At 37.1% G+C, this 57,671-nt stretch carries 55 protein-coding genes, 2 pseudogenes and 1 riboswitch; of the genes and pseudogenes, 7 read left to right on the top strand and 50 right to left on the bottom strand.

Annotated features, from left to right (window positions below):
• Positions 1–308 precede the first annotated feature (308 nt).
• Both FCJ93_RS25995 and FCJ93_RS21510 read right to left on the bottom strand, forming a co-directional pair.
• A pseudogene (locus FCJ93_RS25995) lies at positions 309–497 on the bottom strand (transposase); the annotation flags it as partial.
• A gap of 265 nt (positions 498–762) precedes the next feature.
• Complete coding sequence (locus tag FCJ93_RS21510; RefSeq protein ID WP_095312871.1) at positions 763–1,245, bottom strand: GyrI-like domain-containing protein; 483 nt, start codon at positions 1,243–1,245, stop codon at positions 763–765.
• Between the two features lie 99 nt (positions 1,246–1,344).
• On the opposite strand from FCJ93_RS21510, the gene FCJ93_RS21515 reads away from it, so the two are divergent.
• Positions 1,345–2,277, top strand: a complete 933-nt coding sequence (locus FCJ93_RS21515) for a helix-turn-helix transcriptional regulator (protein WP_137744691.1) — start codon at positions 1,345–1,347, stop codon at positions 2,275–2,277.
• 131 nt (positions 2,278–2,408) lie between these two features.
• Here the strand turns inward: FCJ93_RS21515 and FCJ93_RS21520 are convergent, their stop codons facing one another.
• The 4 genes from FCJ93_RS21520 to FCJ93_RS21535 form a co-directional block, all read right to left on the bottom strand.
• Positions 2,409–3,290: a sensor histidine kinase gene (locus FCJ93_RS21520; protein WP_235879563.1), complete on the bottom strand. Its 882-nt coding sequence runs from the start codon at positions 3,288–3,290 to the stop codon at positions 2,409–2,411.
• A 188-nt stretch (positions 3,291–3,478) separates the two neighbouring features.
• On the bottom strand, positions 3,479–4,159 hold the full coding sequence (locus FCJ93_RS21525; RefSeq protein WP_137744692.1) for a response regulator transcription factor: 681 nt from the start codon (positions 4,157–4,159) through the stop codon (positions 3,479–3,481).
• A gap of 95 nt (positions 4,160–4,254) precedes the next feature.
• On the bottom strand, positions 4,255–5,058 hold the full coding sequence (locus FCJ93_RS21530; RefSeq protein WP_137744693.1) for an ABC transporter permease: 804 nt from the start codon (positions 5,056–5,058) through the stop codon (positions 4,255–4,257).
• Positions 5,055–6,059 (bottom strand): ATP-binding cassette domain-containing protein, encoded by a 1,005-nt coding sequence (locus FCJ93_RS21535; RefSeq protein ID WP_408014809.1) that lies wholly within the window; start codon positions 6,057–6,059, stop codon positions 5,055–5,057. The genes FCJ93_RS21530 and FCJ93_RS21535 overlap by 4 nt, the downstream gene beginning before the upstream one ends.
• Positions 6,060–6,972: 913 nt before the next feature.
• On the opposite strand from FCJ93_RS21535, the gene FCJ93_RS25790 reads away from it, so the two are divergent.
• A complete protein-coding gene (locus FCJ93_RS25790) occupies positions 6,973–7,665 on the top strand; it encodes an excalibur calcium-binding domain-containing protein (RefSeq protein ID WP_137744694.1) in 693 nt (230 codons plus the stop codon).
• A gap of 342 nt (positions 7,666–8,007) precedes the next feature.
• Here FCJ93_RS25790 and FCJ93_RS21545 read toward each other — a convergent pair whose 3' ends face one another.
• The 28 genes from FCJ93_RS21545 to FCJ93_RS21685 all read right to left on the bottom strand — a co-directional run bounded on the left by FCJ93_RS21545 (position 8,008) and on the right by FCJ93_RS21685 (position 37,616).
• Positions 8,008–8,889 carry a hypothetical protein gene (locus FCJ93_RS21545; protein WP_137744695.1) on the bottom strand — a complete coding sequence of 294 codons (882 nt, stop codon included), beginning with the start codon at positions 8,887–8,889 and terminating at the stop codon, positions 8,008–8,010.
• 333 nt (positions 8,890–9,222) lie between these two features.
• Positions 9,223–9,690 (bottom strand): cupin domain-containing protein, encoded by a 468-nt coding sequence (locus FCJ93_RS21550; RefSeq protein ID WP_095312885.1) that lies wholly within the window; start codon positions 9,688–9,690, stop codon positions 9,223–9,225.
• 15 nt (positions 9,691–9,705) lie between these two features.
• Positions 9,706–10,800: an ethanolamine utilization protein EutH gene (gene eutH / locus FCJ93_RS21555; protein WP_137744696.1), complete on the bottom strand. Its 1,095-nt coding sequence runs from the start codon at positions 10,798–10,800 to the stop codon at positions 9,706–9,708.
• 139 nt (positions 10,801–10,939) lie between these two features.
• Positions 10,940–11,206, bottom strand: a complete 267-nt coding sequence (locus FCJ93_RS21560) for a EutN/CcmL family microcompartment protein (protein ID WP_137744697.1) — start codon at positions 11,204–11,206, stop codon at positions 10,940–10,942.
• A 1-nt stretch (position 11,207) separates the two neighbouring features.
• On the bottom strand, positions 11,208–11,849 hold the full coding sequence (locus FCJ93_RS21565) for a hypothetical protein (protein ID WP_137744698.1): 642 nt from the start codon (positions 11,847–11,849) through the stop codon (positions 11,208–11,210).
• Between the two features lie 5 nt (positions 11,850–11,854).
• On the bottom strand, positions 11,855–12,484 hold the full coding sequence (gene eutD, locus FCJ93_RS21570) for an ethanolamine utilization phosphate acetyltransferase EutD (protein WP_095312985.1): 630 nt from the start codon (positions 12,482–12,484) through the stop codon (positions 11,855–11,857).
• Between the two features lie 23 nt (positions 12,485–12,507).
• Entirely contained in the window at positions 12,508–13,269 is a 762-nt protein-coding gene (locus FCJ93_RS21575) for a cobalamin adenosyltransferase (protein WP_137744699.1), read from the bottom strand.
• A gap of 107 nt (positions 13,270–13,376) precedes the next feature.
• Positions 13,377–13,661 (bottom strand): propanediol utilization microcompartment protein PduA, encoded by a 285-nt coding sequence (pduA, locus tag FCJ93_RS21580; protein WP_095312896.1) that lies wholly within the window; start codon positions 13,659–13,661, stop codon positions 13,377–13,379.
• An 86-nt stretch (positions 13,662–13,747) separates the two neighbouring features.
• The gene (locus tag FCJ93_RS21585) at positions 13,748–15,205 is read right to left on the bottom strand and encodes an acetaldehyde dehydrogenase (acetylating) (RefSeq protein ID WP_137744700.1); all 1,458 of its coding nucleotides are present in this window, start codon (positions 15,203–15,205) and stop codon (positions 13,748–13,750) included.
• Positions 15,202–15,783: a BMC domain-containing protein gene (locus tag FCJ93_RS25795; protein WP_137744701.1), complete on the bottom strand. Its 582-nt coding sequence runs from the start codon at positions 15,781–15,783 to the stop codon at positions 15,202–15,204. Before FCJ93_RS25795 ends, FCJ93_RS21585 begins: the two co-directional genes overlap by 4 nt.
• A gap of 13 nt (positions 15,784–15,796) precedes the next feature.
• On the bottom strand, positions 15,797–16,450 hold the full coding sequence (gene eutL, locus FCJ93_RS21595; RefSeq protein WP_095312902.1) for an ethanolamine utilization microcompartment protein EutL: 654 nt from the start codon (positions 16,448–16,450) through the stop codon (positions 15,797–15,799).
• A gap of 21 nt (positions 16,451–16,471) precedes the next feature.
• Entirely contained in the window at positions 16,472–17,368 is an 897-nt protein-coding gene (gene eutC, locus FCJ93_RS21600) for an ethanolamine ammonia-lyase subunit EutC (protein ID WP_137744702.1), read from the bottom strand.
• Between the two features lie 16 nt (positions 17,369–17,384).
• The gene (locus FCJ93_RS21605; protein ID WP_095312905.1) at positions 17,385–18,752 is read right to left on the bottom strand and encodes an ethanolamine ammonia-lyase subunit EutB; all 1,368 of its coding nucleotides are present in this window, start codon (positions 18,750–18,752) and stop codon (positions 17,385–17,387) included.
• 24 nt (positions 18,753–18,776) lie between these two features.
• Positions 18,777–20,207 carry an ethanolamine ammonia-lyase reactivating factor EutA gene (gene eutA / locus FCJ93_RS21610; RefSeq protein ID WP_137744703.1) on the bottom strand — a complete coding sequence of 477 codons (1,431 nt, stop codon included), beginning with the start codon at positions 20,205–20,207 and terminating at the stop codon, positions 18,777–18,779.
• A gap of 314 nt (positions 20,208–20,521) precedes the next feature.
• Complete coding sequence (locus FCJ93_RS21615) at positions 20,522–21,907, bottom strand: sensor histidine kinase (RefSeq protein ID WP_137744704.1); 1,386 nt, start codon at positions 21,905–21,907, stop codon at positions 20,522–20,524.
• On the bottom strand, positions 21,900–22,472 hold the full coding sequence (locus tag FCJ93_RS21620) for an ANTAR domain-containing response regulator (protein WP_137744705.1): 573 nt from the start codon (positions 22,470–22,472) through the stop codon (positions 21,900–21,902). Before FCJ93_RS21620 ends, FCJ93_RS21615 begins: the two co-directional genes overlap by 8 nt.
• Positions 22,473–22,498: 26 nt before the next feature.
• Entirely contained in the window at positions 22,499–22,936 is a 438-nt protein-coding gene (locus tag FCJ93_RS21625; RefSeq protein ID WP_095312988.1) for a EutP/PduV family microcompartment system protein, read from the bottom strand.
• A gap of 9 nt (positions 22,937–22,945) precedes the next feature.
• Positions 22,946–23,290, bottom strand: coding sequence for a BMC domain-containing protein (locus FCJ93_RS21630; protein ID WP_137744721.1), 345 nt, complete (start codon positions 23,288–23,290; stop codon positions 22,946–22,948).
• A 216-nt stretch (positions 23,291–23,506) separates the two neighbouring features.
• Positions 23,507–24,646: a 1-propanol dehydrogenase PduQ gene (locus FCJ93_RS21635; protein WP_095312914.1), complete on the bottom strand. Its 1,140-nt coding sequence runs from the start codon at positions 24,644–24,646 to the stop codon at positions 23,507–23,509.
• A gap of 529 nt (positions 24,647–25,175) precedes the next feature.
• Positions 25,176–27,224: a methyl-accepting chemotaxis protein gene (locus FCJ93_RS21645; protein ID WP_137744707.1), complete on the bottom strand. Its 2,049-nt coding sequence runs from the start codon at positions 27,222–27,224 to the stop codon at positions 25,176–25,178.
• Positions 27,225–27,704: 480 nt separating this feature from the next.
• A riboswitch (adenosylcobalamin (AdoCbl) riboswitch) is annotated at positions 27,705–27,855 on the bottom strand.
• A 197-nt stretch (positions 27,856–28,052) separates the two neighbouring features.
• The gene (locus FCJ93_RS21650) at positions 28,053–29,177 is read right to left on the bottom strand and encodes a 3D domain-containing protein (protein WP_095312918.1); all 1,125 of its coding nucleotides are present in this window, start codon (positions 29,175–29,177) and stop codon (positions 28,053–28,055) included.
• Between the two features lie 234 nt (positions 29,178–29,411).
• Positions 29,412–30,845, bottom strand: coding sequence for a glycoside hydrolase family 1 protein (locus FCJ93_RS21655; protein ID WP_095312920.1), 1,434 nt, complete (start codon positions 30,843–30,845; stop codon positions 29,412–29,414).
• Positions 30,846–30,885: 40 nt separating this feature from the next.
• On the bottom strand, positions 30,886–31,797 hold the full coding sequence (locus FCJ93_RS21660) for an ROK family protein (RefSeq protein ID WP_095312922.1): 912 nt from the start codon (positions 31,795–31,797) through the stop codon (positions 30,886–30,888).
• Positions 31,798–31,870: 73 nt separating this feature from the next.
• Complete coding sequence (locus FCJ93_RS21665) at positions 31,871–32,887, bottom strand: LacI family DNA-binding transcriptional regulator (RefSeq protein WP_095312924.1); 1,017 nt, start codon at positions 32,885–32,887, stop codon at positions 31,871–31,873.
• Positions 32,888–32,980: 93 nt separating this feature from the next.
• The gene (locus FCJ93_RS21670; RefSeq protein ID WP_095312926.1) at positions 32,981–33,829 is read right to left on the bottom strand and encodes a carbohydrate ABC transporter permease; all 849 of its coding nucleotides are present in this window, start codon (positions 33,827–33,829) and stop codon (positions 32,981–32,983) included.
• Entirely contained in the window at positions 33,822–34,778 is a 957-nt protein-coding gene (locus FCJ93_RS21675) for a carbohydrate ABC transporter permease (protein ID WP_095312991.1), read from the bottom strand. Before FCJ93_RS21675 ends, FCJ93_RS21670 begins: the two co-directional genes overlap by 8 nt.
• A 285-nt stretch (positions 34,779–35,063) precedes the next feature.
• Complete coding sequence (locus FCJ93_RS21680) at positions 35,064–36,350, bottom strand: ABC transporter substrate-binding protein (protein ID WP_095312993.1); 1,287 nt, start codon at positions 36,348–36,350, stop codon at positions 35,064–35,066.
• A gap of 606 nt (positions 36,351–36,956) precedes the next feature.
• The gene (locus tag FCJ93_RS21685; RefSeq protein WP_095312928.1) at positions 36,957–37,616 is read right to left on the bottom strand and encodes an OmpA family protein; all 660 of its coding nucleotides are present in this window, start codon (positions 37,614–37,616) and stop codon (positions 36,957–36,959) included.
• Positions 37,617–38,013: 397 nt separating this feature from the next.
• Between FCJ93_RS21685 and FCJ93_RS21690 the strand changes: the two genes are divergently transcribed.
• Both FCJ93_RS21690 and FCJ93_RS21695 read left to right on the top strand, forming a co-directional pair.
• A complete protein-coding gene (locus FCJ93_RS21690; protein ID WP_137744708.1) occupies positions 38,014–38,532 on the top strand; it encodes an RNA polymerase sigma factor in 519 nt (172 codons plus the stop codon).
• Entirely contained in the window at positions 38,529–39,344 is an 816-nt protein-coding gene (locus FCJ93_RS21695; protein ID WP_137744709.1) for a hypothetical protein, read from the top strand. Before FCJ93_RS21690 ends, FCJ93_RS21695 begins: the two co-directional genes overlap by 4 nt.
• A gap of 133 nt (positions 39,345–39,477) precedes the next feature.
• Here the strand turns inward: FCJ93_RS21695 and FCJ93_RS21700 are convergent, their stop codons facing one another.
• The 5 genes from FCJ93_RS21700 to FCJ93_RS21720 all read right to left on the bottom strand — a co-directional run bounded on the left by FCJ93_RS21700 (position 39,478) and on the right by FCJ93_RS21720 (position 45,010).
• The gene (locus FCJ93_RS21700; RefSeq protein WP_170211381.1) at positions 39,478–41,223 is read right to left on the bottom strand and encodes a methyl-accepting chemotaxis protein; all 1,746 of its coding nucleotides are present in this window, start codon (positions 41,221–41,223) and stop codon (positions 39,478–39,480) included.
• A gap of 384 nt (positions 41,224–41,607) precedes the next feature.
• Positions 41,608–42,300, bottom strand: a complete 693-nt coding sequence (locus FCJ93_RS21705; RefSeq protein ID WP_170211382.1) for an ABC transporter permease — start codon at positions 42,298–42,300, stop codon at positions 41,608–41,610.
• The gene (locus FCJ93_RS21710; RefSeq protein ID WP_137744712.1) at positions 42,293–43,216 is read right to left on the bottom strand and encodes an ABC transporter ATP-binding protein; all 924 of its coding nucleotides are present in this window, start codon (positions 43,214–43,216) and stop codon (positions 42,293–42,295) included. The genes FCJ93_RS21705 and FCJ93_RS21710 overlap by 8 nt, the downstream gene beginning before the upstream one ends.
• A gap of 158 nt (positions 43,217–43,374) precedes the next feature.
• Complete coding sequence (locus tag FCJ93_RS21715) at positions 43,375–44,310, bottom strand: sensor histidine kinase (RefSeq protein ID WP_137744713.1); 936 nt, start codon at positions 44,308–44,310, stop codon at positions 43,375–43,377.
• Between the two features lies 1 nt (position 44,311).
• On the bottom strand, positions 44,312–45,010 hold the full coding sequence (locus FCJ93_RS21720) for a response regulator transcription factor (RefSeq protein ID WP_095312942.1): 699 nt from the start codon (positions 45,008–45,010) through the stop codon (positions 44,312–44,314).
• Positions 45,011–45,851: 841 nt separating this feature from the next.
• Between FCJ93_RS21720 and FCJ93_RS21725 the strand changes: the two genes are divergently transcribed.
• Together FCJ93_RS21725 and FCJ93_RS21730 are read left to right on the top strand one after the other, a co-directional pair.
• Positions 45,852–46,418, top strand: coding sequence for a TetR/AcrR family transcriptional regulator (locus FCJ93_RS21725; RefSeq protein WP_137744714.1), 567 nt, complete (start codon positions 45,852–45,854; stop codon positions 46,416–46,418).
• Positions 46,419–46,560: 142 nt separating this feature from the next.
• Complete coding sequence (locus FCJ93_RS21730) at positions 46,561–46,986, top strand: YvaD family protein (RefSeq protein ID WP_137744715.1); 426 nt, start codon at positions 46,561–46,563, stop codon at positions 46,984–46,986.
• Between the two features lie 438 nt (positions 46,987–47,424).
• On the opposite strand, the gene FCJ93_RS21740 is transcribed toward FCJ93_RS21730, so the two are convergent.
• Positions 47,425–48,159, bottom strand: coding sequence for a DUF6060 domain-containing protein (locus tag FCJ93_RS21740; protein WP_137744716.1), 735 nt, complete (start codon positions 48,157–48,159; stop codon positions 47,425–47,427).
• 162 nt (positions 48,160–48,321) lie between these two features.
• Positions 48,322–48,774: a hypothetical protein gene (locus FCJ93_RS21745; RefSeq protein WP_137744717.1), complete on the bottom strand. Its 453-nt coding sequence runs from the start codon at positions 48,772–48,774 to the stop codon at positions 48,322–48,324.
• A 298-nt stretch (positions 48,775–49,072) separates the two neighbouring features.
• Between FCJ93_RS21745 and FCJ93_RS21750 the strand changes: the two are divergent.
• Positions 49,073–49,204: pseudogene (locus tag FCJ93_RS21750) on the top strand (DUF4372 domain-containing protein); the annotation flags it as partial.
• Positions 49,205–49,600: 396 nt separating this feature from the next.
• Here the strand turns inward: FCJ93_RS21750 and cydS are convergent.
• The 9 genes from cydS to FCJ93_RS21785 form a co-directional block, all read right to left on the bottom strand.
• Positions 49,601–49,708, bottom strand: coding sequence for a cytochrome bd oxidase small subunit CydS (cydS, locus tag FCJ93_RS26000; RefSeq protein ID WP_377982158.1), 108 nt, complete (start codon positions 49,706–49,708; stop codon positions 49,601–49,603).
• A gap of 12 nt (positions 49,709–49,720) precedes the next feature.
• Positions 49,721–50,746, bottom strand: a complete 1,026-nt coding sequence (locus FCJ93_RS21755) for a cytochrome d ubiquinol oxidase subunit II (protein ID WP_137744722.1) — start codon at positions 50,744–50,746, stop codon at positions 49,721–49,723.
• Positions 50,747–50,748: 2 nt separating this feature from the next.
• Complete coding sequence (locus tag FCJ93_RS21760) at positions 50,749–52,089, bottom strand: cytochrome ubiquinol oxidase subunit I (protein ID WP_137744718.1); 1,341 nt, start codon at positions 52,087–52,089, stop codon at positions 50,749–50,751.
• A gap of 13 nt (positions 52,090–52,102) precedes the next feature.
• Positions 52,103–52,243: a hypothetical protein gene (locus FCJ93_RS25135; protein WP_170211380.1), complete on the bottom strand. Its 141-nt coding sequence runs from the start codon at positions 52,241–52,243 to the stop codon at positions 52,103–52,105.
• Between the two features lie 287 nt (positions 52,244–52,530).
• Entirely contained in the window at positions 52,531–53,235 is a 705-nt protein-coding gene (locus FCJ93_RS21765; protein WP_137744719.1) for a ferredoxin--NADP reductase, read from the bottom strand.
• Between the two features lie 207 nt (positions 53,236–53,442).
• The gene (locus tag FCJ93_RS21770) at positions 53,443–54,195 is read right to left on the bottom strand and encodes an iron ABC transporter ATP-binding protein (RefSeq protein ID WP_095312952.1); all 753 of its coding nucleotides are present in this window, start codon (positions 54,193–54,195) and stop codon (positions 53,443–53,445) included.
• Positions 54,192–55,253, bottom strand: a complete 1,062-nt coding sequence (locus FCJ93_RS21775; protein ID WP_095312954.1) for an iron chelate uptake ABC transporter family permease subunit — start codon at positions 55,251–55,253, stop codon at positions 54,192–54,194. The genes FCJ93_RS21770 and FCJ93_RS21775 overlap by 4 nt, the downstream gene beginning before the upstream one ends.
• The gene (locus FCJ93_RS21780) at positions 55,250–56,266 is read right to left on the bottom strand and encodes an ABC transporter permease (RefSeq protein ID WP_095312956.1); all 1,017 of its coding nucleotides are present in this window, start codon (positions 56,264–56,266) and stop codon (positions 55,250–55,252) included. The genes FCJ93_RS21775 and FCJ93_RS21780 overlap by 4 nt, the downstream gene beginning before the upstream one ends.
• 19 nt (positions 56,267–56,285) lie before the next feature.
• Positions 56,286–57,314, bottom strand: a complete 1,029-nt coding sequence (locus FCJ93_RS21785) for a siderophore ABC transporter substrate-binding protein (RefSeq protein ID WP_095312958.1) — start codon at positions 57,312–57,314, stop codon at positions 56,286–56,288.
• Positions 57,315–57,671 lie beyond the last annotated feature (357 nt).

Here is a 57,671-nt window from a genome sequence, read left to right on the forward strand (position 1 = left end):
AGGAGAGAAAAATCGGAAGAAATAAAGAAATTCTTTAGAATTAGTGAGTGAATGTGGTGCAGAAGGGAAACCCTTTCAGTTGGCCTTTAAGGCCAAGGCCGGTAAGAGAGGCTTTCAGCCGAAGAGCAAACCACCAGTTCACACTGGTGGTTTTGATTTTTCCCTGCAAATTTGCACGTCCACCCCTGATAAAATACATCGCTTATTCGGACTGTTCCTGTACTCGGTTTGGTTTTTTCGGTCGATTACATTTCGTATTCGGACTAAATCTCTACTCAGTTCGGGTTTTGCCGTCGAATTCGTTCCTTATATCCTGTACACCAAAATCTCCGCTTTTCCTTATCTATATTTTAAAATTGCATGACGAGCAAATAGCATTCAGCTACTTTTTCCTTTTACATATCCCACAAACTGAGATACACTTATTTTTCGGGTATACTCACTAGTATATGTGCGTGATCCTTACATGCTATTGCTTTTATAATTTCAACACCCTTTTCTCGTATACTTCTCCATAAATGACTTGTCTTTACCAAATACCTTCATAAACTAATCTATATCACTTAACATTAATCAAAATAAAAATTTATTCACTTCCGAAAATATAAAAAGTCTAATAGCTCTGTATTTTTAACAAGGTACTAGACAAATAGGCTACAATAATCGCGCCATCTTCTTATTTTGTTATTAAAAAGAGACACCATCCTACTTGGATTAGCGTCTCTTTTGCTAAACAAATCAAGCTTTTAAATTTTAACCCCGTTATTTAGCTTTAACCGGAACCCATAATTCTACTTCGGAATCAAGTGGATTTCCATTTAGTAAAATTTCAACAATGGCTTCTCCATGAAGTTCATATGGAAATTCTTTGTTAAGAATTTCGTTAAATGCTTGATCTTCAAGTCTATCAAAAGCCAATCGAGATAGACCTCCTTTTCCTGAAAGAACAAGATAGTCTCCTTCTTTAAACAAAACCTCCTCTGTATCAGCTTTTACTGGTTGTGATGTTAATACACCAGCATAGTAAAAAGTGTTTTTTCCATCCGATTTTACTACAGCATAGCCATTTTTACTCTCAGAAATAGGCTGAAGAGATGCCATCTTTCCACTTTGAACCACACTCTTGAAGAATTCCGTTTTTTGATCAGAAAATTCGTCCGAGTGAATGAATGATGCTCCCTCTAGTTTTGTCTTAAATCCTACGAAACGAAATGAAGCTTTTTTTTCGACTTTGAAATTGTTCACGAACAATTCCTCCCTCTAATGTATTTAATGACCGTTTTAATATAGCATTCCATTTATGACACCTGTTTGTCATAATTAATAATGAGGTGATTTTTTTTTATGAAAATAGAACGTCTTATCGCGATTATTATGATTCTTTTAGAAAGAGATAATGTCCCTACAAGTGAGCTTGCTGAAAAACTGGAGGTAAGTAGGAGAACCATATTTAGAGACATTGATACTTTAAATTTGGCAGGATTGCCAATTGTGGTAACTAGGGGTTCGAACGGTGGTGTGAGCTTGATGAATTCCTATAAAGTTGATAGAAAGCTATTTACTCCTAAAGATGTCCATAAAATAATAACTAGCTTACAAAGTTATCAACAGTTACTGCAGAATAAAGAAATTTCTACTATTTTGACTAAACTGCACAGCATGAGTGAGAACAATGAAAACCTATCACACAATGTTCATTACGAACGCGTTTCAGTTGATTTAACGCTAAATGAAGGGAATCATTCATTACGAGATATACTCAGTAAAATTGAAGCAGCAATGTCTAATTTTCAATATCTAATATTTAATTACGTGGACAAAAATGGTCAAAATTCTCTTCGAAAAGTAGAGCCCTACCATATAGTATTCAAAGAAAGCAGCTGGTATTTACAAGCTTTTAGTATGGAAAGAGATGATTATAGAATATTCAAAGTGGCTAGGATGGGAAAAGTAACGATTTCGGATGAAACATTTAGCCCAAGAAAATTTGCACCAATACGCATGGATGGCTCAGACTGGATGGAAGAAAAAGTACCTGTGATGATAAAAATTGATAAATCTATTAGGGATAGAGTCATCGAGCGTTTCGGAGAAGAGTATATAGTTGAGAAAAAAGAAAGTGAATATATAGCGAAATATCCAATTGTAGATAATGAAGAAGGATACAATGTATTACTTAGGTTTGGAAACAAATGCGAAATCATTGAACCCGTTACGATTAGAGAAAAGTTCAAAAGATATTTGCGAGAAATAGCGCAACGATACGAAAATAATTAGGAAAAAACATTGTTTTTGATTAAATAAACAGTACTTTTATCCTTCTAGGGCTTGTCAAGAATGTGTAAATAAATATCTAGAATAACTTACACACTTTTCTTGACAAACCCAATTGGTAATTTTTTACTGTATTAAGTTATCATTAAAACCATCATTTCTGTTCCTTTTCCCTTTTCACTTTTAGCCGAAATTTTACTATTGTGTAATTCAAGAATTTTTTTGACGATAGAGAGGCCGAGACCATTGCCCCCTGCTTCCCTATTCCGAGATTTGTCCGCTTTATAAAAGCGTTCAAAAATATGTGTTAGTGCTTCCTTATCTATGCCAATTCCTGTATCTCTTATTACCACCGTAGCATGTCCTTGCTCTGAAAGAAATGCCTTTACGTCAATGGTGCCATTATGAGGGGTGAATTTTATACTATTATGAATTAGGTTGGTCCAAACCTGTTCCATCATATCCTCATCGGCAGTAACGGTTATATTATCAAGCGAGATGTCCATATTAATCATTTTTTCCGACCATTGTGGTTCATTTGCTAGAATAATTCGTCGAAGTTGATGATCTAATCGGTATTTTCGTTTTTCTAATTGGACATGTTTTGCTTCTAATGAAGTCAGCTTTAATAAATTCTCACTCAGCTTAGACAGTCTTACACTTTCCTTCTCAATAATTTTCAGATAATGATCTCTTTCTTCCTTTGTCAAATGATCATTTCTTAGTGTATGTGCAAAACCTCTAATCGAAGTTAAAGGTGACTGAATTTCATGCGATACATTGGAAATAAACTCCTGGCGTATTTCTTCCATTTCTCCTAATTTGTCTGCCATATGACTTATATTATGAATAATTTTATAGTAAGGATGATCTTCATTATTAAAGTCACCAAATTGTTTTTCATAAAACGAAAGATCAATATTGAAATTACCTTGAGCCATCATTTTCATCGCATGAATCAGTGGTAATACGAATTGCTCTTGCCTTGCTTTTATCAAAGGAATTCTACTCACCATAAAGATCAACCCTAAAAAAATGAAAAATCCTAAAGAAGATATGATCAGCTGTCTGGTTAGGTCATGAAGAGTAACCTGTAACAAAGTGCATACCCACTCTGTTATCCAATACGCGCACAGCCAACACAAAGGGAGCAGAAGGATGACCCCCATTATACTTATTACCCTTAGCAATTTTTTAGACCAGCTCACTTATTTTCCTCCAGTCGGTAACCTAATCCTCTAATAGTCGTAATCTTAAAAGGGCACGCCTCATGGGAGAACCGTTGCCTTAGGCGTTTAATATGAACATCAACGGTTCTTTCATCACCTTCATAGTCAAAACCCCATATATCTTCAATCAATTGTTCTCTTGAAAGTATTTTCCTTTGATGTGTTGCAAGCTTAAACAATAGCTCAAATTCTTTTAAAGGTAAGGTCACTTCTTCGTTTCCTACTGAGACTTTATGCGAATCACGATCAATGACAATATTTCCAATCTCTATTTTATTTAAAATACTAATTTGGTACCGTTTGAGAAGCGCCTTAACCCTAACCACAAGTTCAGCCGGAGCAAAAGGTTTGACTAAATAATCATCTGCTCCTATATTAAAACCTTTTACTTTTTGCGTTGTTTCTCCTTTGGCAGTTAGCATCAAAATGGGAAGCGTATCAGAATAATAAGATCTTACCTCTTTACAAAACTCCCATCCGTCCATATTTGGCATCATAATATCAAGGATAACCAAATCAATATTATTTTTCTCGAGAATAGAAAGTGCTTTTTCTCCATCTTCTGCTTCTACGATGGTTATACCTTCTTTCACAAGAATAGCACGTAATAATTCTCGGATATGTGGATCATCATCAACTACAACTATTTTTGCCATCTTACTCATTCCTTTTCATTTTCTCTAACTATCTAACCTCAGAAGTTACGGACTGATGAATAATGGTATCTTATCACTTATAATTAATGATTACATTATGCGCGTTTCATGTAGGCTCGTACTGTAAGTGGTGCAAAAATTGCTACGATAACTGCTGCTCCTATAAGAGAGATAGCAAAATCCCATCCTACTATACCAGAATTAGTTAACTCTCTTATTGCTGTAACTAGATGTGAAACGGGATTGATGTTTGAGAACCATTCCAATAGCTTCGGTAACGTTTCTGCAGGCACAAATGCATTAGACAAAAATGTTAAAGGAAATAGTACAATCATTGACATCCCTTGTACACTTGAAGCTGTGCGGGCAATAACACCTAAGAACGCAAAAATCCAACTAACTGCCCAAGCACAAACAATAACAAGTAATCCTGCAAGCAGAAGAAATGAGAATCCACCTTCAGGCCGATATCCCATTATATATCCCATCGTAAAAGTAAGTGTTGTAGCAATGGTAAAACGTACTGTATCAGCCAACAAAGAACCAGCTAATGGAGCAATCCGTGCGATTGGCAATGACTTAAATCGATCAAAAACCCCTTTATCCATATCCTCACGTAGCTGTACACCCGTCACTACAGATGTCGTAATAACAGTTTGGACTAGGATGCCCGGAATAATAATAGGTAAATAGTTACTGACATTCCCAGCAATAGCCCCACCAAAAATATACGTAAACATCAGTGTGAACAAAATAGGCTGTAATGTTACATCAATTAATTGTTCTGGTGTTCGTTTAATTTTAATTAAACCTCTATATGCCATTGTAAATGAATTTCTTACAGACTGACGAAAACTACTTCTTTGTCGATTGAGTGCATTAGTACTTGTGTTGCTCATGCTGATACCTCCTGACTGTCTTTATTGTCGGAACCAACATTTGTTTGACCAGTAATGGATAAGAAGACCTCATCTAGTGTTGGTTTTTGCACACTGAATTCCTCTAACGGAATATCTGCTTCCCTAAAAGCTAAGAGTAAATCTGTCATTCTATTAGCATCTTTCATTGGTGCTATAATCTTACCACCTTCCATTGATACGGTGGACTGGACATTGAGTACTTTTTCTACTAGTGAAAGTGCACGCTGCTTATCATTATCATTTTTCATACTCAAATGTAAGGAAGAAGACCCTACGGATTGTTTTACCTCATTTACGGTACCTTCTGCGACCACTTGACCACGATCAATAACAGCGATCCTGTCTGCTAATTCATCTGCCTCTTGTAGATACTGTGTTGTCAGTAACACGGTAGATCCCCCATTCACTAAGCGACGAATCGTCTCCCACATTTGATTACGGGTTCTTGGATCTAATCCAGTAGTAGGTTCATCCAAGAAGATCAGCGGAGGCTGAGAAATAAGGCTAGCTGCTAAGTCTAGCCTGCGACGCATTCCACCGGAGAAATGTTTTAATGGACGTTTCGCTGCCTCTGTTAGACCAAATTCCTCTAATAATTCTACTGCCTTGTTTTTTGCCTCTTTACGCCCCAAACCTAATAACCGTGAAAAGATAATTAAATTTTCAGTAGCACTAAGAGACTCATCCACAGAGGCATATTGCCCTGTCACGCCAATTAACTGGCGAACAAGGTGCGGATCCTTTTCCACATCATATCCAAAGATTTTTGCCGTACCTCCATCTAGTTTTAATAAGGTCGCTAGCATTCTGATACTAGTCGTTTTCCCCGCCCCATTTGGCCCCAACACGCCATAGATCATCCCTTTAGGGACACGCAAATCGACTCCATCAACTGCTTTATGGTCTCCAAATTGTTTAATTAAACCCTTTGCCTGCACAGCATACTCGCTATTTTCAATTATTTTAATTTTGCTCATCATATCATTCATATACATTCACCCTTTCAATATTATCTAGGTGTATATTAAATCTACATTATGAACGGAGTGTGAACTTTTATTTAGGAGGTTACAGAAATTACGTTCATAAAAAAAGAAGCATCTCTGTGCTTCGTTTTTTATACGTTATATATGGTAAGCTCACAATATTTACAACCTATATGTAAATACTGAAGCTGCAAATCTTATTTCGAATCCTCAGCCTGCTGATTATCATTCCCATGCTATTTTATCTAAACGGAAACCGATAACGTCAAAGGAAATTAGATCTTAAGAACTGTAAATAAATATTAAATAGCATTTGAGGCTTTTGAAGGATTTAGTCTGTTTAACCCATATATATAGAAAATATTATCTAAAAAATAAATATTGATAATGACATTTTTATTTGAGTTCGTCCAATCTCCTTTTCGTATTCTAAAAACTATATATGAATCCATCCAATAAAATGATCTAAGCAGTAAAAATGTTTATTTAATTTCATTAATTAGTCTGATATCTATGGCAATATCTAAACCGCATATACTTGTGGCAAGGTTCCCCACTATTAATGCTAAACTGCATCCTTAACAATCTTTCCCGATTATAGTATAAGAAACAATCTTATTCGGACTGAACCTCTACTCGATTCGAGTTTTCCCATCGAGTGCGTCCCTTGGTTGACATTTTTTGAAAGAAAGCAGCTCTAGACTTGATCGTTCTCAGCGTGCATCATCCTCAACCGGCTTTTAAATAAGAGATTTGTGAACCAAGAATCGTTTGGGCAACATTATTAATTAACAAAGCTAAAGCTTGTATTTAATTGCGATTGACACGTTTATACTATAATGTATAATTTTACTATAAACATAGTGAATTTATACTAAATAATAATCTCGATTGGAGGAGGTACAATATGGCAGTAATCGCAACGATCGGTTCTCTACTATTTTTCTTTTCATTGCTTTATTTATTCATTCATTTTCTCCGTAAACTCAAAAATCGTAATAAACAGCTTTCCAAAAAGACATTCTATCCAGCGTTTATCGGCGGCTTGCTTCTCTTTATTATCGGTACATCCAGCGTAGACAACGAGACCCAAGAACAGCTTGCAGAAGCACAGGAAGCAAACAAGGCACTTCTTGCGGAGAATCAGGAACTTAAAGATACGATAAAAGAATATAAGGCAAATATTAAAGATTTAGCTGGAACAAACGAAAAATTAAATAACGATTTTCAGGAGCTCGCCTCCAAGGCTGAGGCTGCCGAGAAAGCAGAACTAGAAAAAGAGAATCTAACTCAAAAAATTGCCGAGCTTGAGGAAAAAAATAAATCTTTAGAAGACAAAATCACCTCTTTAAACGGACAATTAGCAAGTAAAACAACTACTACCGCTTCTACAGCTTCTTCACAATCAAAAAAAGCACCTAAGAACTCGTCTTCTAGCGGGAGTTCAAATCAAAAGACAACAACCACTGCAAATACAACAGAATATTTCGCGAACTGTACAGAATTAAGAAAAGTCTACCCTAACGGCGTTGCATCCGATCACCCCGCCTATCAGCCAAAAATGGATCGGGACAAAGACAATTGGGCCTGTGAAAGATAAAAAAGCCATTAATGAAAATTCCTTTTTGAGAAGCAGATTTTCATTTCCACTGTCTTCGCTTTCAAGAGCAGAGTGTCCTTGGTAAAGCAATCGATGTCGACAATCATAACAGTGTTAAACTTTAGAAGGTTTGCGTTAAAAGTAGGTGCCCTCATGAAATAAGTTCAACACTAAACGACTAAAAAGCTTTAGCTCTCAAACGAAGAGCTAAAGCTTTGTTATTCCCCGATATATCCTTCTAAAGTCCTGCGAACAGCATCTGGGCCTTCAACCTGTGCGGTTTAAAATAAGTAGTTGAAAACAGTGGAAAAATAATTTACACAATACGTTAACTAGATCCTATCATAAACCGTTATGTATTTTTTCTATACTATTATAGAAATTTACTAAATTGTTAAATAAAAAATCATTGTTCGTAAACTGACTCTTCTCCATTATTTCCTTCATTTCTGTGACAAGCTCATGAATATTGGCTGTGCTTGTCCCTTTAAACCGGTTCGTAATCGTTGTATTTTCCAACGCTGTCATACGACTGTTTTGCTCAGACAGGAATTGTTCTCTCCATTCAGGGTGAGCCTTTGCTTTTTGTGTAAATTGAATGAGAATACTGGCAAAATTAGTGCCCCCACCCTCCAATTCAGTTTGTAATTTCCCATACAATTCCGGATCAAACCTTTTCATTAAATCCTTAGTTGAAATATAATCACTTGGAGCACCAACGGGTCTTTGAGGTAGTTCAGCATATCTTGCAGTACCTGTTTTCGGATCAACCTCTCTTGTTTTTGATAGAGCAGCCAATAAATTCATTGTTTTCATAAACTCCGATGATTCCCCTTTAGACATATAATGCTCTGCCAAGTAATCAGCTTGTGACAAGCCCATTTCTAATAAAGCTGCCCTTTCCTCATCACTATAATCCATATTCGTTGGAAAAATATTAAACTCTATTATTTGATATACCGTCCGCTTTATTTCTTCACTTTTATTTTCTAATACTTTATCAAGAGAAGCATTAATTTCACTATTAAAGAAAAAGCGCGGGGTCGCGTGGTGAACCGCATCTTCCGGAAGTTCTCTCGTTGGCGTCACTGAACTAAGCTCCAACGAATCATAACGTACAAAATTGGTATCTTTGACTGTATACATTTGCGGCTTTTGATGGTGACCATTTCGAAGCTGTATATTTGGATAATGACTTGACCCAGATCTAGATTGGATTTCCATATTCCATCCTCCCCAATAAACATATTTTTCCTTTATATCGGAATATTTTAGTAGTTATTAAGGATATACAGCTTAACATGAGTAAAAAAAGGGTTACCATTATCTGAACCATTTATCATTATAAATAAAAAGAACCTTCCCACAAAAGTAAATTTGTAGAAAGATTCTTTTCCGTCATTTATTCATAAACGACCGTTTTGATTTTAAGCTGGAACACTCAAGCTGCGAGCTAACCATTTAAAATAGCAATATTAACTGGATATCACGTCAAAATTTGCGATTTTGTCTTTATTTCGAAGCCAGTTCTAAAGCTGTACGATCTCTAGACATATTTTATGCTTGATTAGCCCAATCAGCAGGAAAAGTCACATATAGAAATCTGGCAAAGCCTGAAACAGAAAATTGTATTTTACTCCTCTTAGGTATGAAGATTACTTCTCCTTGCGAAGCACTCATTTTTCTGCCATCGATTATAATATCCAACTGGCCTTCAATAACGTAGTCAATTTCATCATAATTTAATGTCCAATCAAACGTCGTATCTTTCATCTCCATTATTCCACAGCCTAATTTTGGGCTTTCATCCAAGGAAAACAGGTCTTTTGTATAAACGAAATCCTGATTATTACCTGTATTTAAACGATCTTTTTCAGATACTTTAACAGTTGGCACACGAACAGAAATAATCCCGCTTGGATCAGAGGTTTTATCTATTATAGAGTTCGTTTCATCACCGCCCAACTGCTCGGCGATCAGCTTTCTTACTAACTTTTCTAACGATGCTTTATCCAACGCTTGCAAACCGTTCACCTCCGTTTAATTTTTTTCAGGTTTTCCATACATACTGTTGGCAATAAAAGTGGCAAAGATGATGGCGGTGACGCCTCCCACTAATTTACCGACAATCATTGAAAAGATCATATCCTGAGCAACACCTGCCGCAAACCCTAAATGATCGCCGATTACGAAGGCAGCACACACCGAAAAGGCCACATTGATGATTTTCCCTCGATTGTCCATATCCTTCATCATCGCAAACATCGGAATATTATTTGCCAATGTCGCAACCATACCTGCTGCAGAAACTTCATTCATACCAAGGAATTTTCCCAACTTCATAAGAGGCTTATTAAAGAGCTTTACAATAACTTCTACCATGACATAAGCACCAGCTAATACAATGGCAATACTACCAACAATGGCAATCCCCTCTTCAATTGGAGCAGTACCCGGGATAAGTGTAAGCGGTGTTAGAGCATGAATAATTCCAATGGCCAATCCGAGTATTGCAACAATAACAACTCCATGTCCGAAGATCGTAAATCCTTTTATCATTTTTTCTGGAATCTTCCATAAACCGAGAGCCAATAAAACAGCTACTAAAATGATCGGAACTAGATTACTCAAAATCATTCCGATTGAAAACCCTGCTACCATTCCTCCGATAAAACAGCCAACTGGAATTGCAATCATTCCTGCCATTATCCCTGTAGCTAAAAACTTATGATCCTCTTTTCTGATGATCCCTAATGACACCGGGATGGAAAAAACAATCGTCGCCCCCATCATCGAGCCTAAAATAACGCCCGAAAAAAGGCCAGCCTCTTCCGTTCCTGCCATTTCAAGAGCTAATTGGTATCCTCCCATATCAATCGCTAGCAAACTAGTTGCAAACATGGCAGGATCTGCACCTAAAAACCCATAGATCGGGACAATGATCGGACTCAATACTTTAGCTAGCACCGGAGCGATAACAATAATTCCGACCATTCCTAATGTTAAGGAGCCCATTGCATTGATGCCCTCTTCAAATTTTTCTCCTAATCGCAGCTTGCCATTTAAACATTTATCAATAGCACCTATAACCATAAAAATAACCATTAAATAAACGATAATTTCATTTATTCCCATAATTGGATTCCCCCGATTTTTTGTTCGAGATTTTCCAGATGATGAACGAGATGGTACATATTCGCATCTGAAGTGATCGCCGGTTCAACTTCTTGGAGAAAGACCTCAAAATTTTTCTTCGATCGCAGCTCGTTTCTTATCATTCCTCATTTTCAATTTCGATAGAATCAACTACTCCTACAATGACTGCATCAACTGGAGTTTGGGAATTTTCGAGGGATGCTCTCGCTCCTCCACCTGTCGTCACTAACACTAAATCATTTACTCCAGCACCCGCATTATCAGCAGCAATAAACAGCTCATTATCATGACCATAAATAGGTTTGACGACAAGAAACTTCAGACCATTTAATTTCTCATCTTTCCTTGTTGCCCATAAACTACCAACTACTTTTCCAACCTTCATTTCATTTCCCACTTTCAATAATTTTTAAATGGTGGGTTCGAATAAAATCCTTTGCCAATGGCGTAATAATGCTATTTTTATCAATCATAATTTCTGTCGTACTTTGTAAATATAGCTTCTGCAAAGCCGCCTCTGTAACGAGCCTTTTCTTAAAAAAGTAAATTTCTTTTGCGGACGACTGCCCTTCATCCCTTTCAATCTCCATTTGTACATTCAAGCCCTCTTCTTCAAAAGAGATGCCAAATTTTTCGAGTTTCTCTTCATATTCGTTGTACATTTTGTATAATGGTGCCGGTGATGACTGCTTGTACGCATAATACTCAACACCTTTACGCAGAACAGCAACTTTCTTCCCTTTTAAAAGTGAAGTAAGAATAAATTCTTCTTCGCGAGTGCTGCTCACTCCATTAGCTAGATTTGCTAACATTTTGATGGATAAGCGAGGGATGATAATCCTCTCAAACTCGCTATCTTCCATGTCTTCGGCAAAGTACACGAGATTGTACTGTTCTTTAAGAGCTTCTTCTAGCTCCAATTCCTCTGTAGAAGAAACAACGCAAACCGTCGTCTTTATTTCTTCTTTGTTTTTTAGCTTTTTAACGATTTCTTCATACAATCGATCAACTAAATCATTCATTTCCATCATCATCACCCTTTAGGTTCTTTCTTAATGATGCGACCTAAAGTACCTTTATAAAATCCGCATGCATTCGCTTCATCATAATCAATATGAAGGACTGTACGATAACGATCGCTTACACGAACTAGCACATCATCAAAAATAAGCGGACGTTTCCCATAAACATGCACCTGTACCGTTTCCTGATCCTTAACATCAAATCGAACAGCATCTTCTGGACTCATATGAATATGCCTTTTCGCAACGATAAGCCCCTGCGGCACTTTTACTTCATTCCGTTCTGCCCTTATTGTAATGGCAGGGGTATTTTCGATCTTTCCACTTTCTCGAACTGGCACATTGATCCCGATCGATACAGCGTCAGTTAAAGAGATCTCAACTTGAGAATGCTTTCGTTCAGGTCCAAGAATAACTACATTTTCTAATTTCCCTTTCGGTCCAATGATCGTTACCCTTTCTCGACAAACAAATTGACCTGGCTGTGAAAGATCTTTCATCTTCGTTAGCTTATAATCTTCTCCAAATAACTGATTAACTGCTTCTCTATTTAAATGGATATGTCGGCCTGAAGCTTCAACTTCAATAAACCTTTCCATAACTCTATCAATGACAGTATCAACTAATCTTTCCATATTCATTTCGGTCAATCACAGCATCCTCCTTACGGGTTATACTGCCCTGCGTGATATTTAAGCATCATAATCCAGAATAAAGACGAAAGGCGATTTAAAGCTAAGATGATATCATTTCGTTTTGCCTCACCTGTCTCCTCTTTAAAGGCCTCGTACGCCGCTAGCTCTGTTTCACGCGTTGTACTTCGCAGTGTATTTAATCTCACCAAAACTTCACCCATCTTATAATCAGGAATCAAGTGGGCTATGCCATAATATTTCTGTGGGTTATGGGAGATTTCTCGCACTTCCGCTTCGTTCATATTCTGCAAGGAAAGCTCTAGCAGCTCTTCTTCCAGCACTTCACACCTTAAGATTTGCCGTACAAATTCCAATATCTCTTGCAAATCTGCCACTAATCTTTTGCACTTTAATGCATGAAACGAAGTTTGTGTCTCCAAGATTTTTGACTCTAACGAATCAAGCTTCCCTCTAAAAATAATTCGTTTATGATCCTTAAATACTAAAACATTGCCGTATAAAGACGTCATATGCTCTGGCTTTTCTTCCAAAACCCCTCCATAAAGGGTTGTATATTTATAGTGAGAGCTTCTTTGTACTTCCTCTCTCACTTCTATATTCATTTCAGAAGTATCCTCAATGTAGTTAAGTTGAATATGATGCTCACTCAAAAAACCTTTAGCTGAAGGGGTGACAATTGTCCCTTTAGGAACGTCAATCGTTTTAAAGGCTTTTAGATCTTGTCCTTTTAATCGCTTTCGTAATTCACTCTCCGTGAGTAGTCCAGCCAAATTTGTCACTTCCTTTTGAAAGGGGGCGAACCCTGATAGAAAAGCTTTTGGACGAATAATTAGGCTTTTTCACCTGAAATTTTTTCTACCGGATCAGCCCCTGCTTCTTACTCTTCTACATTTGGCAAAATAGCGGACACTTCCGTATGAGGACGTGGAATCACATGCACTGAGATGAGTTCCCCTACACGCTCTGCTGCTGCAGCCCCAGCATCTGTTGCTGCCTTTACAGCACCCACATCGCCACGAACCATAACTGTTACTAAACCTGCACCAATTTGTTCCTTGCCAATTAATGTTACATTCGCAGCCTTGACCATTGCATCCGCTGCCTCAATTGCTCCAACAAGACCTTTCGTTTCTACCATTCCTAATGCATTTGCGTTTGCCATTTTTATTTCCTCCTCTTTCAATTAAATTCATTTATTTAATAAAGATACGATTGCTAAATGATGCCTTTTGCAATCATCTCTTCTTCCTATTTCATTTCTTCTAGCACTTGCTTCAAAATTCTTTCGATAAGTTCCTTATGCGGATGATCATCGATTTTCTCAGGCTTCTTATCTCCGCGGATGTCTTCCAGTTCTTTGACACCCCACGCAACACGGCGAATATTAATTAAGTTTAATGGACCGATATTATCAGAGGTTGAACCGCCTCCAATCGCTCCACATCCTAAAGTAAGTGCTGGAACAAGACTTGTGGAAGCACCAATACCGCCGAGAGTAGCTGAAGTGTTGACCAATAACCGAGAAACTGGTTTCTTTAAAGCGAATTCCCTGATGACATCTTCGTTCTGTGAGTGAATAGCCATCGTATGGCCGACTCCTTCATTATGCAAAATTTCAATGCATCTTTCGCACGCTGCTTCCCAATCCTTTTCAGTATAAAAGGCTAGAATGGGAGCCAGCTTCTCTCGCGAATACGGTACATTCTTCCCGACCTTCGTCTCTTCTGCGATAAGCACTTTTGTGCCCTTTGGAATTGAAATCTGAGCTAAGTCAGCTATTTGTTCCGCTGTTTTGCCCACGATTGCCGGATTCATCGAACCATTATCTCTAAGGATGAATTTCTCAAGTTTTCTTCCCTCAGGGTAGGATAAGAAATAAGCATCCTGTTTCATAAATTCAGCCATTACTTCTTCACGAATGCATTCTTCAACTATGACAGACTGTTCAGATGCACAAATGACCCCATTATCAAAGGTCTTGGAATCGATAATTCTTTTGACAGCTAGTGGAATATCAGCACTTTTCTCAATGAATGCTGGACCATTCCCCGGTCCGACCCCTATCGCTGGAGTTCCTGAAGAATAGGCAGCTTTCACCATAGCCGAACCACCTGTTGCTAAAATCAAGGAAATTTGATCATGTTTCATCAATGTATCCGTTCCTTGAAGAGTCACATTTGAGATACAATTGATCGCATCTTCCGGACATCCAGCCTTCTCAGCAGCTTCCTTAATAATTCTCGTCGTTTCCAGTATGCAATTTAAGGCACTTGGGTGTGGTGAAAAAATAATCGCATTCCCCGCCTTAATGGAAATCAGCGCCTTATAAATGGCGGTTGATGTTGGATTAGTTGAAGGGATTAGGGCAGCAATCACACCAACCGGAACACCGATTTCTATTATCTTCTGGCTTGGGTCTTCTTTAATAATTCCCACTGTTTTTAAATTTTTAATAGAGTGATAAACAGCTTGAGAAGCAAAAGCATTTTTTATTACTTTATCTCTCCAATTGCCAAACCCAGTTTCCACAACTGCAAGCTTTGCTAATTTTTCTCGATTTTCGAAAGCTTCATCAGCGATCGCTTTGACAATAAGGTCAAGTTTTTCTTGGCTTAATTGCGCCAGCTTTTTCTGAGCTGCATTGGCTTTGACAATTAAATCTCGCGTTTCTTGAATAGACAGCAAATCTCTATCCTTGAGTTTCATTCACTTTCCTCCTCTCGATAATGGTCCGTTATTTTTTGTATTAAAAAATCTTTTCTACCATACTTAATATCTTTCGGACTGACATCTTTTAAATGAAATGAGCGAGCTAATTTTCGCAATTCTCCCACCGTTAGGCTTTCAAGCTCTTGTTCAGCGATAAAATCATTGGAAACCGGATTGCTGAGAGGACCTTTTTTCTGCTCCTCTTCATTTTGTTCAGCAGATATAGCAGCCTCCACGTCTATTACTTCCAGTTCGTCTTCCTTACGATTTGGTTGCGCTGTTTCATTAACACGCTTGAAGTTTGAATGCTTGAGCACATTCATTGTTTCTTCATGTACTCTTGGAATGACATGGGAAGAAATTAATAACGCAACCTTTTTTGCCGCTTCTCCTCCAGCGTCAACCGCTGCTTGCACGGCCGCTACGTCGCCTATGAGCTTCACGGTCACAAGACCACTGCTTATTTTCTCCATATTTAACAAAGTAACATTCGCCGCTTTTAAGGCAGCGTCTACAGCCTCAATCGCACCTACATACCCTTTAACCTCAATGAGCCCAAGAGAAGTTGTTTTCATTTTTTCTTAGCTCCTAATAATTTGTTGGATTTTCTGCAACAAATTGGACTGCTTCTGCAAATGCATCACACGCTGCTTTGCATGCAGATTGACTTCCTGTTAATAAGCCACCTCCAAAGTTAGTTTCTGATGGAGGTCCATAAAATGCTGCTATCGTAACATTGGCCGCTTTTAAGGCTGCATCTAAGCCATACATTGCCTCAAGTGGTGGCGCTATTAAGTATGCAAGCGCCTCCCCCTCTTTAATTCCGGCTACTTGAGATAAATAGGAGCCTGTTCTTGATACGCAATGGGCAAAATAGGGAATCGAATTGTCATCATTTGCACTGATGAAATGAGCGCCGTTTTCAATAAAGTCCACTGCTGCATTAAGACCGCTTCGCACTTCTGCCGGGCTTGGACCAGCCAAAATCCCAATTATTTCTCCAGCTAGTTTGGTGGAAGCATTGGCGCTTCCTGCATAAAGTGATTTTGCGTAGACAACCTCAACATCTGCCGCTTTCGTAGCTTCATCCAATGCAGTGTAAGTTACATCATCCGTATCAGCTGTGATGAGACCAAGACTTTTATGATATGGTTTCAATTCCAATTCTTTGGCCATATCAGGACTGATATTGGAGATGATTTTCACGCTTAAGATATTTGCTTGCAGTCTTTCGTTCTTCATCTATCTTCTCTCCTCCGTCCTCTACTTTTTCAAATCTATACCCGAAGCTTTTTTATCAAGCATCGTTTTAATCACTTCCGCTATATGAGCTCCTGCCTCCACAGGCGGGGTTCCACCTCTGTGAATATTTGAGATTACAGTTCTTCTCGCCTCCGGCATATCTACTGTCGGTTTATATGCGATGTAAGCACTCATCGATTCTGCAGTTACAAGTCCTGGTCGTTCCCCAACAAGTAAACAAACAACATCTGCATTTGTTTCCTCGCCAATCACATCCATTGCCGGCACCCGGCAATGTTTCACAAATAAAATAGCGTCAATCTCAATACCGTAAATTTTTAAACCTTGCTTAATCGCTGGAACAACATCTTCCATATTGGCTTCAATCGCCGCTGAGCTTAGTCCATCTCCAATCACAAGCTGAACTTTCGGTTTGCCACAGGCTTTTTTCATTTTCTCGACCATTTCTTTAGAGAACTCTCTTCCTAAATCTGGTCGTGTTAAATATTCATCTTTGTTTTTACAAAGAGTTTCAATTTGCACAAGTCCGTTCTTCTCAACAAAATCTGTTGGGACGTATGAAAAGACAGCGTCTTGTGCAGCAGCATGATCCGCTCTAAAGCGCAATGATGTAATGGTTTTGTAGCGAGGTCCCGAGCGCCACACTCCCAATCTTGCAGGAGTCATTTCTTTCATTTTTAAATAGCCCTCACGATTCATCGGCTCTGGTACTAGCAACTGTTTCTTCAAGTCAAATTCAGTAATGTCATCAATGCATCCAGTGTCGCATTCGTTCCCACCTTGTTCGTCTTTTAATGCAACAGCCGCATTCGCTGGTTTCTTTTCTTCTTCACTTCCGCCAACCATATCCCTTAAAATATTTTCAATATAGGCTTTAATTTCGTTTTCATTTACCATGATTTTTTCCTCCTTCCTATACTAAGAATGCTGATGCGTCTCCTGCTTTATAAGTTAGTTTTCCGTTCTGATCAATGAAGCCCATGTTCATCATCCACTGCTCAAATTCCTTTATCGGCTTTAGTCCTAGCAACTCTCTTAATGCTGCCGTATCATGGTAGCCTGTACATTGATAGTTCAGCATGACGTCATCTCCATGCGGGATTCCCATGAAATAGTTATTGCCGGCAGCAGATAAAAGCACCGCTAAGTTTTCAATATCATTTTGATCGGCTTTCATATGATTTGTATAACATGCATCACAGCCCATAGGAATTCCTGTTAATTTCCCCATAAAGTGATCCTCTAGACCTGCACGAACAACCTGCTTTGAATCGTATAAAAATTCTGGTCCAATAAATCCTACAACGGTATTAACAAGGAATGGATCGAATTTTTTAGCAAGTCCGTAGCAGCGAGCTTCCATTGTTAATTGGTCTACTCCGAGGTGTGCATTTGCCGAAAGCTCAGAACCTTGTCCGGTTTCAAAATACATAACATTCGGTCCATATGCCGTTCCTTCCTTTAAAGCTAATTGACGTGCTTCCTCCAATAATTCTGCGTTTATGCCAAATGCTGTATTCCCTTTTTCAGAACCAGCAATGGATTGGAAAATTAAATCAGTAGGAGCTCCTTTTCGTACAGCTTCCATTTGTGTCGTAACATGAGCGAGGACGCAAATTTGCGTTGGAATCTCCCATTTAAACTTAAACTCATCGAATCTCTTCAAAACTCTTGATACGCTTTCGACTGAATCATCTACTGGATTCAGGCCTATAACCGCATCCCCAACTCCGTACGTTAGCCCTTCCATAATAGAGGCGATAATCCCATCTGGATCATCTGTCGGATGGTTTGGCTGCAAACGGGCTGACAATGTTCCATCAAGCCCTATCGTAGTGTTAGCTGTGGCAGTAACTCTAATTTTTTTAGCGCCGTAAATTAAATCCAAATTAGACATCAATTTGGTCACTGCTGCCACCATCTCCGATGTTAGTCCTCTAGAAACACGTTTTATCATGGACTCTGTTGTGTTTTCATCTAAAATCCATTCACGGAGATCCTGAACCGTCCAGTTTTTAATTTCGCTATAAATTTTTTCATTAACCGAGTCCTGTATAATTCTCGTTACTTCATCCTGTTCATAGGGTACCGCTGGATTATTACGTAAATCAGCTAATGTTAAGTTTGAAACGACTACTTTAGCAGCGACTCTTTCCTCCGCTGACTCAGCGGCAATCTGAGCCAGCTTATCACCTGACTTTTCCTCATTTGCTTTCGCCATTACTTCATTAATTGTTTTAAACTGATAAGTTCTATTGAAAAGCTTCGTTTTTAAAATCACAGAAATCCTCCTCTCAAATCCTGTTTAATGAAATACTAATGTTTTAATCACGACCGGCAGCACTTTTCCGTCTGCTATTGGTTTCCCAATATCGATGTAGTCTCCGTTCTCTACCTTTATTCCGTCTAGACATATCACCTTTTCTTCATTACCTGTTTGGGAAAAGAGTGTTTGCCCTAGAACTTTCCCAATATCTTCTTCCGTAATGATAATAATCGGGGATTCTTTCGACATTAACTCTGCCAAGCCTAAAGCTAAGCCAGTCCCCAATTTTTCAATTTCTTTAAAAGTAGGGCTATGTTTGCCTCGCAAAGCAATAGCAACATGTTCTAGCCTTCCATCAACCTTAAACCATTCCAATTTCTCTTTTATTCTTTCACCGAACTCTTCTGGAGCCAGTCTCTCTTCATCGCTTGCCAATTTCAAAACAGGAATATTTTTGATTGGAAAAAAATCTCCCGTATACGTAATCGTGCTTCCACTGATCTCGGTTGTATGCGAGCCTGCTCCAACAACTGTTGCTCTAATCGTTTCATCCGGTCTGACTAATGTGAAATTTTCTAAAATACTCGATTGACGAATAGCTGTACCAAACAAAATCCCTATATCTCCATACAGAAACGGGTCTCCTTCATAATCGTTATAAATAGAGTCCGCAACACCTCCAGTAAAGGATATGCAATTTGCGTTTTGATTTCTTTTTAATCCTTTATGGGTAAGACATCTTTCGTAAAAAGGAGAATGAACCTCCATCCCTACACTTACCTTGACTAATTGAACCATTTCCTTAATTAAGGGAGCTAATTTATCCTCGGTTGCAGTATCTCCTAATCGGATAGACAGTTTTTTCATCTCAATAAGCTCTTGAATTTTTGGAGAGATGTATGTAATTTCTTTTGTCTGTCGATCAACTTTCACTAGTCTCCCTCCAAGGTCTAAACACCCTGTATCTACTACTTCTCCGTTATGGATGAAAGCTAGATTACTGGTCCCACCTCCAATATCAATGTTAATCACCGAAGTTGAGTGTTCTTGCGAATAGTTATGAACTCCCGCCCCCTTTGCTGCGATAATGCTTTCTAGATCAGGTCCGGCCGTAGCCACAACAAAATCGCCGGCAAAGCCACTTAATGCTCGTAACACCTCATTGGCATTCTCTCTTCTGGCAGTTTCCCCAGTAATAATCACTGCCCCTGTTTGAATTTCCTCCTTTTGTATTCCTGCAGCCACATATTGCTGTTCTACAAAACTCTCTATCTTTTCCATGTCAATTCTGTTATCTTCTAAAATCGGAGTGAAAATAATCGCACTTTTGTAAATGACCCGCTTATCAACAATCACGATCCTTGGTACAGTAAAATTGGATGCCATGTTTTCAATTGTGAGCATCGATAAGACTAATTGTGTAGTAGATGTGCCAATATCGATCCCCACACTTAACATGTTCTCACTCAATTTGCTCACCTCCCTTAATTCCAACTAAGAGCAACATTTTTTCAATTACATTTTTGCGCATCCCACACGGCTTGGCTGATAAGGAGACCGTCGTGCTGGCGCGCGAGACTAGAGGACCTTTTCAGCAAAGGAAAATTCCACATAAAATGAGGCAAAGGTTGTTTAATCAACAATATGGTTTATATAGAAAAAAGGCTTAAAGTTATAGCTGTTTCCAAATCGGAAATAGAACTTATAACCTTAAGCCTCTTTGCTTTCGGACTTCTGCCGCAACACTGCGTCATATATCAACATATTAACTTTTGAAATGTTAATTATACAGTAAACCTAAAGAAGACATCAGTACCCTTTTCTCTTTTTGTAATCCCTAATTTGCCCCGCAGCTTATCTCGTACGTAACTTTGAACAATTGAAAAACCAAGGCTTTTTTCTATTTCTTCTGTATATATAAAGCCTACACCATTATCTTGAACATTGATCGTTACAATCTCATTTTGTTTGTTAACATCTACAATAATTTCGCCTTTCTCCAATCCTTTAAAGGCATGATCATAACAATTTTGTACTAATTCGTTAACAATTAACGCAATGACAGTTGCTTTATCACTCTCGATTAAAAATTCCTCGTTAAATGTGAAAAACAGTTGAATTTCGTCACTTTCCGTATAGCTAGCTTGCAAATTTTTCAAGACGAAATCGATGACCTCTATTAAGTTGATCTCATCGCTCAATTGTTTTGACAATAATTCGTGTGTTGCCGCAATTGATAGGATTCGATTAAGACTGTCTTTTAAAATTTTTTTTGCCTCTTCACTTTCACTTCTCCTCGACTGTAGCCGAAGCATGGAGGCAATTGTTTGTAAATTATTCTTTATTCGATGATGAATTTCCCGAATAGCTACTGTCTTCATTGAAATTTCTGCATCTTTATCCTTTAACTGAGTAATGTCTTGCAAAATAATCGCTAATTTCCTTTCACCATTAGGTACCATCACTTTTTTCATTAAAAAATAAAAGTTTCCGATTTTTATCTCATGCTGAGTGTTATCCGCTTGTAAAAACTGTTCAAAGGTCATATCAATGAGCCTTAGCTCGTTAAAATGTTTTCCTTCATTTTCTTCTGTAAATCCTAGGCTGTGAAAAAGGATATCTGCTTTCACATTTTTTGTCAGAAGTTTTCCTGTATGATCAAAAATTAGAATGGCATCATCCAAGTAATCATTTAAATTTTTTATTAAAATTAATGTTGACGACATATCATAATTGGCTTTATGGTTCATGCTGAAATGCATAATATTATAACTTATGTCTCTTTCCATAATTAATGTGCCAATGACCTTTTCACGGTTAAAGATCGGGTAAATGTTTTGTGTTATGTAACGTCCTTCTTGAGTTTTTGCTTTAATATTCTTCGACACTTTTCCCGTTTGCAACGTTTGCCACACTCCAGGCTCATTGCCAATTTCAGCCCTTTGCCCGGTAGGAGAATGTTTATAGATAGATTTTATTCTTGGCTTAACATGATAGACAACGATTGCACCGTCTTTTTGCCGTGAGGGAATGTCGATAAAAATATCGCAGTCTAAAGAATCACCAACTACATCAATAGAATCGGCAACCTCTATTATTTTATTAATATCCTCTTTCGTTAGGCTGCTATATTTTTGACATAAAAAAGGGATGTTTGTTTTTCTATTCATACATAATCACAATTGTTCGAGCAATTTCTCCCATTGAACAACGGCGATTCATACTCAATTGCCTCAGCATATGATAAGCTTCATCTTCCGATATTTTCTTATCCTTCATTAGCAAGCCTTTCGCCATATCAACAACTTTTCGATCTTCAAGCTTTTTTGATATTTTCTCATAATCATTGCCTAGTTTATTGATTTCTTGACCTCTGGCAATCGCCACCTCAACCGTTGGAATAAACGATTTTTCGTCCAATGGCTTTACTAAATACCCCAGTGCTCCAACATCTTTGGCTTGCTGAATATAGTCAAGATCATTAAAGGCACTAAGCAGTAAAATACCGCCTGCAAGCTTATCATGTTTAATAATTTTACTAGCTTTTAGCCCGTCTAATACAGGCATTTTTATATCGATGATAACTAAATCAGGTACATAATTTCTACATACGTCAATTGCTTCAAAGCCATCTGAAGCCTCGCCTACAACATCGAAGCCTGCTTCACATAACAAATCACGAATGTCCATTCTTGTAATAGGTTCATCATCGACTATTACAATTTGACTTTTCATATCGCTTCTCCTTAATCAAAAATTATTTAAATGGTTCCTTGCAAATAATCTTTTAATTCTTTCATTCCTTCTTCTAAAGATATGGAAATAGGGAATATCCGATCTGCCCCTGCCAATTTTAAATACTTTTCAGAAAGGAGAATATCCTCTTTACTTTTTGCTAAATCAATTTTTGTAATGATTCCTATTACAGGCTTCGGAAAAACGGAGCCAAACGATGGAGGAAAATAGTTATACTCTTCCGTACAATCGTGCACAAGCCCAATAAAATCAGCGTCAGCCGCAGAGACAATTAACGCTTTATAATAAAAGCGATTCTCAATGTATTCTCCTGGGGTATCAATCGCATACTCAAAAGGAACGATAGCCTGTGTCTTTTTGTATTCAATGTTTTCACCATGTAGCTTCTGACATAGTGTTGTTTTCCCACTGCCTGTTTTGCCTATGAAAATAATCTTTTTCATCATAAAGCATTAAGTCCTTGTGATGGTTGGGATTGAGAATTTTAAGATCTCGGCTAGTCCACTTATGACCTCTTTTAATGCATGTTCAATTGAAGATACATCTCCCGTAATGACAACGGAGCCGCTGAAGCGATCGACAAATCCAATCTCAACGCTACCTGATTTTGTCGCAATATCAGCAGCGATAATAGAGGCTTCACTAGGTGTGATCGTTAATATTCCAATCGCATTCATACTTTGATTATTAAGGCCTAACTTTTTTTTCAAATCTGGAGTAGGATTTGCAATAATATGGGCTAAAGTGACTTGTTTCCCAGGAACATATTCCTGTATAACCCTTGCCCTTTCTTCCATGTTCATCCATCCGTTCTTCTATTTGATTTTGTCCAATAAATTAAGTATCCTCGATTCATTGGATTGAAAAAAGGAGCCTTTGAAAAAGTTAAACATAACTTTTTTCAAAAGCCCCTTTGCCCTCGAAGTTTAATCAGCACTACCTTGTGCCTTCTCTAATTATTTTATCAAAGCTGGAAACGTTGTCAATCAAATTTTTGTGAATTATTAATGAATTTATTTGATTGATTCAATAATCTTTTCTAAATCTTCTATGGCTGGAATCTTACAATTCGTTTTCGTACAAGCATCGATTAATGCGGCTTCACTAATCACCCTTTTCTCTTTAACAACTTGATCGTAAGTTACACCACATTGCCGAAGTGATGTAGGCATATCGAGCTCTTTTTGTAAAAGGCGTATATGTTGATTTAAATTTTTGACGCCGATTCTACAATTCGTAGAAGAAAGACCCAGTATCTTTGCTAGTTTTGCATATTTTTTCGCAGCATTACTATAATGACGATTTGAAAAATCCTGGATATCAGCATTAAATTCAATCACAGTTGTTAAAAGAAGCGAATTCATTCTACCATGTGGAATATGAAAATGGGCTCCACTAGCATGGGCAATACTATGATTAATACCAAGCCCTGCAATATTAAAGGCGATCCCCGCCAAACAAGAAGCGTGATGCACTTTTTCCCTTGCTTCAAGATCTTCACCATTTTTATATGCCCTTGGTAAATACTCAAAGATTAATTGAATCGCTTTTTCCGCAAAGGCATCTGAAAAATCAGTAGCATTGATGGAGACATAAGCCTCGATACCATGGGTTAAAACATCCATCCCTGTATCTGCTGTTATAGCAGGAGGAACTGATTTCACTAAATTAGGAGCAAGTATTGCCTCTTGCGGTAATAATGAATCAGAAACAATAGGATATTTCAACTGTTTCTCTTGGTCAGTAATGACAGAAAATGATGTTACTTCTGTCCCTGTACCGCTTGTTGTCGGAATCGCAATTAGCTTTGGCTCTGTTTTTAGAATCGATAGTTTTATCGCGAAATCCTTGATGGCCTTTGCAGCATCAATTGTGGAACCGCCTCCGAAGGCGATAATAACACCAGGGTTTAATTCCTCGATTACCTTCACTCCGGAAACTACGGTCTCGATTGGTGGATCGGGTACGATCTCGCTAAAAACCTCAAAATCATTGTTCCTACCTTTCATACGAGCTAACACTTCATCCAACATCCCAGACTTTTCGATAAAAGGATCTGTGATTAAAAAAATATTTTCATTTGTTAGTTGCTCTAGGCGATCGAGAGCATCGTCTCCCATAAATATTTTCGTTGGTAAATAAAATTCCTTCACTTCTGTCTCTCCTTTCTAATCATCAAATGAAAAACACGCAGGGCATCTTCAAAACGATTCAAGTACAAATGATACCTGCTAGGGCTGAGATTTTTCGCAAATTCCTTCGTCATTCTTCAATAAATAAGACCCTTTCTTGACTTATCCCAAAAGTTTGCTCGGGTCCTCCCTGCTTGTGCTTGAGGTAAATACAATAATGGGAAGTAAACCTTCTTTTCTAAACTTGTTAAACGATATTGTAAGTAGAGCGATTTTGGGCTCATGTTCTGAGAACCAAAGCTTCACACGACTTTCATTATGAGTAAAGAGCAACACCAACATATAACAAAGCCAAACAAAAAAAGAGAAGCCTTACAGAAAGATGAACTCATCTTATCTATAAAGCTTCTCTGCTTTTTTCTACACGTCATTGTGTTCAGTTCAAGATTACTACTAAGATTTATTTTTGTCAAAGCTTATCACAAATTCGTAACGATTCCATCTGCATGTATGTTATCATTGTTGTTTTAAGAAGCTTGTCGCTTTAACATTATACTCGGAATTTGCTTATCGCTTCTTGTAATTCTTGGGCCATGCTGCTTAATACCGAGGCGGAAGCGGTGATATCCTCCATTGAAGCGTTCTGCTCTTCCGATGCTGCCGCTACATTCTGAATATTTTCCGCTGATTGTTTGGCAATATCTGATACAGCTTTAATCTCAGAAACCATATTTTGAGTGCTCGCTTGGACTTCATTCAAAATCGCTGAAACTTCCTTTGAATTATTAACAACATTCACGATCATTTGAACAATTTCTTTAAAAGTGTCTCCTGTTTTATAAACAAGTTCTATGCTATCCTGAACGGATTGTTTATTATCATTCATAGCGGAGACGGTTCTTTCTGTCTCATTTTTTATTTCTTGTATAATGTTGAAAATCTCTTTCGTTGCATCACTCGATTGCTCGGCTAGTTTTTTCACTTCATTTGCAACCACTGAAAAACCTTGTCCATGTTCACCGGCTCTTGCTGCTTCAATTGAAGCATTTAACGCCAGTAAATTGGTTTGCTCCGCAATATTTGAAATCATATCAACGATTTGAGTTACCTGGTTTGATTTTTCTCCCAATCTATCTACACTGCTTGCTGTTTCAGTGGTCGCTTGATGAACAAAGTCGATTTGTTTTAATGTATTGGCGACCACCTCACTCCCCGCATTCGCCTTTTTATTTGTTTCCGTTATTAATTTTGTAATTGTGGCAGTTGCATCCAGGGCCTCCTCAATGACATTTGATATTTCATTCGCCCGATTGGTTGAAATCGTTGTATTTTCAACTTGTTGTTCAGATCCTGTTGCTACATCCTGAACAGCCAACGTAATTTGCTCAGTAGCTTTGCTTGACTCCTCAGCGCTGGCAGATAACTGCTCAGAAGTAGCAGCAACCTGCTGGGACTGTAAACTAACTTTTTGAATAATTTCGGCCAAATTATCTTTCATTCGATTTAAATGCGCTGCCATTTGACCAAACTCATCCTGACTATTCGTCGTTAATGTATAACTCAAATCTCCATCTGCAATTTTTTCGGCCATTCCGTTTACATCGTTTATATTTTTTACAATCCATCTACTATAAAACAGAATAATGACAACTACGAGCGCCACTCCTATTAAACTTACAATCATTAAATTTCTAAATAATGAAGACAAAGAAGCGTATAATTCTTTATCTGGAACGACAAGGCCGATTGTCCAATCTGTAAGCGGTTCTTTTTTAAAAAACAGTGAATAATCTCCTGTCTGATCTTTAAAATGGAGAATTCCATCGTCGTTCTCAACTATTTGATTGCCTAATTTTGCAAGCGCTGTGTTCGGATCGTCTTGTATGTTTACTTGCATTGCCTTTTCAGCTTCAAGATCTGCTATATATGTCCCATTCTTATCTATTAAAAAGGAGTAACCGGTTTCCTCTACTTTCGTATCACGAATCATTTTTTGGATTTCACTTAAATCAATGTCGCCTGTAGCCACTCCCATGAAGTTATCCTGATCATCATAAAATGGAGCACTTGCTGTAACCATTGATACATCAACATTCGTATCTAAATATGGACTTGTAAATACAACACTTTGATCAGTATCCTTGACAATCGTGTACCAATCCTGCGCCGTATAATTGAACGCTGGATCACTGTACTCCTGAGTTGTTTTTATAGAACCCTCTTCCCAATAAGCAAATGCTGAGAAATACTCAACGTCATTTTTATATTTGAACGGCTCAAAAAATATTCCACCACCGAACGTTGAATCATTTGACGGAATAGCATTTAATAACATTTCTTCATAGGTGTTTAAAGAGTAATCCTTTGGGGATATTTCAACTTGTCTCGCGATTAACTCTGGTATTTTACTATGTGCTACCAAGCTTTTTCCAATTGTCTCTGTAATACTCTCCAGTTGATTATTCATGCGCTCTTCAATTTGCTGCTCCAGTATATTTTTTGAACTGATATAAGAAAAAACAATTATTGCCCCTAATATGAGTAATAATAACGGCAGAATTAATGATAGAGTACGCATTTTCACACTTTTGAATTTCACTATTTTCCCCACTTTCTAAAAGTCATTTCATCTTCTTTAATCGATGTTTCTTTTTAACTTAAAATCATGGAGTTTTCATTAGGCTTGCCAATCCCCTTATATTACCACCTTCTTTTCGGCTGAACTTTGAGTTCTCCAATTGTGATAGACGGTTTAATAGTTTGGCCCCCTATGCACTATTTCGGTCTAAATTTACCATCATATTAAACAGGCAAATAGACCTATGCCTTTTAGTCTGCAACTAAAGGTAAATGATAATTTGCAATTGCGTGAAAATAAAAAAAAAGAAGCTTTAATAGAAAGAATTTCTTTCCATAAAGCTTCTTTGCTTTGTTTACACGCCATTGTGCCTAACTCAACTTTACAATAAGGGCCCTTTTTCTGTCAATAATTTGACAGCTGGAAGCATCTTCACTTCATACAAACCACAACATTGTGATTTTAAACAAAAAGGCATAGTGAGGTTCTTTTCACTACGCCGTTAACAAAAAGATCCTACCTCGAGATCATTTTGTTTTTTCTACACGATCTTCAGATAAATGACCTGACTTAAGGCTAAACCTTTCACAGTGGCGGGACCGTGTTGGACTTTCACCAACTTCCTTTACCTGAAACCGTTATATTTTTGTTTATATTTTTATACTAACAAATTCATCCATAAAATTCATCTATAATGATCCGTTTTTCGCAAATCATTCATAAATTTTTTCCTCCTCCATTTACACCCATACATCATTGCCGCTCCTGGTTGAAAAATGAACAGTTAATCAAACGGTCATATAAACTAAACGACGAGGGCGCTTTTTCTTAAAACGCCCTCGTCGTTTACTAATTTAATATAGAAATTTTAACTACTTTTCGTCCCCATCTTATTGCTTGAGCATCGTTTGGCATTAATACGTCAATTTTATGACCCTTAATGGCACCTCCCGTATCACCTGCGATCGCTTCACCATAGCCTTCCACCCATACTTTGGAACCGAGTGGAATAACAGAAGGGTCTACAGCGATTAATTTCATATTTGGATTCTTTCTAATATTATACCCCATATACGTTAATCCTGTTTTTGAACTTTCATGACTATAGGCAGTAGCGGTAACATACATGGTATTTTTAACGGTGCTATTTTCCTTTGGCGCCCTACTTTTAGCCTGTGTTTTATTTTGATTAACGACATTAGCTGTCTTAACTGCATTTTGACGTTCTTGTTTTAACTTGTTTTGAGCTTGAGTTAATTGTTTTTGAAAAAGTTCCTTCTCTTTTTCTGCGAGATGGATCTCGTTATTCACCGCATCATATTTTGCTTGAACAGCAGCCAATTCTTGTTGTCTTTTCTGCAAACTGTTATCCAAGGTTGTTTGACTAGCAGCTAATTCGGTATATTGTTTTTCCAATTTTTCTTCTTGTTGATCAATCGCTATTTTTTCTTCTTCAATCTTTGCAAGATCCGCTCTCTGTTGTTCTAGCAAATCTTTATCCGCTCCCAGGATCGTCGTAACTGCTGACACCCGTTCAAATAAATCAGTAATACTCTCAGCATTGAGTAGAATGGCTACAATCGCATTCACCTGATCATTATGCTGCAAAGAAACCAGCCGATCTTCCATTACTTCTTTACGGGTATGTACCTTATCCTGAAGCACAATGATTTCTTCTTTTTTATCTTCAATTATTTGTTTCGTTTTATTTATTTTTTCTTCAAGAGCATTGATCGTTTCAGTCGTCTTTACGATTTCCGTCTCGATGGCTTTCAACTCTTTTTGAACATTTTGCAGTTCAGCCGCTATTTCCTGCTTTTCAACTTTTTTTTCATTTATCTTTTCAGCATTTTGCTGAAGTTTGTTTTGACTAGAAGTGATCATTCCTTGACTTGTTTCTGCATTTGCCACAATACTTGTTGAAAATAAAACTACACTTGTTAGAGCGATGGCTCCCCTTTTTAAGGAATGCATAAGACAACCCCTTCCTAATACATTATTTATAACATAGGAGCAGGGGTATTTTGATTACAATTATATTAAAATAGCGATACAAATCGTTGCAAATATTAAATTTGAATGTTTACGACACTTATTCTTGCAAAAAAAGCCCCGCAAAAATTCATACCATTTTCGCGAGGCACCATTTAAATATTAACAATCCATAAAGTTTACTTTAAATCCTTTCGCAAAAGCGCTTTTCAATCATTATAGCTTGCGCCCATTCGTTTCAATCACTTCTTTATACCAAAAAAAACTGTCCTTTTTAATGCGGCGGAGATCGTGTTCCCCTTCTTCATGTTGATTCACATAAACAAAACCATATCGTTTTTGAAAGCCGTTCAACCAGCTTAGAAGATCAGTAAACGACCATGTACAGTAGCCAAGGACATTGACTCCGTCGGAAATAGCTTCCTGAACGGCTTTTATGTGTACTTGCAAGTAATTGATCCGATAATCATCCTTGACGAGACCCTCTTCCAGCTTATCGTATTCACCTAAGCCGTTCTCGCTAATTAAAATTGGCAATTTATAGCGATTGGCAATCCGTCTCAAAGCAATCCTGAGACCAGTCGGATCAATATTCCAGTCCCAATTCGTCCTTTCTAAATGGGCGTTTTTAACTGTTTTAAAAAGGCCGGGTACCCCGGTATCTTGAGAGGAACCTTTTTTTCCGGTTGTATTCAATTTTCCTTCGGCAATACCATCAAGCGGATTCTGTTCAAAAGTTGTCGTTTGATAATAGTTTACTCCCATGAAATCCGGTTTCCCATCCTTGAGTAATTCGAAATCCCCGTCTTCAACAGATGGTGTTAAACCTTTCTCCTCTAAATACTTCCACGCAACTTGTGGATAGGTGCCCCACGCATACACATCCATCCACCAATGGGCATTTAGTTCCTCAGCATTTTCCGCAGAAAGAATATCATCTGGTTTTGAAGAAGCTGGGTAAGAGGGTGAATAGGCAAAGCTCGGCCCGATCTTGCCATTTGGTACATACTTTCGAAATTCTTTAATAGCACTAGCATTTGCTAGATTGGCATGATGATTCACCTGATAAAAAAGCTTTTCATTTTTTACCCCTGGAGGATGCAGAGCTGTTCTATATCCAAAACTAGTAAAAATATTTTGCTCGTTTAGACTCACCCAATACTTTACTCGGTCGCCAAAATGCTCAAATAAAGTAATCGCATAGTTTGTGAAATCCTGAATAATTTCCCGCGATTCCCAACCGCCATATTCATCCTGCAATGCTTGCGGCAAATCCCAATGATAGAGTGTTAATATAGGTTCGATCTTATTTTTAATAAGCTCATCTATTAAGTTACTGTAAAAATACAAGCCTTTTTCATTTATATCCCCTTTACCTTGAGGATAGATTCGTGTCCAAGCAACAGAAAAGCGATACGCTTTTAATCCCATCTCTGCCATGAGACGCACATCTTCTTTATATCGATGGTAATGGTCCACAGCGATATCACCTGTTGTCCCTTTAAACGTTTTTCCGGGAATACGGACGAATTGATCCCAATTGGATGGCCCTTTTCCGTCTTCATCCCATGCTCCCTCTACTTGATAAGCGGCAGATGCCGAACCCCATAAAAATTCATGCGGAAATGGTTTTAGTCTTTCATGTATCAATTTCTAACACCCCCGTGCTTAAATTTTGATCGTTCACATTTTACTGGTTAGAAAGATTCGCTGTTCTTCGCAAAAAATGATATAGAGCTCCAATTAAATTGGAGTCATTTCCAAATCGGCATGGTTCAACGTGAATATCCAAGCACTCATGATTCGGTTTCATAAGTTTTAACTTTTCATTAATTTGCTCAATAAGCCCTTCACGTTTGCTAATCGCACCACCGATTAAAATTTTTTCCGGGTCAATAATATACTGTAAATTATAAATACCTACAGCCAGGCGCTTCATAAATTTCTCTATTTCATCCTGCACTTCCTGATCGCCTTCATCCGCCATCTTAAATATTTTTCGCCCATCAAGAGCAGCAGGTTCCAGGCCTTTTCGCTTCGCAACTTGGATAATCAGCCCTCCTGTTGCAGCTAACGCACTCCACGACTCCCCGATTGGCTGGTTTAAATAATCTTCAAGCAACATGTATCCAAATTCCCCGCCGAACAGGTTTTTACCATGGCGAATTTTTTGATCGAGGACAAGCGCTCCTCCAATGCCAGTGCCGATGATAATGCAAATATAATCCTTAATCCCCTTTGCAGCGCCAATCCACCCTTCAGCTAACCCTGCGCAATTTGCATCATTTTCTAGCTCAACACGGAGCTGTGTCCGTTCTTGAATCATTTCTTTTATATTGGGTCCATGAATATATTCAATGGCTGTAATTCCTTTAATAAAGCCCGAATCCACATCTACTGCTCCAGGCATGCTTAAAGCAATGCCGCTTATTTCATGGTTTTTTTGAAAATTTTTAACCGTGGAATCGATAATATCAAGAAAGGAATCAAGCCCGTCCTTCGGAGTAGCAACAGAAGATTTCTCTAAAAATGCGCCTGTCTCATCCATTAGAGAGTATTTTATTGCAGAACCTCCCACATCAAAAACTGCAAAATAGTCCACCAAAAAACCTCCTATCACCCCATACAAATCTTGTTGTTAATGTATAATTAAAAGGTTTGAAGCTTTGAACCAATTACCAGAAGGTTTTATTCGTGCCGCATGATTCCCTAACGATGAGTTCAGAGTCAGTAAACACAGGCTTTAATTTTGATTGTCCTTCAATCAAATCATTCAACATATAAGCTGATAATTTACCGATTTTCTCTTTATCCTGTTTAACTGTAGTCAGTTTTGGGGCGCTGTATCGGCAAGCAGCAATATCATCACATCCAACAATTCGGATATCTCTTGGTGTTTGAAGATCAGCTTCTTCAATAGCCCTTAACGCACCCAATGCCATTAAGTCGGATGCAGCAAAAATAGCTTCTGGATAATTCTTTAACTTGAGCATGTTCTTCATGGAGACATAACCGCTCTCTTCTTGGAAATCCCCATATTGAATCCATTCCTCATGAACTTCCAGGCCAAACTGATTCATAGCATCGGTGAATCCTTTCAATCTAAGATTGGAAATAACGGATTCACGCATTCCACCAATATAGCCAATTTTTCTAATGGAATTCAAATAGAAATGCTCTACCACTTTTCTCGATAAATTGACATTATCTGTCATGACATAACTTGCTCTTGGTCCGGTTAATTCGATATCAATCCCAATACAAGGAAAACCGCTTTCTGCGAGCTCATATGTCGCACTCTCTACTTCTTCACCAGCAATGATTAAACAGCCGTCCAAATTAAAATGCTTACATCTTGCTAAATAGCTGCCTTGAAAATGTTCATTGGAAAACATTAACAAATCATAACCTAACAGACCAATATTTTTTTTAAAGGTCGAAATAACTTCATTGAAATACGGATGGGTCATATCTACATTGATCTTACCAGCGTAGATAAGACCAATGAGATTTGACTTCTTTGTTGCCAGTGAACGTGCAGAAAAATTTGGTGCATATCCCATTTCAGTAATAACGGTCATGACCTTTTTCTTTGTTTTTTCACTGATTCCGCCATAGTTATTTATCACTTTTGAAACCGTTGAACGTGATACTCCTGCCATTTTTGCAATATCATCTATCGTTAAACTCATTATGTTATCCCTTCTATTTCCATCTAAATTCTCTCTTAATGTTAGATTACAGGGAGTTTGAAAATGAAACAATAGCAGGGTAGGAAAAATTGGTTATTTTACAGACCCTTCCGTAATACTAGATATAAATAAGCGGTTAAACAGCAAGAAAATAACTAGTAATGGAACAGTTGCCCAGAAAACACCAGATAAAATCATGCCAAAATCAATATTATTGGTATTGCTCAACTGAGCCAACGCTACCTGAATCGTATACATTTCTGGATCCCTTAAAATGGTGAACTGCCATAAGAATTCTCCCCAAACAGCAGTGAAAACGATAATTCCTAAAGTAGCAAATGCCGGTAAGATAATCGGCAAGACAATGCGCCAGTAAATTTTAAAATTGGAGCACCCATCCAATTTCGCCGCTTCAATTAATTCATCTGGAACACCCTCAGCTATATATTGCCTCATGAGAAAAATTCCTAAAGGATTTAAAAAGAATAGAATCATTACTCCTGGTAATGTATCCAAAAGACCCGCATTAGAAATTAAGAAATATTGCGGAATGAGCCCTAGCTGCGGAGGGATAATCATCGTAACTAAAATTGCTACAAAAAGAGCATTTTTGCCTGGGAATTTAAACTTGGCAAACGCAAAACCAGCTAATGAACTAATGAATAGAACGACAATGGTCACCACAGCACAGAGAATAAAAGAATTCCACATTCCGCCAAAGAAGTCAATTTGATTCAGCACCTTTTTAAAGTTTTCAACCATCATATTTCCCGGTGTAAGAGTTGGTGGAATCGAGTTATAAGCGGCGCTCGGCCTTGTCGCCATCACAAACATCCAATAAAAAGGAAATAGCGAAACAAGGGAAGCGAGCGTTAAAAATAAATAGACGAATATTCGGCCGATGGAGAATTTTTTACGTCTTTGATTGTGTTGTTTACTCATCTGCCCCACCTCTCTTTTTCCTTCCAAATCCTTGTGTTAACTTAAGATTGAAAACAGCAAACACGGTGATGATGACCAATAAAATAATGGCGGTTGCTGACGCAGTACCAAAGGACTGCAATCGAAATGCATCTCGATATAAGTACATAACAATCGTCATTGCTTCGTCCCTTGTAAAGGCATCCCTACCTAAAAACACAGTTGGCTCAGAGAATAATTGCATTGCTCCGACCGTTGAAGTAAATACCGTTAAGATGATAAAAGGCTTTAGCATTGGGATCGTAATATAAAAAAGTTGCTGAAATTTATTGGCTCCATCAACTGTCGCTGCCTCGTATAAATCATTGGGAATGCTTTGAATTCCCGCCAGATAGATAATCGTGTTATACCCGACCCAGCGCCAGAAAACCATAATTGAAATGGCAATTTTTGTTCCCCATTCCGATGCTTTCCATGCGATTGGATCAAGTCCAAAGAAGTTGGTCAACACGAAATTGGCCAAGGAGGATTCATGATTACTGAACAGCACACTAAAAATGAGCGCGACCGCAACCATTGAAGTTAGATAAGGCATAAAAATGGTGACACGGAAAAAACTTTTAAACTTAAGAAAAGCCATATTCAATAAATAAGCGAGGACTAGACCAACCACTAATTGCGGAGCAGTGCCCAGTATCCCCATGATAATCGTATTGTAAACCGACTTCCAAAATAGGGGATCCGTTAATACGGTTTGAAAATTAGCCAACCCGTTAAATGTCATTGGACTTAAACCGTTCCATTTCTGGAAGGCCAAGAAAATGCTAAAAAGGGCCGGATATAGACCAATAAGTGTAAAAATAATGAAGAAAGGCGCTATATATAAATATCCAGAAATCATGTCCTTTTTCTCTTCTGACCTGTATTTCTTTCTTTTAAATATAGTTGCTTTCTTACTAATCGAGTTCATTTTCACGCCTCTTTTCTCTTCGCTGTTTTCGTAATGAATATCGTTTTTTGTAAACGTCCGACTTTTTTCTATGATAGAAAGCAAACATTTACACCTGCATATTATTTAGGTACGGCACTTTTCGCCGCCTCGATGCTAGAGCAACCATTACGAAAAAAGCCTTTCTATTTCAACATAGGACAGTCCTTCCAGTTGTGAAGTTGTCAATGTAAAGATGGTCGGCTTACGTCTCAAGCTTTTTTCAAAGGCTTGCATCTGTAAGCCGACCGCTATCATTCTAGTAAATTATCGATTTAATAAATCTTGAGCGCGCTTCACAGCAGCTTCCCATTCTTTTTCTGGATCTGCTCCTTCATTTTGAACGTTCTTAAGAGCATTCAAAATTTCGTTATGAATCGGGAAGTACTTTTCACCTTTATATGGAATGCCTGCAATGTCTTGTGCAGCTTCAGCAAATACAGGCGCTGTTGCTTGCCCGCCGAAAAATTCATCTGCATTTGACTTGAATTCGTCCATATCATATACCGATTGGGCCGATGGGAATAATCCATGGCTTTGGAATGACTTTAATTGATTTTCCGGTGAAACAAGCCATTCAATAAAGTCATAAGCTGCTTGTGCATGTTTCGTTTCCTTTGGAACAGCAATATAAGAGCCACCCCAGTTTGCAGCAAATTCAGTTGGCAATGTCGCAACATTCCACTTCCCAGCAGCATCAGGGGCATTTCCTTCCATCCAACCTTTTAACCAGCCTGCACCAAGCTCTGCCGCAAACTCACCATTATTAACCGCGTTAGCCCACTCCGGACTCCACATTTCAAATTTTCCTACAATTCCGAGATCATTTAAACGAACCGCATAGTCGTATGCTTTTTTAACCTCACTGTCAGCTCCTAAATTCAATTCATTATCAGGAGTTAAATACGCTGTTCCTGCAGCATCTAAGTACGCTCTGAACGCCATTTCGATACTATCAACAAAGGGCTTTCCAGTTTTTTCTTTCACCTGTAAACCGGCTTTCTCGAATTCTTCTGGAGAATTAATGAGAGTAGCTACCTCTTCTGGATCAGTTGGCAAACCGGCTTCTTCAAATAAATCGGTACGATAGTACAATGCTTTCGGTCCAATATCTGTTGGCAAACCAAATAAGAAGTCACCTTCCGTATTTTCTCCACTCTTCCATTTCCAATCCAAATACTGATCCTTCACATCGTTTGCGCCGAGATCATATAAATTCTCGAATCGATCTTGAGCAACCTTAAAACGGTCAAATTGATCAATCTCTAGCATCGCAATATCTGGTGCGCCACTTCCAGCCGATAATGCAGTAAACAATGCATCATGATGATCGGCTGTTTCAGATGATTTTACTTTAATTTTTATGTTCGTATTTTCCTTCTCATATTCCTTTGCCAATTCTTCATACCCAGTCGCACCAAAAGTCCAGAAATCCAACGTAATTTCTTCATCACTATCCTTAGGATCACTTGTTGCATCCTTATTGTTTCCGCTACAAGCTGCTAGAGACAGCGCCAGCAGTGACGAGATTCCAAATATGGCCATTTTCTTCATACTTTTCAAGTTTATGCCCCCTTAAACAATTTAATATTTTTATAGTTTTTATCCTGTAAAGATTTGTTAAAGAAATGAACACCTCCAATATAAAACCATCACATTTTAGGAAACCGGTTTCGTAAAAGACCAAAACTCAACAAGTAATCGCTTACATTTCCATAATAATGGCATATTATTTAAAAATCAACCCTTAAAATTAAATAAATTAACATAAATTATTTGAAAATAAACAATTCAACATCTTTAAATCTCTTAATTACCTTGATAATCATCATTTTTAAAAAGATTTTTTACATTTTTTTATTATTTTAGAAACCGGTTTCCTTGTTATCCCAAAAGAAGCCTCTCACCTAATTAATTACCTGCGAGAAGCCCCTCGATTTACTTTATTGACTTACTCCCTAAGAGAAGTTTGCTGACATTATTCTTTAACTCTAAAAGTGTCCTTGCTTCTAAACCAGTTTTTGAATCGTATGTAATTCTTCATCACTAATTTCGATTACTTCTTCAAACATCTCCACCGATACCCGTGATATCGATGCTATCTCAACGATTATTGAAGAAGAGGACTTGTCAAACTAATTTTTTAGACTTGAAAAGCCATTATTTTTTCTGCAAAGGTTCTACTACAATCTCCACTCTGCGGTTTTTCTCTCTTCCCTCTTCCGTCTCATTCGATGCAATCGGCATTGTCTGGCCCAACCCTTTTGTTTCAATGCTTATTGTTTCCAAATTTACTTTTTTCTCTAAATAGCTTTGCACTTCTCGTGCTCTCTCTTCCGACAACTTTTGATTATATATTTCGTCTCCTTGACTATCAGTATGACCATTTATCCAGACATTGGCACCTTCATACATATTAAGCTCCTCACTTAACTGATCAAGCGTTTCAATGACATCCGATTTTAATTCACTTTTGTCAAAATCAAATAATAGATTGCTCGGAACTTCAATTACGATTTCACTCTCTTCTACCGAAATCGTTACATTTTCATCAAAATTACCCGGAGAAAACGTTCCCGGTTTGAACGTGCCCGGCTCAAAATCGCCTGGTTCAAACGTGCCCGGTTCGAAGTTGCCTGGCTCAAAATTACCCGGCTCGAATGTGCCTGGCTTAAATTGTGAGTCCTCTTCATCCTCCGCAATTTCGTTCACATTATTAGAACCTTCATTATTTTTAGCTGTTTCTTGGTTTTTCTCACTGCAGCCTGTGATCAAGAAAACAGTAAAAACAAGCAAAAAAATAAAATTGAATAATTTCACGTTTATTATTCCTCCTTAATCATAAAAGCTTAGCTATTTTAATTTTACTTTATTTTCTAAAATAAAATTAAATATTCACCCAAAACAGGAAGGAAGTTATGGTAGTGAACAAATTTAATTATAAGAGAATGGGAGAAAAGTTTGATGAACGAAGACAGGAGGGACGATTGGGCAGTGGCTCCTTATATAACTTCTATCATGCCTTTTGCATTTGCTCCAGTTAACTTTGACTCAACCTTTCATTGACAAGCGAGCAGCATCCACTTAGCAAAAGCTGCTATAAAAATTAAAACTCTGCCATCAATTCTCCATAATGACCATTCTAAAAATCTTTGACACAAATTAATATTTCACCCGTCTAATAAGGTGAATTCAATTATAAGGGGACCCTTACTTTATGACAAATGTTAGAGAGACTATTTCAGAATGGTTTTACCTATACAGCAATGATGTCTACAACTTTTTGGTTTACTACACCTGTACAACAGATGTAGAGGATTTAGTGCAAGAGGTTTTTATAAAAGCTGGGCGCGGTCTTCACTCTTACAAGAATCAATCTTCACCCAAAACTTGGCTCTTCACCATTGCCCGAAATACAGCGATAGACGAAGCCAGAAAAAAAGAGACAAAGATTAGCAAAAACAGTACAACATTCGATGAGCGCTTTTGGGAGCAGCAAACAAGCGCTAATCCGGAGCATATCCTTTTAAAAAATGAGGAACAGAAAGAGCTTTATCTCTCCATCTCTAGATTGAAGAGGAAATTTCGAGAGGTGATGATCCTAAGGGGTATTCAAGGATTATCCGTACGGGAGACAGCGCAAATATTAAATTGTAAGGAAACAGAGGTACGCACAAATTATCACCGCGCCATAAAGGCATTGCGGCAGCAAATCAGTGAGGAGGACCTCAAATGAAAAATAACCAAAATAATTTAGAGGATAAGCTTAGTAAATTACCCACTCATAGCATGAGTAAATCAAAACAAGACCGTATGCATCAGCATATCATGAATGCCCTAAACGATGTAGAGGTCCAACAACCGGAAGGGAGACATCCGCTCATGAAAAGGTTACAAATAGGAGTTGCATCAGCAGCGGCAATTGTTTTAATTAGTATATTAGGTTTAAGCTTTGTGATGAATCATGGAGAGCAAATAGGAGAACAAACTCAAACACCTAACGCGAATGAACGGGAAAATCTGCAAGAGCAGGACGAAAAAAATTCGGAGATTACTGAAGAAGAGCAGGTATCCGTTGAAGAAAAAGCAACAGAAATATACGATGCCCTTCGCAACCGAGATATGGATTTATTATCAAGTTTCGTCCATTCAGAAAAAGGGCTGTTCTTATCCCTCTATGACTACATCGAACAGTTTTCCGCTGTTTTTGAAAAAGATGAAGTTCCTGCACTTTTAGAAGATAACACGGAGTATTTTTGGGGCTATGGTGACGCCAATATGGAGCTTAAATATACGCCGACAGGTTACATGGATAGGTACTTAAAACCAGATACTTTCCTTAACTCTGATAATAAAATGTTTGACTCGGAAACACAGCGCAGCGACTTGAACGAACGCATTCAAGCAAAATTCCCTAAAGCAAAAATCGTCGAGTTTTACAAAGAACCCGTGTATGAAGATTGGAAAAGTGTATTTCTAGTATTTGAACCTAATAATGCTTCAAATTGGGAACTCGTCGCGATTATTAGTGCAGAATGGACACCTTAACTAAAGTGAATTTTGTAAAAATAGAGAACACTGTTTGTTAAAAGGGTTCAATGTCAAATGTTAACCGTGAATACCGAGAATCATTCCTCTCGGTATTCACGGTTATTTGTTACATCCTTAACCCTATTTATTATTATTTCTCAACCTTTTTAAAGCTGTTAACTTGATTGTCTAAATCCATTACGATTTCACGATTTTTCGCAACCTCATCGGAAATAACGGAAATAGAGCTTAATAAATTCGCTGTATTCTCATTAGATAGAATCATTGCTTCTGTACTTTCCTCAACAGCAGCTGTAATTCCTTGGATGCCATAAGCCATATCTGTAGATATCTTTCTTAAATCTCCTGAGGCTTTTGTTAAACGAACGAGCATTTCGTTGATCGTATCCACATCCACCTTATATGTTTTTGCCTGCTCCACAAAAACGTCATAATCGTCCAACACTTTCTTCGTTATGTAAGACATAATCTTATTAGCATTTTGAACAAGATCAGCTACTGAGGTTGTAACCAATGCACTCGTATTTTGGATGTCTGTTGCAGATTTCTTTGTACTCTCTGATAATTTCCGCACCTCTTCTGCTACTACTGCAAAGCCTTTTCCGGCCTCTCCTGCTTTTGATGCTTCAATAGATGCATTAAGCGCTAATAAATCGGTTTGTGATGAAATCGTTAAAATATCTGCAGTAAGCTGCTTAATTCTCTCTACAGACTGGCTATTCTTGATCGCCGTATCCATTGCCTGCTTAATCTCCTCTACAACCGATGCCATCTCTAATTTACTCTGATTGGACTGGGCGAGAATCTCATCAGCACGCTCGACGATCTCAACAACCTGATTGGAGTTTGACTCTGCATGATCGGCTAGAACATTTGCTTCTGACAGAACTTCTTGTGCTCCAGCATCTATGTTCTGTATCATACTACTCACTTCTTCCATCCCTGCCGACAGCTCATTTAAGCTGGCAGAAATATTAGAGGTGGCGTCCTGACTTTGCCCTATCTGCACACTAATATTTTTCGTGGACTTATTAATTTCGTTGGAACTCGTTTTGATTGCAATGATTACATTTTGTAAAGTCTCTAAGAAACGATTTATGCCTGTTATAATTTGACCCACTTCATCTTCCGATCTGCTTTCTAATCGAACCGTCAGATCCCCTTCATTGTTCTCCAGTTTTGCGATGATATTCCTCAGATTTGTGTGAGCATTTTTCAGAGGAGTAATGATCGTTTTCAAAGAAAACCAAAAAGTAACAGCAACTGTGATAATAAAGATTGCCGCCATTGACCACACAATAACAGTCGATCGACTTATTCTTGAATGAATCAAAGAGTTTTCATGGTCGATACGTTCATTTAGAATTGTCTGAAAATGATCTCCCGACTCTCCCATAGCAGCAGACAATGTTTCTAAAGCATTATAGCTTCCATTAGCTGCTGCCACATCATCCTTTTGAATATGTTCAGCCATCGTCCCAGCCTGTTGGAGGAAACCTTCCATGTCCTCCATGTATGGTTTATAGGCATCATGAAGTATACTGTTCATTGCTTTTTCCGAGAGTTCATTCGTTATGCTTTCAATCTCATTTAGGCTGATATTTGCCTGTTCCGTATGAGTTAAAATCGCTTCTGATATTTCTCCTTTGTCTTTTTCATTCCCTAAAATATAGGTTTGTACAGACAAATCAATCTGACCCATTTCTTTTGCCAATTTAACCTGCTCTTTTTCCAGTTTGAGAAAAGACTCTACCATGATATCCGCAGATAGTTTTACTTGTGTGTTTGTTACTCCACTTAATATCGTATTTAATGCAATAAGAACTGTTAAAAATATTAGGATAAACAATATACGATATGCAATCGATTTTCTCACAATCTCCAACCTCTTTCTACGATAGTTGATTAAATCAAAATCCATATATATTATAAAGACAGTACGCTCGCTGCGTCCCGTTAATTACATCATCCTGTTTTCAGTGATATTCCCCAACAACAGCAACCGCTTACATCAGACGACAAATTTTTTAGCCTTTTCTTTCCAGTTGCTATATTTAAATTGTAGTCTAGCATAATTTCCCTTTCATTTTGGAATTTGTTCATGAACGGTCGTTATTTTTTCATGAACGGTAAATTACACGGTGACATAAGAGCATTTTTAAGTTAGCTGGGCTAAAACTTCCTACTTTTTATCAAATTTCACTTATAAATAATACCCCCTCTAATTTCAGAGGGGGTATTATCCTTGGCACCATTTTATTTAATTGACGTCAACTTTTTCTATATTTTTAAAAGACATATAAGCGACCATGAATCCAATCGCTGCGAGAGTGACAGGAATTATGATCACATTAAATAATGAGAATCCATTAATGTCAGATCCAACTACACCAACTAATAAAACCGCAGTTACAATGGTTGTCGATACAGACTTTTTTATCATTCCAAAATAAAGGGGAATTAATCCTAGCCCTGCAGAAAATAATGCAGTAAACAATACTTTTACCGCCTGCTCCGCAATAATCCTCATCGTGATTGTATCTATGATAAAATGAGCGAATGAATTTATTCCGTAAAAGGCAGCACTAACAATAAAATTAGATATCACAATCGCTATAAATGTGAAGCTTGAAATTAAGATAAGCTTTGCCAACATAATCGTATGTCTCTTTATAGGATACATAAACAAGAGGTGCATCGTTTTATTTTTATATTCGTCAATGATCAACCTTGCAATGAGAACCCCGGAAAACACAATAAACGTTCCCCTTACCATCGTGTCGATCGCTATCAACATCATTTTATAATCTATAAAGTAAGAATCTCCTTCGATACTATCTATAATAGGTAATATACAGGCCAATACGATCATCATGATGTTTGCAATAAACGCAGCTTTGACATATCCAAACATTTTATGTTTTTTTATTTCCAAACGAATTAATTTAAGCAATTTTTCCGCCCCCATTTATTAAAGTTAAAAAGTAATCTTCTAAAGAATGATTTTTAACATTGATCGAATGAATGGAAACGTCCTGCAAAATCAATGATTTTGCAACTTCATGTTGCGATATATCTGTTTCATATATTCTAATCATCGATGGATCGACAATTTTGTAGTTTGAAATATTCAAGGAATTCTCAAGAACGAGAGCAGCCTTTTTACTATCATTTGTACAAATTTCAATATAATTCGTATTTTTGTTTCTAATGCTTTCCATCGATACTTCTTCAACTAAACGCCCTTCACTAATAACCCCAACCGTATCTGCCATCAATTCTATTTCTCCAAGAATATGACTTGATATCAGCAGCGTGATCCCGTACTCCTTTGAAAGCAATTGGAATAAATTCCTCAACTCCTTGATTCCCACTGGATCAAGCCCGTTTATAGGCTCATCCAGTATAAGCAATTCAGGCTTAGTAATAATGGCTCTAGCAATCCCCAACCTTTGTTTCATTCCGAGAGAAAAATCTTTTACTGCCTTATCGTCAACATTATGCAAATTTACTAAATCTAACGCCTCATCAATGGCTTTTTTATCATAATAGCCCATATACTCGCAGTGTAAATCTAGATTTTCTTTTGCGGTAAGTTTATCGTAAAAGACAGGATACTCAATAATACAACCAATTCGTTTCAACAACTCATAGGACTGATTTGTTACTCGCTGACCAAACATATTAATTTCGCCACTCGTGGGTTTTATTAAATTCATCAACATTCTCATAACTGTCGTTTTTCCTGCTCCATTTGGGCCAAGAAACCCATAAATTTCGCCTTTTTTCACCCTCATATTGACATTTGAGATGACTTCCTTCCCTTGAAATGTTTTGGTTAAGTGATGGGTCTGTAAAATGTATGTCATCAAAAAAACTCCTCTCTATTTCTTCTCTTCATCATACCGAGGAGAACTTTCATTTTTATTAATCAATTCTTACGCATTTCTTAAGAATTTAAACTTTTTGATCAAACAGCTTCATCTCTTGTAAAACGAATAAGCAAAAATCAATACAAAAATTGAAGTTAGTATTTAGCCCGTCTAAGTTTAATCGTGAATATGGTTTTTTCAAATGGAATACTGGAGAGCGTTATTTCGCCTCCCATTTCTTCTACTAATCTTTTGGTAATAGTCAGCCCTAATCCGCTTCCTTGATACTGTTTATTTCGAGAGTCTTCAAGTGTATACAATCTTTCAAATACTTGGTCTTTATGACTTGCTTGAATGCCTTTTCCTTGATCCCAGACGTCAATAAAAATAGACTCCTCATCATCTCGAACTTCAATGCCAATGATGTTTCCATCACTTCCATATCGAATGGCATTTGAAATTAGATTTTGTAGGATTCTGTTCATGGCTACTTCATTAGCAAAAATGTATAGAGGTTGTTCAGGTATAGAAACATCTACTTGAAACCCTTTTGCTGTTAAAATATTATAAAATGATAATATATTATTTCTGCAAAGTTCATTTATATCAAGACGGCTAATAGACAGGTTCCGATCACCAGACTCTAATTTTGCTAAATCAAAAAACTTGTTCATTAACTCTAACACTTCCTGCGATTTACGATAAACTTTTTCAAGCAAAGCTTTTCTTTCAGCTTCGGATAGCTTTGCATCTTCCAGCACCATCTCAATACTGCCTAATACAACAGTCAAAGGCGTCTTTAGATCGTGCGAAATATTTGACAGCATTTTGCGCATCGCTATCTCCGTTTTATTATATTGGGCCACAGTCTTTTGATTATGTTCCAATAAATGATTGATTTCAATCAGCAAAAGCTTCAAATTGGCATCATCCGTTTGTAAAATCAACTTCTCATTGGTTTTTTCTGTAAGGATTTGCTTTAGTTTCTTGTGGATATATTGAAGGTCTGCCTGTTTTTTTCGAGCCATTTTCACCTGTAGGAAAACGATTGTAAGTAAAATAAAAATAATGGAACCTACTATAATATTCATATTAAATTTCTCCAAGCTTATATCCAATGCCCCAAATCGTTTTAATGTACTTCGGATTTGAAGGGTCATCTTCAATCTTTTCCCGCAGCCGCCTCATATGTACATTAATGACATTCTCATCCTTATAATAGTCATCATTCCAGACAGATTGATAGATTTGCTCTTTAGTAAAAACGCGATTTGGTGAACTGATAAACATTTTTAATATCAGAAACTCCTTCGCTGTCAACTTAATTTCCCGACTTTCTTTTTTTACTGAAAAATTTTCTAAGTCTACCGTTAGCTCACCGATGTTCATAATAGCTGTCACATCTTTCTCAACAGCTTTGGAGTAGTTATTGGCACGGCGTATAGCAGCCTTTACTCTTGCTGTCAATTCAATCATCGAAAAAGGCTTCGCAATATAGTCATCAGCACCTAACCCAAGACCTATTGCTTTATCCACCTCACTATCTTTTGCCGACATAATTAAAACAGGAATCACACTTTGCTCCCTTACGAACTGTAAATAATCCATTCCATTCATTTTGGGCAGCATGAGATCTAGCAAAATTAAATCAAAGCCTTCAGCAGAAAAGTATTGAAGAGCAGACTCACCATCAAACGCTTGAACGACCTTGAATCCTTCCTTCCCCAATTGCGTCTTTACCATCTCACTAATTTCTAAATCATCTTCCACCAGCAATATTGAATGTGGCATCATCGATCTCCCCTATCAAAAACCTTAATAAGATTATCATTTCATACTTTTTACTATTTTTGCAATTTTATTTGATGTTGGGTTACTGCCTGTTTACCAATTTATACACTATAGGCACCTTTTCATGTCGCACAATCAAGCGCTAAATCTTCCCAACTCTATGCAAACCTCCCGCAATCCAATCTGATTGCAGCTTGTTAACCGCTTCTTTTTTTCACACAGTGATGAGCCATCCCGTTTAATGCTGCACCCACCCATTGCAAATTCACGGACACTGAACCAAATATTGCGTGCTGCATATCGCTATGGCGCAAAATTCCTTTCCGATGAAAATCAATGTTTTTTATTAGCCCCTGCAATGTTAGCAGAACCGCCGAACTTATGGATCACTTAAATCATCTAAACAGCTTCACAAGTTTTCCTGCACATCAAAAAGAGAAGCTTTCCACAATTTTTCTCAACTCATGAAAAGCTTCCTTTTAAATCCTTAATATTAATGTTTTAGACAAAACCCTTATATATTTGAATTGTAATGCTTTTAGAAGGACTCGATAAATAAGACACTATCAAATGCTGTAAAAATATCTCTTCCACCAAAAACATTAGTGCTCTTGATGAAAGAAATTAAGTTCTTTTATTTTATCGATTTATCCACCGTAGTAATCTCTCAACATTCCTTTTACTTACTTTCCCACCTGTAAAGCGGTCAATTTGCCTAAATGGCATGTTAATAACAATTCAATAAATTTAGCAAATGTTGTTGTGAAAATCTGGATATTATAATATAATGGTACCAATAAAACCTAATTGGTTTCTTTGGTTTCAACAGGAGGGATTTTCATTGCGTAATAGGATTATTAATGAAACGATTAGTTTAATTCAAGAAAAAGGGTTCAGTTTTACTGTGAGTGAGTTGGCAGCAAATTTAGGAACAAGTAAACGAACAATTTATCAACATTTCTCTTCAAAGGATCAAATTGTTGAGGAGGTTATTGAAACATTTATTCATCGCATAAAGCAAAATGAACAAGAGATTGCATTGAATGAGAATTTAAATGTGTTAGCTAAACTAAAACTTATCCTTTGTAGTACCCCTGAAGAGTTCGAGTTTATGAACATTCGCTTATTGTCTGATTTAAAAAAGAACCATTTTCAACAATGGGAAAAATTAGACCATTTCTTAAGAGAGGAATGGTCAACTGTTCTTACTTTAATGAAACAAGGTATTGAACAAGGATTCATCCGAAATATAAATCTAAATATCTTTATTGAGTTATATTTAGGTGCAATTAATCAAATTTATAAATCTCCGATGGCTTTGCAAGACACATTAACTATTAAAGAAAAATTAGAAGCGGTTATGGATATATTGTTGCATGGCATTTCAAAATCAGAGGATGACAACTAACATGCTAAAGGCATACCGACGATGAAAATTATTCAAGCACTGTCTGTCGCCTTGCCATTACATCTCTTACCTGTAGAATAAACATTTGTTTTCAATAAGTGCTTTTTATTCATATTTCAAAAATAAGGGAGAATTTTTATTCATGAAATTTTTAAAACCATTTTTCCTCGTTACAGATATCGGCTTTATCATTTATTGGATTGTTACATATTTCAGTCTTATTCCTAAAGATTGGGCATTTAAGGATTATGATAATCCTATTATTATCGCTTGGAACTGGTCGTTTTTTCCATTAGATATTTTCATTTCAGCAACAGGACTTTATAGCTTGTACTTATATAAGAAAAGCAGCACAAAATGGAGAGCGTATGCCTTAATTTCATTAGTGTTAACCTTTTGCTCAGGTTTACAGGCTATTGCTTTTTGGGGATTCAGTTTAGATTTCGATATAAGTTGGTGGGCAATGAATTTGTATTTAATGATCTATCCATTGTTTTTTATTCCATTTTTTATTAATCATGACACATCAGGCTTTGAAGAGTTGCCTCGTAAAGTAAATACAGTGTGATGGTTGATGAAATTGTAACATCAATTAACTGAAAGAGTTCTAGGGGGACAATAATACTCAATGGTTAAAGTAACTAAGTCATAGTCAATACACCCCAACATGCTTCAAAAGTTTGGTGAATCAACGTTTTGGACGTTGTTGATTGTAATAACTTTAACGATGATTTACCGTTTTTACAGGATTGAACTAGTCAGTTCTTTTAAAGTCCTTCAATTAATCCCATAATGGCTAATCCGGTTAAGGATTTACTTATCGATCCAATCGTAAAGGGAGTTTCAGTTGTTACTATTTCTTTTTATTCCCCTGTTAACTCTAAGACTATTTTTCGAACAATCCCTCTGTTTTTATATTAGCAACTTACTCTTCCTAACAACAGCTTAAAAACACCTTGATAAATCATAATTCGATTAATTAAGGTGTTTTTAGTAACTTTAAGTATTAATAATGTACGAAATAATAATACCCATCTGCTTCACCCGAGGCTGTTTTTTTAACTGAGTATCCAATACCAGTTTTAGAGATTCCAAGATATCCATCCCAATTAGAATATTTCTTTAGAGTTCCTCTTACTCTCTTATAATAAGGTTTAAAACCGATATATCCTCTATCACCTTTTACAAGGGAAAAAGAATAAACACTAGAATCAGAAGCACTATTAGTCCAAGTAAATCCTGCGTTTGCTTTAATTGCACTAATTTCTAATGGTGCAGAAACGTTATAGGATGCGCTAACTGTTACAGAAACATTCTTATCAATTCTACAAGTAGGTGTCGTACATCCTATGTCTGCTGTTACCTTTATGGTTGATCCAACATATGTGGGCATTGTTTCAAATCGTTCAAAAATCCAATATTCTCTGTAGTCAGCCATAATCCTGATATCTGAGTCAGTATTAAATTCGTTATAAAGCTTTTCAGTCTCATCAATAGCTTTCACATCTTTAGTTTCAACTTCATATTCCTCGATTGACACGGGAACTAGTTTCCCATCAACCTTTTTAAGTGGAGTTACATATTTACCTAACTCCGAATCATAAATTGCATTGTCTTTGCTGATAACTTGAGTATTATCTTTTATTTTTTCGATTTCATTTGCAGATGCTGAACTAACAAAAAGAGAAAATAGAAGACAAGCACTCAAAAAAACTACCACAAATTTAGACTTCTTTACCAAATTTCTTCCTCCTTCACTATAATATATCCAAATTTTACAACAATTAACAAAAATAGTAAAGCAAATTATCTAATTTTGTCAAAAATTAGATAATTATGTCATGGGATTAATCTCTTTATTTATTCTTTTTAGAATAATCAGAAATAAAAAATGATACTTTAGTCACTGTAGAGATTCAACATGATAATATATTCCAGTTTTTTGGTCTATTATTGGAGAAATACCTTCAGGTATATCTTTCGAATCCGCCATGCCTACATAAATTTTGTATTGATTTCCAGTTTTCGTATTTAAGATCCAATTTACATCAAAATTATGATTATTACCTTGAATTACTACATCTTGCTCTGAGTCGTACCAAGAGTATTTATCGTTCTTTTTATAAATGCTTGAAACTCCAACACCTAATCCATCCTCTAAATTTTTTTTATAAAACACAAAGATTTCACCATTCTCTAAAATTTCCCCCAATATATCTTCTTTTTTTAGTCCCTCTGCCTTTATACCTTGCCTTATCGCCTCTTCTTTATCGGTAAAAAATTCAAGGGTGCTACTACCAAATGCAGAACAACTTACCAGAAACATGACGGTAATAATTACAAACATTTTTTTCATCCATTCTTCCCCCAATAAATAAAAGATATAAATATATTACATCAGTTTACAATTTCTAACAATCGTAATTAATGCTTAATAATTTAAAGTTGGACACAGATACTAGCATATACTTCCATCCTCTTAATTGAGGGGTTATTTTTTTTACAAAAAGTCACTAGTGTTGCATTAATTTAATTTCTCTATTAAAAATACTTAAAATGTTCAATAATTTCATTTTGTGCAAAGAAAAAATCCTTTATATATAGATAGGTCAGGTGGTAATCCCGTCTAAATCCAATAATAAAGGAGCATACAGATGGATAATATTACACGAAAAACTTCATTTGGATAATGGTTTTCACCAATAAATATGAAATTATTTGATGAACAGGTGAAAACAAAGAAATTAAATTACTATAAGAAAAAGTTAGCGACAGAATCATTTCTAAATAGACCGATGAAGAAAATATTGTGGTGACAATTTATGAGCAATATAACTTTTAATGCTGGGAGCCAAGATAGGTTATGATTAATGTAAAGAATCCGATAACAAATAGTATTCCTTTCCTATCTTTTATTTTTCGGAGCTGTTTATTTTCAGAATAGCAAATCACTAAAATATGCACTTCCAAATAGTCCTAGACATAAAAAAAGCGGAAGGTCCACTAGAAATGAATGATCGCACTTCTAAACCGTCTGCTTTTTATATTTCAACAAGTATTAAGTTAAATATTCCAAAGACACACCCTAAAAAAGCATAAAACACGTTTAAATTATAGTCAGCAAGTTCAAATCACGCACTGCCTTCACAGTGTCCAAAATGCATGCCGCAAAACATCGTTTTTCATTCTTCCTTTCGGATAACCCCATCCTTTTGTACCCACCAGAACGACACCGCTATCCCTGTTCCAATCACTAAAAACGGTGCGACAAAGACTAAAAATGCATCCATCCTATAACCCCCTCAATGCTTATGCTCTGAGTTTCCTCTAACATAATCCTTATTAAATAAAAATAGCTTCAATAATAAATACAGGGAAGGGATGAGTAAGGCTAGACCTGCAATAAATGCAATAATAAGAGCCAAAGCCATAGCCTCATTCGTAAAGCTATCATATATCGTTAGATGTGGGTAAAGTAAGTATGGGTAATGAGATATCCCATAACCATAAAACGCAAATGCAAATTGGCCAATCAGCAAGCTAAAGGCTATACCATAATTTTTCCGTCTCCAGAGCAGCCATACTGTTCCTATGAATAATAAAGCTGAAATTAAAAACATCCACCAAAACGATAAAATCTCCTCATAATGATCCGCATTATGAAATCTTAACTCGTAAATAATTCCTCCTGCTGTAATGATGGTAGGCAATGCCCAAATTAATGCATAACGGCGGAGCAATTCAGTCGCAGGTGTATCATTTGCTTTATCTGCATACCAGGTTAAAAACACAGCAGAAATATACAATACAGCTGATAGGCTCAACACAACAATACTCCATGTAAGCGGACTCATAAATAAGGCCATATAATCAAGAACCGGGTTCCCATTTTCAATAAAAATGAAGCCGCCCTCTGAAATTGTTAAGACAATCGAAAGTGCTGCTGGTAATAATAAACCTGACAAACCATACATGAAAGCATATCCCTTATGTGAACGTGCTCCATATGTCTCAAACGCATAATACGAACCGCGTATCCCCAATAAGATAACAGCAATACTAACAGGTACCAATAAAGTCGTTCCATAATAGTAGGCGGTTTTTGGAAAAAAACCGACAATTCCAACAAAGAAAAAAACTAAAAATACGTTGGTTACCTCCCAAACAGGGGATAAATATCTCTGAATAATTTTCGTAAGAATATGTTGCTTATTGGTAAAGATTCCATATGCATTAAAGAAACCAGCGCCAAAATCAATGGAGGCTACAATAATATAGCCGAATAGAAATGTCCAGAGAACAATAATCCCAATAATTTCTAGGTTCAGATTCATCTATGCACTTCCCCTTTTCTATCCATCAATTCTCTTTCCACTGGATTCATCCGAAACATTCTAACCAAAACAACTACTGAGCCCACACCTAGAATTAAGTAGAGACCACAGAATAAAAGCAACATAAGATTTACATGATTACTCGTAGTAGCTCCTTCTGCTGTACGCATGATTCCGCGGAGAATCCACGGTTGTCTCCCTACTTCTGCTAACCACCAACCCGCTTCGATAGCTATAATTGCTAGTGGTCCGCCCAAAACGATTAACCACCGGTACGGCTTTGACTCAACAATAGACCACCCTTTAGCTTTGCCAATAAGGAATAACAGGGACACCCCTATCATCATCATCCCTATTACAACCATAATATTGAAGAGATAATGGATATACAATGGAGGTATATCTTCCTCAGCAAACTGATCCAAACCTATCACTTCTGCTGTCGGTGATCCATGAGCTAGAATACTCAATGCATACGGAATTTTTATTGCATACTTAATTTCTTCATCTTCATTCATAAATCCGAGTAGAATCAGTTCAGCACTTTCACTCGTTTCAAAATGCCATTCTGCCGCTGCAAGCTTTTCAGGTTGATATTCTGCCAAATATTTTCCAGACAAATCCCCAACAATTAAAGAAGTCAGAGAAAAGATTAATCCAATCTTCATGGTTAAAAGGAGTGCCTTTTTGTGATAAATATGGTTCGAACCTCTTAGCAAACGAAATGCCGCAATAGAAGCAAGTACAAAGGCTGAAGTCATAAAGGCTGTACCCACGACATGGGATACTTTAGTAGGCATCGCTGGATTAAACATCGCCATGATTGGATTGACATTTGCCAGCTCTCCATTTATTAAATCAAATCCTTGCGGGGCATTCATAAATGCATTTACAATAGTAATAAATACGGCAGAAAAGGATGCTCCGATTGCAACAGGAATTAATAGTAATAAATGCTTTCGTTGATTTTCAAACCGATCCCAAGTATACAAATATATGCCTAGAAAAATCGCTTCAAAAAAGAACGCAAACGTCTCCATAAATAATGGTAGAGCGATTACATTTCCCGCCAACTCCATGAAATTCGGCCATAATAAAGAAAGCTGTAATCCAATTGCTGTACCTGTAACCACCCCCACAGCAACCGTTATAATAAACCCTCTTGTCCACCTTCGAGCAAGCAATATATAATGTTCGTCATTTTTCTTTATACCTACCCAGTGGGCAATCATGATCATTAGAGGTACGCCTACCCCTAAGGTTGCATATATAATATGAAATGATAATGTAGTTTCTGTCAGGATCCTACTGTAGTAAACTGCCTCCTCATTAATCAATCCATTCCCTCCTTTATCCGCCTACAACTCTGCCAATAATAGATAAAAGCATAATTGCCGCCACAATAAAGGTTAGCCATACTAGTTTCCTTTCATGTCTTTGATACATGGCATTGCTTTTTCTAGGTTGTGTGTTTTTTTTCATTTGCTTCATCGTCATTCATCCTAACCTTCTATTGTTATAACGATATTATTATGTGCGAATTTCCATATTTTACCCTTCAATAATAAAAAAACACGGATTACTCCTGTTTAAGAGCAATCCGTGTTTTTTCTAGAGGAATGAAATTTTCTATTACTAGTAGATTTGTCGATCATTAGATTAGAAAGCGAGATACAGCAAAGTAATGTAAGTTTCTTATGATATTTAATTAAGTGTACAGCAATCCGTCAATAGAAAACGGCCATATTCTCGTATTCTTAACTTAATCCTCCATTCCATTAAAATGATAAAAACTCTGCCAATTGTTGCTCATGCTTATCGAGTATAATCTGCCCCGCTTTGATCCCCTTCTCACGCAGAACATCAATATTCTGTACGATAAATTCATTACTGCCAACAACATAGTAAAGTCCATCATTGTCTGCAGCAAGATTCTTCACTTCTTCATAGTAGTCGTGACGATTATCGACAAACTGTGATGTAAACTTCTTATCAGGTGCTGATACAAAAACATCTGTAAATAAGAACTCTTTTGCTGAACGGATGTTTAAAGAATGAACACGACTCACGTTGTCTGCTCGTCTAAAATATTCAAGTACAATTGATCTGAAAGTGGCCAGACCTACACCAGATGACAATAAGTAAACATTTTTCCCTTCTCTTTTCAGTGGTACATTTGAATGCGTTTTAAATATGGCAACTTCATCTCCGACTTTAAGATTCTTTAATATCGTTTTAAACTCAGAGCATTGCTCTCTAATACGAGTTGTGATGCCAATCGCTTCTTCATAGGGTAAAGTGGAGATTGACATATGGCGAATCAAACTGCGGTTTGGTTTATCTCCAGCATTAAACCCCTCCAGTGCAAAGTGGGTGTGAGAACCTTCTTCCCATGTAAAGTCTTGCGGACAGGCGAGCAGGTACGTTCGAACTTCCGGCGTTTCTTCAATAATCTTATTTATTTTTGTCCAATATACTTTCATTATATATCCTCCCTCCATGATAAATTGCCTTACCATCTAATATAGATATAAAAAATAAATGGATTGAAACTATAGCTCTTAAGAAAATGCACCTAATAGGAAATTGAATATTCCTTCTTCTAAACACCGCAAATAGAATGGCGGTTATAATTTGGGCTAATGATCTATTAGATTTCTTGACTATATGAAATTTTTAAAACGTAGTGACTAATATACAGCTATCGGCCCATACGGACCCTCAATAATTTCTATTTTCGTTTCAAAAATGTCTGTCAAAAGTTTGGGATCCATAATCTCTTCTACTGTTCCAAATGCCGCAATTTGCCCATCTTTCATAGCACAAATTCGATCAGAATATTTAGCTGCAAAATTTATATCATGCATAACAGTCAGAATAGTTCTTCCAAAATCATTCGCAACATGTCTTAAATACTCCATCATTTGAACAGAACGAGCAACATCGAGATTGTTCAGAGGCTCATCCAATAGTATATATTCCGTCTCTTGGCACAAAACCATTGCAACATATGCTCTTTGTCTTTGACCGCCTGATAGCTCATCTAAATATCGATCTTCCAAATCTGTTAAATCTAAAAAATCGATATATTTAGAAATAATTTCTTCGTCTTCTCTCGTCAATCTCCCCTTTGAATATGGAAATCGTCCAAATCCAGCTAGTTGTCTAACCGTAAGCCTCGTTACAAAATGATTTTCTTGTCGCAAAATAGTGACGATTTTCGCTAAATCATTTGATTTTGAAGAAGATACATCCATACTAGAAATCATAATTTGACCTTCATCCATGTTTAAAAGTCTTCCAATCATCAAAAGAGTCGTAGACTTTCCAGCACCATTGGGTCCAATTAAAGAAGTAAACCCAGCCTTTGGTATTTCAATATTTAATGGTCCGATATTTACTTCATCCGTATACATCTTTCTAGCATTATCAATTTTTATCATAGAGACCTCTTCCTTAAAATTACAATTAGAAATAGGATTCCGCCAAACAGTTCAATAAATACGGAAACAGCTTGAAGATTGATTACATGGTACATGAAAAAGTAGGCAACTGTTAAGACAAAGAACCCTATAGCAAGAGCCATTGGAAAAATATATCGATGGTCATAAGTTGGCGCCGCTTGATAACTCAAAATGGCAACTAAAAATCCAAAGAAAGTAAGAGGGCCCACTACAGCCGTTGAAATGGACATCAAAACAGCAACTAATACAAGTGCATAAATAATATTAGATTGGTATTTAACGCCAAAAGTAGTAGAGACATCTTTACCAAGTGACAATATATTTAATTTCTTAGAAAAAACAAAAAGCAATAAGGCAACAGCGGTGACCATCGGAATAACAATTGGAAAATATTCAGCATCCGCATTATTGATAGAACCAATCAATCTTGTCTGCAATAGGTCAAACTCAGATGGCGCAAGAAGTTTTCTCATAAAAGCCGACACCGTATTCAACCCAGTTCCGATAATAATTCCAACTAAGAGCACAAGCTGTAAATTCCCATATTTCCCCGAGAGCAGCCATCCATATAGGAGCAAACTCATTAAAACCATAAGACTAACTTGAAGAAAAAATGGCCCAATCCCACTGAAGCTCACCATTGCACTAGCTCCAAATAAAAACATTGTACTCGTATGAATAGCTGAGTAAAGTGATTCGAAGCCTAAAAGTGAAGGAGTGATAATTCGATTATTCGTAATCGATTGAAACGCAACAGTCGATAAGCTGTGGCAAACTGCTGCAATAAGCATGGCAACCACAGCTCCGATTCTTCTTTCAACAACGGGAATAAAAGAAGGTGAATCGATCGGAACCGGATTGTTATACACTAAAAGTCCGTAGGAAAAAAGAAGACCAAGAGCAATTAATGAAATGAGCAGAAACCAATATCGTTTTTCATCTTTCTTCGTACGAAAAGCTCTAGCAGTTCTACTTTCATTATGAAGGCTAATATCGAGCTTAACATTCTCTTTCTTTCTATACTCCAATGCGTTCATCCTAGCCTCCTTGATTTCCTTTGTCTCATTAAAATCGTAATAAATACGACTGAGCCTACTGTGCCAAGGATTAAAGAGACCGGCACTTCAAAAGGCATAATAATGGTTCGAGAAATGATGTCACAAAGAGTAATCGTCCCCATTCCGCTCACACATACCCAAGGCAGATTACTTTTAAGATCGTCTCCCCTTATCATGGAAATAATATTGGGAACAATTAAACCTAGAAATGGCAAGTTCCCAATTACTGCTGCAACAATACCAACTGCAACTGCAATAAGGCCATTAGCCAAAAGAAGGAGCGTATTATAATTGACTCCAAGACTTGTGGCAACATCTTCCCCCAGACCAGCTAAAGTTAACCTATTCGCATAAATAAAAATAAGAATTGTAACGATGACAATAATCCATAAATACTCATATCTTCCGGCTTGAACAGAGGCAAAAGAACCAACAAACCATCCTTCAATTACTTGTGTCATTTGGAAAAAGAGTCCTACAAAGGTGGAAACAGCAGAAATAACTGCCCCTAGCATCAGACCAATAATCGGAACAATTAAAGAGGAACGTAGTCTAACCCTTCTTAAGAATAAAAAGAAAATCATCGTTCCTACAAAAGAAAAAATGATTGCACCAGTCATTCTAAGTACTAAAGAGGGGCCTGGAACAAATAAATAAATAACAAGGAGTCCCAAACCTGCCCACTCCATCGTACCCGTTGTGGTAGGTTCAACTAAACGGTTCTGTGTAATTAGCTGCATAACGAGTCCTGCCATTGCCATGGCGGCTCCAGTAAGCATAAGTGCAACTGTTCTTGGGACACGAGTGATGAAAAACATTTCCATTCCATCTTCTTGCCCAGCTATATCATAAACTCCAGTAAACAGCGAAATAACACCTAAACCAATGACAATGATAATGGCTAATATAAAGGGTTTTGTCCAAATCTTATTGTGGTTATAAAACCGGGATTGAGAATATCTCTCAATCCCGGTGATGATATTTTTAGGCACTGCGTTAAACTCCTTCACACTACTTAGCTAAAGTATTAGCCATGTTTTCAAATAACTCCATAAAAGTTTGCACTGATTCATTTAAATAAGTATCCATTGGTGCATAAATAATTTGTCCTTCAGTAACAGCCGTTGTGTTTTGAAGAGCAGGTGAATTGTCGATTACATCCTGAGCAGGGACTTTATCTGTTTCACCGGATATTGGAGCATCACGGTCTAATACGAAGATCCAATCAGGATTACTTTGTGCAATCGCCTCAACTGAAATCTCATCACCCTGGTGATCTGTAGTCGTATTCTCAACTTCTAAAGCTGGAATCCATCCAAAAATTTCAAATAACGGACCCCAAACACGTCCAGTGTGCGGAGCTGAAAAGTTTATATTTCCACCTGAAACGATAACACTCATCACTCTATCGCTGCCATTATACGCAGACTTAGCTTTTTCAATCGCCTGCTCAAAACTAGCTATCAATTGTTCAGCCTCTTCATTTTTATCAAAAATTTTCCCCAAATTAATGGTAGTTTCTTTAAATCCATTTACTAAATTTTCTCCAGGCGCACTGGCTTCCTCAGAAACGTCAACATTTAGATCAATAACAGCAGCATTTGGCACTAATTTTTTTATATCTTCATAATATCCGGAAAACCTTTGACCTACGATAACAAGCTCAGGGTCTACAGCCGCTATTATTTCAAGGTTTGGCTCACGGTGATTCCCAATATCTTGAACGTTTTCATCTATTACATACGGTGAATCCGAGGTCATTACCGCTTTTGGTACAGCAGCTAACTCAATATTCCAATCAGCCAACGTTTCAAACGTTCTATTATCCAAAGCTACTACATTCTTGGGATTTACAGGAACCGTAACCGTTCCGTGTGCATCAGTGATTTCAACTGTTGCAGGTTCGACAGATTCCTCTTCTTGCTCACTTGCTTCAGGTTCATTATCCTTTGGTTCACTATTTGCATTATCCGCACTTGAACATGCCGCCAACATCAAAATAAAAATGGCCATAATGACAGTTAATTTAAACTTCCCCATCTCTCTTACCTCTTTCCTTATGTATTATAAATTTTTAAAATTCAGAGCCTATTGAACTGATAAATTGACTATCTATGTTCTTTTTTATGCCCTCATAAAATACTCTTTATCTCTATAAAACACAGGCATATCTACAACATAAAACAAGATAATAATTATCGCTGTCAAGCCAGCTCCAACTTTTTCAAATAATCATTTCAATTATTCCTTTTTGATTGATAATGATTATCATTACTATCACACAACTATTATCTTACTTCTAATTGATAATGATTGTCAATATCATTTATGGGAATATTTATAATAAAGGATATTTTATCTGAAAGCGCCTCCATCTATTTTGCTTATGGTCAATCG

Origin of the sequence: Robertmurraya siralis (assembly GCF_005502275.1) — a bacterium.
Lineage (GTDB): Bacteria > Bacillota > Bacilli > Bacillales > Cytobacillaceae > Robertmurraya > Robertmurraya siralis.

Coding starts and splice junctions, on each gene's coding strand:
- FCJ93_RS21515 (WP_137744691.1), top strand. CDS start 1,345: ATGAAAATAGAACGTCTTATCGCGATTATTATGATTCTTTTAGAAAGA.
- FCJ93_RS21520 (WP_235879563.1), bottom strand. CDS start 3,290: ATGGTGAGTAGAATTCCTTTGATAAAAGCAAGGCAAGAGCAATTCGTA.
- FCJ93_RS21525 (WP_137744692.1), bottom strand. CDS start 4,159: ATGGCAAAAATAGTTGTAGTTGATGATGATCCACATATCCGAGAATTA.
- FCJ93_RS21530 (WP_137744693.1), bottom strand. CDS start 5,058: ATGAGCAACACAAGTACTAATGCACTCAATCGACAAAGAAGTAGTTTT.
- FCJ93_RS21535 (WP_408014809.1), bottom strand. CDS start 6,059: ATGATGAGCAAAATTAAAATAATTGAAAATAGCGAGTATGCTGTGCAG.
- FCJ93_RS25790 (WP_137744694.1), top strand. CDS start 6,973: ATGGCAGTAATCGCAACGATCGGTTCTCTACTATTTTTCTTTTCATTG.
- FCJ93_RS21545 (WP_137744695.1), bottom strand. CDS start 8,889: ATGGAAATCCAATCTAGATCTGGGTCAAGTCATTATCCAAATATACAG.
- eutH (WP_137744696.1), bottom strand. CDS start 10,800: ATGGGAATAAATGAAATTATCGTTTATTTAATGGTTATTTTTATGGTT.
- FCJ93_RS21560 (WP_137744697.1), bottom strand. CDS start 11,206: ATGAAGGTTGGAAAAGTAGTTGGTAGTTTATGGGCAACAAGGAAAGAT.
- FCJ93_RS21565 (WP_137744698.1), bottom strand. CDS start 11,849: ATGGAAATGAATGATTTAGTTGATCGATTGTATGAAGAAATCGTTAAA.
- eutD (WP_095312985.1), bottom strand. CDS start 12,484: ATGAATATGGAAAGATTAGTTGATACTGTCATTGATAGAGTTATGGAA.
- pduA (WP_095312896.1), bottom strand. CDS start 13,661: ATGGCAAACGCAAATGCATTAGGAATGGTAGAAACGAAAGGTCTTGTT.
- FCJ93_RS21585 (WP_137744700.1), bottom strand. CDS start 15,205: ATGAAACTCAAGGATAGAGATTTGCTGTCTATTCAAGAAACGCGAGAT.
- FCJ93_RS25795 (WP_137744701.1), bottom strand. CDS start 15,783: ATGAAAACAACTTCTCTTGGGCTCATTGAGGTTAAAGGGTATGTAGGT.
- eutL (WP_095312902.1), bottom strand. CDS start 16,450: ATGAAGAACGAAAGACTGCAAGCAAATATCTTAAGCGTGAAAATCATC.
- eutC (WP_137744702.1), bottom strand. CDS start 17,368: ATGGTAAATGAAAACGAAATTAAAGCCTATATTGAAAATATTTTAAGG.
- FCJ93_RS21615 (WP_137744704.1), bottom strand. CDS start 21,907: ATGAATAGAAAAACAAACATCCCTTTTTTATGTCAAAAATATAGCAGC.
- FCJ93_RS21620 (WP_137744705.1), bottom strand. CDS start 22,472: ATGAAAAGTCAAATTGTAATAGTCGATGATGAACCTATTACAAGAATG.
- FCJ93_RS21625 (WP_095312988.1), bottom strand. CDS start 22,936: ATGAAAAAGATTATTTTCATAGGCAAAACAGGCAGTGGGAAAACAACA.
- FCJ93_RS21630 (WP_137744721.1), bottom strand. CDS start 23,290: ATGGAAGAAAGGGCAAGGGTTATACAGGAATATGTTCCTGGGAAACAA.
- FCJ93_RS21650 (WP_095312918.1), bottom strand. CDS start 29,177: ATGCATTCCTTAAAAAGGGGAGCCATCGCTCTAACAAGTGTAGTTTTA.
- FCJ93_RS21665 (WP_095312924.1), bottom strand. CDS start 32,887: ATGAGTTTAACGATAGATGATATTGCAAAAATGGCAGGAGTATCACGT.
- FCJ93_RS21670 (WP_095312926.1), bottom strand. CDS start 33,829: ATGAGTAAACAACACAATCAAAGACGTAAAAAATTCTCCATCGGCCGA.
- FCJ93_RS21675 (WP_095312991.1), bottom strand. CDS start 34,778: ATGAACTCGATTAGTAAGAAAGCAACTATATTTAAAAGAAAGAAATAC.
- FCJ93_RS21680 (WP_095312993.1), bottom strand. CDS start 36,350: ATGAAGAAAATGGCCATATTTGGAATCTCGTCACTGCTGGCGCTGTCT.
- FCJ93_RS21690 (WP_137744708.1), top strand. CDS start 38,014: ATGACAAATGTTAGAGAGACTATTTCAGAATGGTTTTACCTATACAGC.
- FCJ93_RS21695 (WP_137744709.1), top strand. CDS start 38,529: ATGAAAAATAACCAAAATAATTTAGAGGATAAGCTTAGTAAATTACCC.
- FCJ93_RS21710 (WP_137744712.1), bottom strand. CDS start 43,216: ATGACATACATTTTACAGACCCATCACTTAACCAAAACATTTCAAGGG.
- FCJ93_RS21715 (WP_137744713.1), bottom strand. CDS start 44,310: ATGAATATTATAGTAGGTTCCATTATTTTTATTTTACTTACAATCGTT.
- FCJ93_RS21720 (WP_095312942.1), bottom strand. CDS start 45,010: ATGCCACATTCAATATTGCTGGTGGAAGATGATTTAGAAATTAGTGAG.
- FCJ93_RS21730 (WP_137744715.1), top strand. CDS start 46,561: ATGAAATTTTTAAAACCATTTTTCCTCGTTACAGATATCGGCTTTATC.
- FCJ93_RS21745 (WP_137744717.1), bottom strand. CDS start 48,774: ATGAAAAAAATGTTTGTAATTATTACCGTCATGTTTCTGGTAAGTTGT.
- cydS (WP_377982158.1), bottom strand. CDS start 49,708: ATGGATGCATTTTTAGTCTTTGTCGCACCGTTTTTAGTGATTGGAACA.
- FCJ93_RS25135 (WP_170211380.1), bottom strand. CDS start 52,243: ATGAAGCAAATGAAAAAAAACACACAACCTAGAAAAAGCAATGCCATG.
- FCJ93_RS21765 (WP_137744719.1), bottom strand. CDS start 53,235: ATGAAAGTATATTGGACAAAAATAAATAAGATTATTGAAGAAACGCCG.
- FCJ93_RS21770 (WP_095312952.1), bottom strand. CDS start 54,195: ATGATAAAAATTGATAATGCTAGAAAGATGTATACGGATGAAGTAAAT.
- FCJ93_RS21775 (WP_095312954.1), bottom strand. CDS start 55,253: ATGAACGCATTGGAGTATAGAAAGAAAGAGAATGTTAAGCTCGATATT.
- FCJ93_RS21785 (WP_095312958.1), bottom strand. CDS start 57,314: ATGGGGAAGTTTAAATTAACTGTCATTATGGCCATTTTTATTTTGATG.